Genomic DNA, 55,238 nt, shown 5'->3' on the forward strand with positions numbered 1-55,238 from the left:
GCCCCGCGGCTCAGGCCACGGCCAGGATCGCCGCCAGCCCGATATGGGTCACCTGATGCAGGAACTGGTCGATGCCGATCAGCCACCAGAACCGGGTGCCGCTGGGCGGGAAGTGCGTGCGCTGGCCGATCAGGCCCTTGCCGCGGTCGATGGCCGTGTGCACGCGAAATCCACCAGCGCCAGCCACCACAGGGCCGGCTTGACCGGCAGCGTGATCAGCAGCGTGCCCAGGCCGTGAAGGCCGGTATGGGCACAGAGCGGGAGGAGCCAGGCCGAGGCCCGGTCCTTGCCGTGCGCCATCCAGGTGTTCTGGAGCAGGAAATCCGCCCCGAGCTGCTTCACCGCGAAGGCGAAGACCAGCAGCGCGAAGGCTCCGACCGAAACGGGCGTGTCGAAGGACGGCATCGCCGCACGGGTTCTCCTGTCACACGCGCAGGCTGACGGTCCGCACGCGCAGCCCGCCCCGAATCGCGGAGCTTCAGCATACACGGCCGCCCGCCTCCTGGCGCGCCGTGGACCGACCTGCGCGGCGCCGGCCGGCGGTTCGACATCAGATCTCGCTCACACCTGCAGGCCATAAAATCAGTATCTGCGCTGATGTCTGATCGTGTATTACAAAAGATCTCACATTTTAACCATTCCAATTCTGGAAGATAAACGTTGTTGCGCCAGCGCTGTGCATGATAGCCCCGGCTTCATCACGAGCACCACGAGGGCGGGATTGACGATCCGGGATTGCAACCTGAGCAAGACGCGGGCGGCGCGGGCACCGGGTTCGGCCATCGGGCCGCGGGCGGGGATGCCGCCGCAGCGCTCCCGGGGCCGGCTCGATCGCCCGGCGCAGGCCCGTGGCGGACCGGCCGCCTGACCATGCGGGATGGCGATCCGGCCTTCGAGGCCCTGCGCGACGCCCATGTGGCGGCCCTCACGGGATCCCTGATCGACGGCGTCGCGCACGGACCCGGGGGCGCCGGCTACGTCTGGTCGCGGAGCATTCCGGACCCGACCCTGAACTTCGCCTACGGGGTGCGCCGGCCCGACCAGTTCGCCTGGGCGGGGGCGGCGGCCCTGGGACGCGACCGGGCGCCGGCCTTCCTGGCCCGGGATGCCGAGGAGGTCGCCCTGCTGCGCGCTCTGTTCGAGCCCGCGATCCTCCGCCCGGCGCGCTGGATGGTGGCGCGGCCGCCGCCAGCGCCATCCCCGGCGGACGGCGCGGTCACCCTCCAGGCCACCCCCGCGCCGGGACCGGATTTCGAGGGCGTCTTCGCCAACCTGTCGGACGACCCGGCCGTGCGGACGCATCTGCGCCGCACCTACCTGCCGGCCCTGCGGGCGGCCAAGGCGCGGCCCGGCCTCGCGCCGCTCCACCTCGTCCTGCGCGACGCCGCCGGCCCGGCGGCTTGCGCGAGCCTCTACCTGCGCGGCGACATGGCCGGGCTGTACAACCTCGGCACCCGGGTCGATCGGCAAGGCCGGGGCCTGGGCACCGCCGTGACCCGCGCGGCTTTACACGCGGCGCGGGCGCGCGGGGCAACCCGGGTGTTCCTGCACGTCTTCCCGCATGGCCCGGCCGGTGGCGCCCTCGCGGCGCTCGCGACCCGGGCGGGCTTCCGGGCGGTCTGCGCGCCGATTCTGCTGGGCACGAGCCCGCCGTGAGGCGGGCGTCTCACACGGTGGGGATAGTGCTGCCCGCCGTGAAGCCCGCCTCCAGCGCCGCAGGAGCCGGCCCGGCCCTACCCCGCCGCGGACGGTCCGGAGGAGCGCAGGCAGGCGACAATCCCCGCCAGGCCCCTCACGGACGGCCGGTCCAGGCCGCGCGGAGGACCCGGCGATTGGCCACCGGGCTGGGCCCGGCCGGGCGGCGGGCGGGCGGAGCGGCCGGCAGCGGATCGATCACCGCCAGCCGGGCGATTTCGGCGGCCAGGCGGGTGTAATCGGCCATGTGCACGCCGTCCCGGTAGAGGCCCGATCCGGCGCGTCCCCCGGGGCCGTCGCGCAGGGCGGCGAACGGGTCGAAGAAGGCGTGGCCCCGCTCGGCACAGAGCGCCGCGAGCCGGTCCGAGAAGATCGCGACGGCCGCCGGATCCCGACCGGTCGCCCAGGCGCCGACCGGCGGGACGGCGGCGACGAAGACCTGCCCCGACCACGCCTCCAGGAAGCCCAGGATGCGCCGGACCTCCGCGGCGAACCGATCGGCGCTCCGGGCCCGCTCCGGATGGCGCCAGCGCAGGATGTCGTTGGTGCCGATGATCAGCACGGAGGCTGCGCAGCGAACCGGCACGCGCAGGTCCGCCCGGTGCAAGACCGTCCGGTGCAGATCCGTGAGCTGCCGGGCGCAATCGGCCGCGGTGCTGCCGCCGACCGCGATGTTGAGGCTGGGCCGGCCGCCGAGATCCGGGGTCCCGATGGATTCCGCGTGGGAATTGCCCACCAGAAGCACGCTGTCCGGCGTGGCGGCGCGCAGGGCGGCGCGGATCCCCGCAGACCGCGCCGCCCGGTGCCGCCCGACGAGCCGGCGATGACACCAGCGGCGGGCGACGGTCTCGAACCAGGGGGCGCGCATGGGCTGTCCTGTGCAAGGCGTGAGGCATCGGCCGCCCGGCAGGTCGGGGCGGAGGGCTGGGCTTTCGGTGCGGCGGGTCGACGATCTTCGACCGAAAACACGGGCCGGAGTATTTTTCGAGTCTGTATCGACGCGCTGGAAACAGACGGAAATACAAACCAATACAGCGCTGCGATCGGTCGGACTTTTATGTGGGAATTTTTCACACGTCAACTGTCGCGCCGATGTTCCGGGGTCGGCGTGGGCGGCTTCCGGCCCCCGTCAGAGCCTGCTCCGACGACGGGGACACCGGTTCGGCGCAACAGCGCGCGCCACGACACGGGCTGAGAGCCGCGCCCGATTGCAACGCGATCGGGCAGGGCTTTAGGTCGGGTCCGTCAGGGCCGGGCGCGGTGCGCGCGGGGCGGCCGGGACCATTGGGGGAGGCCGGAATGATCCAGGATCGCGTCTTCATCGTCACCGGGGCGGGCTCGGGCCTGGGGGAGGCGACGGCACGCGGCCTCGTGGCGGCGGGCGCCCGGGTGGTGCTGGCCGACATCGCCCGGGAATCCGGCGCTCGGGTCGCGGCGGAACTCGGCACGGCGGCGCGCTTCGCCGAGACCGATGTCACCCGCGAGGACGATGGCGCCGCGGCGGTCCGGACGGCGCTCGACGCGTTCGGGCACCTGCACGGGCTGGTGAACTGCGCCGGGATCGCGCCGGGCGAGAGGGTGGTCGGCCGCGACGGGCCGCACCGGCTCGACAGCTTCGCCCGGGCGGTCACGGTCAACCTCGTGGGCACCTTCAACATGATCCGGCTGGCCGCCGACGCGATCGCCCGGGAGGCGCCGGACGAGACCGGCGCCCGGGGCGTGATCGTCAACACCGCCTCGATCGCGGCCTTCGACGGCCAGATCGGGCAGGCCGCCTACGCGGCCTCGAAGGGCGGGGTGGTCGCGATGACCCTGCCGATCGCCCGGGAACTCGCCCGGCACGGCATCCGGGTGGTGACGATCGCGCCCGGCATCTTCGAGACGCCCATGATGGCCGGGCTGCCGCATGAGGTGCAGGACACGCTCGGGCAAAGCGTGCCGTTCCCGCCGCGGCTCGGCCGGCCGGCCGAATACGCCGCCCTGGTCCGGCACATCTGCGAGAACCCGATGCTCAACGGCGAGACGATCCGCCTCGACGGGGCGCTGCGGATGCCGCCGCGCTGAAGGCGAGGACCCAGCGTCGGGGCGCTGCCCCGACACCCCGCCAAAGGGCTTGCCCTTTGGGATCCACCGACCGGGGTTCAGCCGATCGAGACGCTGGTGAGCACCCCGGCGGCCCGGCGGACCTCCTCGGCGATCATCTCCTCGCTCGGGCCGTCGATCGGCATGTCGGACAGGATCGCCGCCACATCGCGCTTCACGTCCTCGCGGATCTCGGGATTCTCCTCCGACAGGCGCCCGATCAGGACGCCCAGCACGATCTCCAGGGCGGAGAGCTTGGCGTGCAGGCGCGTGAACTCGTCCAGCGGCTCGGGTTCGTGTCCGGTCATAGGCAAGTCCTCATAAGCAGGTCCTCATGGGCCGCTCCTCATACAGGCGGGGGGCGGGGCGGCACCACCCCGACCCCGGGCGGCTTTTTTTCCCGTCCCGGGCAACCGGACTTGCGGCCCCGGCGTTTCACGCTCCCGTGAACGAACCCGCAAAAGGGACACCCGCCATGATCACCCGTCTCGCCGCCGCCGCCGGCCTGCTCGCGCTCTCCACGAGCCTCACGCTGGCCCAGACCGCCACCTCCACCCCCGCCGAGCCGGCCTCCAAGGCCGACAGCAACCTGAAGGAGTGGCAGGTCGCAAAGCTCGCCAAGGTCGGCCTCGCCCAGGCGCTAACCACCGCCGAGGCGCAGGGCGACGAGAAGGGCGGCCGCGCCATCGACGCCGATTTCGAGAAGGCCGACAGCAAGGATCCGGCCCACTTCTCGATCAAGGTCGTCTACCCGAGCGGCAAGCTCGTCGAGTACGGCATCAATGCCGACACGGGCGCGCTCTACAAGACTGAGAACCAGCCGTTCGAGCGCTACTTCACCCGGCTGAAGGCCGCCGACTTCCAGAACGCCAAGACCTCGCTGAAGGACGCGCTCGCCATCGCCGAGCAGAAGGCCGGCGGCGGCAAGGCCTACGAGGCCGAGGTCGAGAAGGACGGCTCCGCGGTCCAGTACGAGATCAAGGTCGCCGGCACCGACAAGGAGCAGGAGGTCAAGGTCGGCCCGGACGGGAAGGTCCTGAACTGAGCTGATCCCGGCCGCGCTGGTGGGTCATCAGCGCGGCCGCTGCATCCTGTCACCCCACCACCCGGGGAGCCGAACCGCCCCCGGGGCGCTTCCCTCCCTGCAGGTGGCCCGACGGCCGCGGATGGGGAGGGCGGCATGCATTCGGGCGCGCTGGACACCGACGGCTATCTCGGCCGACCGCACACGCGGCTCGAGGGGCCCGACAAGGTCACGGGCCGGGCCCTCTACAGCTCCGACCGCACCGGCCCGGAGACGAACACCGCCCACGCCGCCCTGGTCACCAGCCCCATCGCCCGGGGCCGGATCACCGGGTTCGACTGCGACGCCGCGCGCGCTGTGCCGGGCCTGCTCGCCCTCTTCACCCACCGGGATTTTTCCGGCGCGGTGGCCCCGGTGAAGCACCTGATGGCCGGCGGCTACGCCAACAGCTCGCACCGGCCCCTCGACTCCGACACGGTGGCGTATGCCGGCCAGATCGTGGCGCTGGTCGTCGCCGAGACCCTGGAGGCCGCCGAGGCGGCGGCCGGTGCGGTCCGGGTCTTCTACGCCGAGGAGCCCGCCGCCGGCGGCTTCGACGCCCCCGGCGCCGAGACCGTGCGCCTCGCCGACCTGAAAGCCCAGCACGAGGACATCGAACGGGGCGACGCCGAGGCCGGCTTGGCGGAGGCGGCTATCCGCGTCGAGGCGCGCTACGAGACCCCGGTCCAGCACCACAACCCGATCGAGCTGTTCACCACCCGGGCCGCCTGGGACGGCGACCGGCTCACCGTCCACGAGCCGACCCGCTATGTCGGCGCCGTCCAGCACGGGCTCGCGGCGCAGCTCGGCCTCGATCCCGCGCAGGTGCGGGTGGTGGCGGGCCTGATCGGCGGCCATTTCGGCTCGAAATTCGCGCTGTCGCAGCACACCGCGCTGGTCGCCCTGGCGGCCCGGCGCCTCGGCCGGCCGGTCTCCCTGGTGCCGAGCCGGCGGCACTGCTTCACCATCGCCAATTACCGGCCGGAATCGCGCCACAGGATCCGGCTCGGCGCCGACAGGTCGGGCCGGTTCACCGCCCTGGTCCACGAAGCCGAGACCGTGACGTCGCGCTTCGATCCCTTCGTCATGGAGGGCGCGGAAGTGACCGCGAGCCTCTACGCCTGCCCGAACATCCGCACCGAGGAGCGGGCCGTGCGGGTCGACCGCAACACGCCGGGGCCGATGCGGGCGCCGCCGGAGGTGCCGTTCCTGTTCGCCCTGGAGAGCGCCGTCGACGAGATGGCGGTCGCGTTGAACATGGATCCGATCGAACTGCGCCGGCGCAACGACACGGCGGTCGATCCGGTCTCGGGAAAGCCGTTCTCGACCCGGCCGCTGATGGCCTGCTTCGAGGCCGGGGCAGAGGCCTTCGGCTGGGCGCGCCGGGTAGCCCGCCCCGGCGCGATGCGCGACGGTCCCTGGCTGGTCGGCCTCGGCTGCGCGACCTCGGTGCGACCCGTAAAAATCGCCGCCGCGACCATGCGGGTCCGGCTCGGCCCGGACGGGTCGGCGGAGGTGGCCTGCGCGCACCACGAGATCGGCAACGGCATCACCACGCTGCTTGCCATGGGCGCGGCGGACGGGCTCGGCGTGCCGGTCGAGCGGGTGACGGTCCGGCTCGGCGACACGGACCTGCCGGCGGCCGGCATCTCGGGCGGGTCGAGCACGACCACCAGCCTGATGAACGCCCTGGCGCTCGGCTGCGGGCAGATCCGCGAGACCCTGGCGCAGGCCGCGACCGGGCAGGGTGGGGGCCTTGCCGGCCGGGATCCGGGCAGCCTTCGCCTCGCGGGCGGTCGTCTCGTCAGCCCGGACGGGCGCGGGATCGCGCTTGCCGAGGCGGTCGGCCCCGCGGGCGTCGAAACCGTCGCGGACTTCGTGCCCGCAGGGGGCGACCGGGAGAAGGCGCTCCAGGGCCTGCGCGGCGGCCATATCGGGCTCACCCTCGGCGGGGGCGGCAAGGCCGTGTCCTGGGGCTTCGGCGCGCAGTTCGCCGAGGTTCATATCCATGCCGAGACCGGGGAGATCCGGGTGGCGCGGCTGACCGGCGCCTTCGCGGCGGGCCGCATCCTCAACCCGCTGACCGCCAAGAGCCAGCTCATGGGCGGGATGATCTGGGGGCTCGGCTCGGCTTTGCTCGAAGAGACGGTGGTGGACGGCGCCGCCTATCGCAACCCGGATTTGGCCGAGTACCTCGTCCCCACCGCGGCCGACGCGCCGGAGATGGAGGCGCTGCTGGTGCCCGATCCCGACGATCAGGTCGATGCGCTGGGCCTGAAGGGCCTGGGCGAGCTCGGCATCATCGGGGTGAACGCGGCCATCGCCAACGCCGTCCACCACGCCACCGGCCGCCGGATCCGCAGTCTGCCGATCCGGCTGGAGGATGTGGTGTGAGATGCAACACCTCTCCCTCCCCCCACTGCGGGGGAGGGAGAGCGCGCTGTTCTGAAATCATCTTACTCCATCGTCGGCGCGAGCTTCTTCACGCCCTGCACGTCCTCGCCCAGCCACGCCGCGTTCTTGGCGGTGCCGTCGAAGGTCGCGCTCGTCTTGAACAGCTCGTACTTGCCCTCCAACGCGTAGGGCTTCGACCGCGACAGCAGCTCGGCGACCGTGGCCTTGTCCATCGGCGTGAAGGTCTTCACCGCCTCGAAGGCCTGGTCGAGGTCGCGCTGATTCTGAATGCCGGTGATCACCACCGAGACCGGCAGGTTCAGCGAGAAGTGCAGGTACTCGATCGGCTTGATCGGCGCGTCCGCCTTCAGGATCACCCCGTCGCCAAACGTCTTCATGGCGAGCGGCGCGATGCCGTTCTGCACCAGATACGGCAGCACGAGGTGGCTGAACGAGCGGAAATGCGCGTCCATCACGTTGACGGGCATCTGCACGGAATCGAAGTGGAAGCCGCGCTCGGCCGCCACCTCCAGCATCTGCAGATGGATGCGCGGGTCCTTGTGGCCGGTGAAGCCGATGTAGCGCAGCTTGCCGGCCTTCTTGGCCTCCAGGAACCCCTCCATGGCGCCGCCCTCGGCGAAGACCCGGTCGGGATCGTCGTAGCGCAGGATCTCGTGGTGCTGGACGAGGTCGATCCGGTCGGTGCGCAGGCGCAGGAGCGACTGGTCGATCTGCTTGATCGCCTCTTCCTTGGTCCGCCCGTCCATCTTGGACATCAGGAAGACTTTGTCGCGGTAGCCGCCCTGGGCCAGGGCCGCGCCCATGCGCAGCTCGGAGCGCCCGTCGTTGTAGTCCCAGCAATTGTCCATGAAGGTGATGCCGCGGTCGATCCCGGCATGGATCAGCCGCGTGGCCTCGTCGTCCGTCACGGCGCTCTTGCCGAGGTGGAACCCACCCATGCCGATCGCGGAGATCTTTTCCGACGTCTTCCCGAAGGTCCGATAGAGCATCTCGCCCCGGCGCTCGCCGGGATCGGTGACGAAGGGCAGGTCGGCCGGGTCCTGCGGGCGGTTACCGGGGAGAACGGGGGCGTTCACGGCCGCACCTGCGCTGCCGGCGCCCGCGAGGCTTGCGCCCGAAAGACCTGCGCCGAGCACGGCGCCCTGTAGAAAGCTGCGGCGTTCCATCGGCTGTCTCCGTTCGCGAATGTCGGGGTGAGGGGAGGTAATGCGTCGGGCCGGGTCATCGTTCGGTCTCCGCGGCGAGGCGTCCTGCCGCGTGGAGCAGGCGCAGGGCGGCGCAGGCGGCGCCGTAGCCGTTGTCGATGTTGACCACCGTGATGCCGGGCGCGCAGCTCGCCAGCACGGCATCGAGGGCGGCGCGCCCGCCGGCCGCGACGCCGTAGCCCACGGAGGTCGGGACCGCGATCACCGCCCCCGCCACGAGGCCGCCGACGACGCTCGGCAGCGCCGCATCCATCCCGGCGGCGACGATCACCACCGGATGTGCCCGGATCTCCTCGATCCGCGTGGTCAGCCGCCACAGGCCGGCGACGCCGACATCGGCGAAGAGCGAGGCCGCCCGCCCGGCATAGGCCAACACCCGCAGGGCCTCGCGGGCGACAGGCACATCCGAGGTGCCGGCTGCCACCACGGCGACCCGGGCCGGGCCGGTGACCCGCGGCGCATCGCCGAACACGGCCGTGCGCGAGACTGGGCAATAGTCGAGCCGTGCGGCCGCAGACCTCTGTTGTGATGCGCGCTCTTGCGCCGAACCGGCGTCCACTTCGGCGGAGAGCGCTTTGAGCCGGTCCCGCTTCTCCGGATCGAGGCGGGTGAGGAGCAGCGAGGCGCCCCGCCCCCGGGCGGCCTCCAGGATCGCGTCGATCTGCTCCGGGCTCTTGCCGGCGCAGAAGATCGCCTCCTCCAGCCCGATCCGCTCGGACCGGGCGAAATCGAGGGTGAATTCTTCCGTGACGCTCACGACCGGGCCTCTCCCTGCTGCACCAGGAAGGCGCTGCCGACCCGGTAGGGGGCGAAGCGGACAAGGCCGGCGAGACGCGGCGGCGCGAGCGCCCGGATGCCGGCCCCGAGCGTTTCGCGCCCTGCGGCGTCGAGGGCCGCGAGGCTCCCGGGATCGAGTTCCACCACCACCCCCTCGGCGCGCACCCGGCAGCGGACCGCGCGCTTGGCATCCGTACCCGTATCCAGCACCCCGCCGACCAACTGCTCGACGGAATGGATAAATCCCAAAATCTCCGGCTCGATCGGGATGCCGGTCTCGACCCGGCTCGACAGGCAGGGCGCCGCCGGCAGCTCCGCCACCGCGCCGAGGCCGAGGTCGCGGGCGAGCGCCCGGACGGCGGCCTTGTCGAACCCGGCCTCCACGTAGGGATGGCGGACGCCGTGCTCCCGGGCGGCGTCGAGGCCGGGGCGGTACTCGCCGAGGTCGTCGCGGTTGGCGCCCGACAGGATCTGCCGGTCGGTGACGGCCCGGACCGCACCGTAGAGATTGGTCTTGCAGAAGAAGCAGCGGTTGACCGGGTTCGCCCGGTAGGCCGGGTCGGCGAACTCGCCGGCCTCGATCACCCGCAGATCCCAGCCCTCGCGGGCGCCTTCGGCGCGCACGCGGGCGGTCGCCTCCCCGGGCACCGCCGGCGAGACCGCGTGGACCATCAGGGCCGCCCCCGGCGCCACCCGGTGGGCGAGGGTGGCGAGCGTCAGGCTGTCGACCCCGCCGCTCACCGCCACCGCCACGGGTCCAAGCCCGGCGAGGACCGCTTCGAGATTCTTCTGGCGCGTCACCGCTCCTCCTGCTCCTGCTTCAAGGCGAGGCGCTCGGCCTCGCGGCGCAGGCTCGCCCGGGCCGCGTGGCCCGCGTGGTCGCGAGCGTCGTCGGCCTCGGCCTTGGCGGTGCGCCCACCCGGCCGGTCCACGACCTTCACCCGGACCGGCCGGCCCGCCTGTTCGACCGTATGGGATTCCCGATCCAGCACCGCGCCCTCCACCCGGTGGTAACGCAGGCCGATCGTGGTGGTCTCCCGGAAGCAGGCCGCGATTGCCGCCTCCAGGCTCTCCGGCCGCACCAGGGCCTGGATATGGGCCATCATCCGGCCCTTCTTGCCGAGGACCGGGGCCTGCACGACGTCGAGGATCCCGGGCTCGGCGCGCAAGCAGTCGAGACCCATGGCGAGATCCTCGCCGGACTGGTCGTCGATCTCGAAGGCGATCACCGCGAGATCCCGCCGGCCCGGCGCGGCGGCGGTGCCGTCCTCCAGCACCAGGGCGCGCAGGCAGTTGCTCAGGCCCGGCAGCACCTTCGTGCCGAAGCCGATGCCGGTGCGCCCGAGGATGCCCCGGGGCCGGCCCCGGACAGGGTCGTCGCCGCAGAGATGGCGCAGGATCGCCGCGCCGGTGGGCGTGACGCGCTCGCCGGGGACGCCGTCGTCGAGGGTGGAGAAGCCGTCGAGCAGCAGCGTGGTAGCCGGCGCCGGGACGGGGAGGGGGCCGTGCTGGGTCCTCACCCGGCCGGAGCCGAGCGGCAGGGCCGAGACGCTCCAGCTCCGGACCTCCAGCGCGGCGATCAGGTGGGCGGCGGCCACGATGTCGGCGATCGAATCGAAGGCCCCGACCTCGTGGAACGCCACCGCGTCGACCGCGATGCCGTGCACCCGGGCCTCCGCGTCGGCGAGGTGCCCGAAGATGCCGAGCGCCTGCGCCCGGACCGCGGGCGCGAGATCCGCTTCTGTCAGCGCGGCGCGGATCTCCGACCAGGGCCGGTGGCCGTGATCGTGCGCATGGCCGTGATCGTGCGCATGGCCGTGATCGTGCGCATGGCCGTGATCGTGCGCATGGCCGTGATCGTGCGCACGGCCGTGATCGTGGCCGTGGTGCGGGTGATGATGGTGGCCATGATCGGGCCGGTGTTCGGGCGCGTCGCCGGGTCCCGAGACGGAAAAGCGCGCGCCGCGCAGGATGCCGTCGTTGTGCGGGTGCAGCGCGCAGGCGATGCGGGCATCGACCGCCCGGATGCTCGCGCCCACGCCGTCCTGATGCTCGGGGAAGGCGTCCAGCAGGGCGGCGGCGAACATGTCGCCGGCCACGCCGCCGAGTGCGTCGAGATGAATGTGCATCGTCTGCCGGTCGGCCTGCCACGGATCGGGCCCAACCGCTGAGATCGGCCGCATCGGCCCCAAGGCAAGGTTTGCCGCGGGACGCACGGCCGACCGGTGCCGCGGCGTATCGCCCGCGCCGTTCAAGCCGGCAGCAGGTAGGCCGGGTCGAACAGCCCCCGCTCCCGCAGGCCGTCGAGGTCGCGGATCGTCAGGCGCCGGCTGCGCAGGACGACGAGGCCGCTGCTGCGCAGCTCCTTGAGGGTGCGGTTGATGTGCACGCTGGTCTGGCCGAGGGCGTCGGCGAGGTCCGGCTGGGTCACCGGCATCGGCAGGCTGGTCCCGTCCGCCAGACCCGCCCAGGTGAGCCGCAGGTGCAGCTCGCAGAACAGGTGCGCCAGCCGCTCGATCGCCGAGCGGCGCCCGACGCTGGCGATCCACTCCCGGTGGATGGCCGTGGTGGCGAGCGTCTCCCGCCACAGGCCCTCCTCGATGGCGGGTCGGCCGCGGACCGCGTCGGCGATCTGCTCGGGGGTGATCCGCGCGACCGTGACGGGGGTCAGCGCCCCGATGGCGTGGTCCATGCGCGCCCGGCGGAACGCGAACGGATCGCACAGGTCGCCCGGCAGGAGCAGGGCGACGATCGCCCGCCGCCCATCCGGGAACTGCTTGTAGCGGCAGGCCCAGCCGTCGAGGATCAGGTGCGTGTGGTACGGATCGCTGTGCGGCCCCTCGATGTCCTGGCGGCCTGCGACGTGGCGGATGTTCTGGCGCGCGAGCCCCACGAGGGTCGCGCGATCCTCGGGCGCGAGGCGGACATGCCGCTCCAATTTCCGGACGAACGGATTCTCCACGCCCGCCTCCGGTCAGGTCGCGGCGGGGCGGGTGCGGACCGGCCTCATGCCGCCGGTCCGGCGACCATCCGGAGCGTCGCGGCCGGGTCGGCGCACGCGACGGTGCCGTCGAAGGTATCGATCAAGTTGTCAGGCACGGATATTTCGATCGGCGGACGGCAAAAGGTCTTCCGGATCGCGAAATCCGGATGTTCTTGATCCGCTTGTGCCCGGACCGGAGAACCGCGCGCCAACCTGTGTTAGTTTACCCAACCGGGACGGTCACGCCGGGCTCAAGGCCCCGCGAATCCTCACCCGGGCCGGCCCCGGAACCCGCCATTGCTTGCGCCTGCCGGGGTTGAGCCGGCGGATCACCGGCCCCACGGGCCGGCGCGCTACTCCGCGGCGGCGCCCACCGTATCGGCCATGCGCGCCCGGCGGGTGCCGAGCGGCTGCGGCGTGCCGACGGTGGTGTCCTCGGCGGTCTGGTGCTCCATCTCGGCGTTCAGCTGGGCGCCGGCCAGCACGATCATGGTCGAGAGCCAGATCCAGGTCATGAAGCCGATGGCCGCGCCGAGCGAGCCGTAGGTCTTGTTGTAGCTGCCGAAATGGGCGACGTACCATGAGAACAGCAGCGACGCGGCGATCCACAGCAAAGCCGCCAGCGCGCTCCCCGGCGTGACCCAGCGCCAGCGCGGCGCGTCCCGGCTGGGGCCGTAGCGATAGAGCAGGGCGAGCCCGAGCAGGACCGCCACGAACAAAGCCGGCCAGCGCAGGAGCGTCAGCCACCACGCGTCGGCCCCGAGCCCGACATAGGTGAGCACCAGCGGCAGCACCACCACCGCGGACAGCGCCAGGATCAGGAACAGCAGCGCCCCCGCGGTGAAGCCGAGGGAGACGAGGTTGAGCACGACGAAATTGCGATGCTCGCGCTCGTTGTAGACGAGGTTGAGCGCGTCGAAGACGTGCTTCACGCCGCCATTGGCGCTCCAGACCGACAGGACGATGCCGAAGACCAGGCTGAACCCCAGGGTGGTGTCGCCCTGCTCGTTCAGGCGCTTGACCTGATCGCCGACGATCTCCAGCGCGCCCTGGGGCAGGATACCCTGGAGGCTGGCGAGCTGCGCGTTGATGGTCGAGGCGTCGGCCACGAGGCCGTAGCACGAGACCAGGGCCGCCACCGCGGGGAAGATCGCCAGCAGGGTGAAGAAGGTGACGCCGGCCGCGATCAGCGACAGCCGGTTCTCGCCGATGGCGCGGTAGGTGCGCAGCGCGATGTCCTTCCAGCCCTTGGCGGGGATCTCGGTGGGCGTGGCGGCGCCGCGCCCGCGATCGGCCTCGGTCCGGGCGACGGCATGCGCCGCGCCGCCTTCATGCGAGGGGGAGGGCCGGCGGGCGCCATCCTGATCCGAGCTCTGGTCCGGGGCCGGCCGGCCCGGCCGGCGCGGGAGGGCCACGAGGCCGATCAGCGCGGTGGCCAGCGCCAGCGTCCAGACCGTCGATGCGTGGCCCTGTGGACCGGCGGCCTCGGAGCGGGCGGGTTCGGGAACGGGCATCGCGGATTCCGGGCGGGGTTGTGGGACGCGTTCTGGGACGGCTGCTGAGCGGAGGTTCCGAGGCGCCCGGGGACGCGATCGAGGGCCGCACTTGTCCAGAGAACGCCCTATCGCAGGCAACGGTTCGCCTTTCGGTTGCAACATCGCCGTTGAAACCCGGCGCGGAGAACCCGCTGGCCGGCCGCGCCCTCGACCGGGCCGATCCGGGTCCGCGCTCGCGCGGCGCCGGTGCCGGGGGGCTGGGGGGCTGGGGGGCAGACCGAGCCATGGGAATCCCGTGGCCGATGGGCGTTCGGGCAAACCGCTAACCCATGTTGCGGCATGGGCGGGCTCGGCGCGCGACAACCGCGTGCGGGCACGACCGGCCCGATCGCCGACGACCGGACCTGAATGCCCGCACCCGAAGGCTCATCCCTCCTCGATCGCGTTGTCGATCCCTTGGGCGCCCCCCTGGCCGACCCCTTGGCCGATTCGCTGGAGGATCGCGTCGCGGATGTCGCCGATGAATCTGCCGAGGATACGCGCGACGACATCCGCCACGGCCTGCCGGAGGCCGTGCGTGCCCATCTGGGCACCCTGCTCGGCCATGCCTACGACCGGATCGGCCCGGCGCCGGGGGCCACCTCGCACCGCTTCGCCGAACTCCTGGCCCGCCTCGAGACCGCCCTCACCCGGGCCGAGGGCGCGCGGGAGGCGACGTTCCGCGCCGGCCTGCTGGAGGTGGTGCCGGCGCTGCACCGCTTCGCGGTCTCGCTGACCCGCGACCCGGCGGCGGCCGACGACCTCGTGCAGGACACGCTGCTGCGCGGCTGGCGCGGCCGGGGCGGCTTCACCCCCGGCACCAACCTGGAAGCGTGGCTGTTCACGATCCTGCGCAACGTCTTCTACAGCCAGCACCGCAAGCAGGGCCGCGAAATCGCGGATTCCGACGGCAACCACGCCGAACGGCTGACCAGCATCCCCGAGCAGGGGGGGCACCTCGACCTGCAGGACGTGCGCGCCGCCCTCGACCGGCTCGCACCGATGATGCGGGAGGCGCTGGTCCTCGTGGCGATCGAGAACCTGAGCTACGAGGAAGCCGCCGCCGTGATGAACTGCCGGATCGGCACCGTGAAGAGCCGGGTCTGGCGCGCCCGGGAGCAGCTCGCCCGGATGCTCGGCTACAGCGGGGCCGAGATCGGCAACGACGGAGTGATGCTGTCGGTGACCGGCACCACCGCCTGAAGATCGCCGCGGCCAAGAAAACCGGGATCAGAAAACCGGGCCGAGGCCTGGGCCCGTCCGAGCGTCATCCGTGTTCGAGAGCTGGAGGCCGCCTGTCGGGATGCGGCTCCCGACCGGCTTGCCCGGCAGAGCTTCAACCCTGAATACGCAAATTCGTCGCTTATCCGCGTGTATTCAGCAGGAAATTTGACTTAGGTGAAAGCGCCCGGGTGCAGACTTGGGCGACATGAAGCGGGTTGGGTCGATCCGTCGGCTCGGCTCGGCTCCCATCGGTGCGACATCCCCCCGATCCGCCGATGGGAGCCCCCTTCTCGGCTGCACGCGCGGACGCGTCCGACAGGATCCTCAGCGCGAAGCCTTCCCCGCCCGGTCCGCGTCGAGCTGCAGCAGCAGCTCCGCCAGCCGGGGATCCAGAGCCTCGTCGATCACCGGATCGTACAGCGCGCGCAGCTCGTGGCCGAGGCGGACGCGCGTCTGCGCGTCGAGGACCGGACGACCCGCGATCGGAACCACCCGCAGGGCGGCCGGCGCCCCGTCGGGACCAGTCCGTGCGGCGGATCGCGTGTTGATGGGTCTCGGGGCGGCGCGCTGATATTCGGATTGGGGCATGCCCCCTACATCGGCCCCGGCCCGGGCGACGGCAACCGCCGGACGCCACAGAGTTTTCCAGGAGACCGACGGTGCATACCGGCGTTTCAGGCGTCGTCTTCGGGTGCGAACACCTCGCCCTTCTCGGCGAGGACCGTGTCGGCCGTGTCGCGCGCCAACGCGGCGTCGGCCGGGCGGCCGGTCTCGTCGGCGCGACCCGGATCATCGCCCCCGAGATCATCACCCCCGAGCAGCCGCGCCAGCGCGCGCTCCCAGCCGGGCGGCAGGGCCTGCCCCTGTCCGGCGAGGATCTGCCCGGCGCGGCGGAGGACCCGGTCCCGGTCCGTCCGGGCCATCTCCGCGAAGGCGGTCCCGAGCCCGAGTTCGGTCGCGGCCCGGACGGCGGCCTCGGCCCAGCCGGGCGGTGGTGCGGGCGTGTCGGTCATGGCGGTGCGGCCTCCTGAGGGAATCCCGTATGGGAATCAGCGCAGACCCTGGGTGGCGAGTTCCTCCGGCACGAGCGCGGCCGCCGCCTGACGCGCCAGGATCGCGTCGAGGGTGACCGGGCGCGCGTCCCAGGCATCGACGCCGACGTCGCAGGACCGGGTCGTGTCGGCGAGCCAGCCGTGGCTGTGGCCGTAGAGATGGCGCGTCTCCCGCCAGAGGCCCGGCCACGCCCGGTGGGCGTAGTGCGACAGGAACAGCCGGTGTTCCCGGCCCTCGGCGTCCGGAATCGACAGGCGGACACTGTCCACGGGCGGCTCGGCCCAGGGCAGGTCCAGCACGCGGTTCGAATCGTGGTTGCCCCGGACGAGGCGCTTCGTCCCGTTGAGCCGGGCGAAGACCGCCGCACAATGCGCGCGGCTCGCATGGGCGGCGAAGTCGCCGAGGTGCCAGACGCTGTCCCCGGGGCCGACGACGGCGTTCCACCGGGCGATCAGGGTCTCGTCATGGGCCTCGATCGTGTCGAACCGGGCCCGTTGGTGCCGGAGGATGTGCGGATCGCCAAAATGCGTGTCCGCGGTGAAGAAGAGGGTCATGACACCCGCCAGAGCGGTCGTCCCGTCGATCGCCGACGCGCCAGGAGCCTGTTATCGAATGCCCGCACCATCCGCCTTCCCCATCATGTCGTGCGTCCTGAAGGTCCGGGTTTCAGAAGGTCCGCGACCTTTTGCAGCTGCAGGGCAGCGCCCTGCTGTCGGGCTTCGCCCGATGCGCCAGGGCTTCGCCCCGGCACCCCGCCAAAGGGCGTAGCCCTTTGGAAACCCTGGATCTTTTGCACATCCATCTCCTGCCGGCGGCCAGCCCGTACCCGGCCCTGCGGGACGCCCTGGAGCGGACCGGCCCGATCCGGATCGAGCCGGCGGCGCAGTCTTGCGTCGCCGAGCGCCTGTTCGTCGAGGTGGTCAACCAGCAGCTCTCCACCCGGGCCGCCGCGGCGATCTGGGGGCGGATCGAGGCGGCCGCCGCCGCGGCCGCCGCCGCGGCCGCCGGCACGCCGCGCGCCCTGTTCGCGGCCGGAGACCCGGACCTCCTGCGGGCCTGCGGCCTCTCGGGCAACAAGGTCCGGGCCCTGCAGGCGATCGTCGCGGCCGAGGCGGCGGGCCTGCTCGGTCCCGAGCTGGCCGGGCTGCCGCATCCGGAGCGCGCGGCGATCCTGTGCGGTATCCGCGGCGTCGGCCCCTGGACGGCCGACATGGTCGGCATCTTCCATTTCCACGACCCGGACATCTGGCCGGAGGGCGACGTTGCGGCGGTCGGGTGCCTGCGTCGGCTGACCGGCCAGGCCGACACGCGCGCCGTGGCGGCGGCCTTCGCGCCGTACCGCTCGATCCTCGCGCGCTACCTCTGGCGCATCAAGGACATGGCCGCCGCGGCGCCCGCATGACGCATCGCCTCAGCGCCCGACCGCCTGGCGCAGGGCCGCGACCATCGTCTCGACCGCCTGCTGCGCCGCCTCGCCCAGGGCGATATCGGTCTCGCCGGCGGTGACGAGGCCGCGCGCCTCCAGCTCCTTCACGCCCTGCGGGTCGGCCTCGTGTCCGGCGCCGTCCTTGCGGATCACCGAGGTGACCCGCTCGCCGCTGACGAGGCGGTGATAGGCCGCGAAGGCGAAGATCGAGAGCGCCTTGTCGGAGAGTCCGTTCACGTCGTCGGCCATGCTGTGCGCTCCTCGCGTCGGGGTTGACGGACGAACGCCGCACGGTGCCGGCGGCTCCGGTGATCGGCGGGGGTGCGACGACGGGTGCGGCGGAAACCTGCATCCGGCCACGGACTTGCGCGGACGAAGCGTTGGCCTGTCCGCGCAAGTCCGCGTACTCTGCTGTCTTCATGACCATAAAGACCGACCTGACCGAAGTGGAACCCAGCCCGAACGCGCCGCAGGACGCCTCGCGCCCCGATCTCGACTATCGCCTGCGCCAGCAGGCGATCCTGTCGGAGTTCGGCGTCGAGGCCCTGCGCGGCACCGATGTCGATCACCTGCTGCAGCGGGCCACGGAGCTGTGCGCGCAGGGCATGGGGGCCGAGTTCTGCAAGGCCCTGGAATACCGGCCCGGCGCCGACACGCTGCTGGTGCGGGCGGGCGTCGGCTGGGGACCCGACGTGATCGGCAAGGCGCGGGTCGGCGCCGACTTCGCCTCGCCGGCGGGTTTCGCCCTGAAGACCGGGCGGCCGGTGATCTCGAACCACCTCGCCGCCGAGACCCGGTTCCGCACGCCCCAGCTCATGGCCGAGCACGGCGTCCGCCGGGCGATCAACGTGCTGATCGAGAACCGGGAGGGCGCCTTCGGGGTGCTGGAGGTGGACGATACCCGCGAGGGCATGTTCGCGGAGGCCGACATCGCCTTCATGCAGGGCTTCGCCAACCTGCTCGGCGGCGCGATCGAGCGCCAGCGCACCGAGAGCCTGCTGCGGGCGGCCCTGGCCCGCCAGGACCTGCTCGCCCGCGAGATGAGCCACCGGGTCAAGAACAGCCTCGCGATCGTGGCGAGCCTGCTCGCCCTCCAGGCCCGCGCCGCCGAGGCCGAGCCCGCCGTGCACGCGGCCCTGACGGATGCGCGCAGCCGGGTCGAGGCGATCGCGGGGGTCCACGACCAGCTCTGGCGGCAAGGCGACGGGGGCGGAGACGGGAACGAGGAGGGGGTTCCGGGCGAGCTCGACCTCGCGCCGTTCCTCGAAACCCTGGTGGCCAACCTCGCGGGCGGGCGTCCGGACCAGAGGCTCGCCTGCGCGGCCGTGCCGTTCCGGATCTCGGCCGATCGGGCGATCCCGATCGGGCTGCTGGTCAACGAACTCGTCACCAACGCGCTCAAATACGCCTACCCCCTCGGGACGCACCCGGAGGGCGGCGAGATCCGGGTCCGGGCGGAACCCCGGCCCGACATGCTCGTGGTCGAGGTGGCCGATGACGGGGTCGGGCTGCCGCCGGGCTTCGAGGTCGGGCGCGCCTCGAAGAGCCTCGGCATGCGGGTCGTCGGCAGCCTCACCCGCCAGCTCGGCGGCCAGCTCACGACACCGACGACGCCGCGGGGCGCCTGCTTCCGGCTGGAGGTGCCGCTGACGCCCTGAGCCGCGCGCGGCGCCCGGGCCGCAAGATCGGGGCAGAGTACGATCGCGGCATCGGACGATCATCGCCGACCGGAATCACGATCGCTCCTGAGAATCCATCGCCCGGATCCGATCACGGTCAACATCGCCCAAAGCATCGGAGTTGTGGCAAGGCACTGAAATTTTGCAGTGAGGCTTTGCGTCCGCATCCTCTTTTTGCGAAATCCGGACCTCATCGTTCAGGATGATGCACTTGCACGCGATGCGCGCTTCGATATGCTCCCGGTCATCGCATCCGAACCTCCGCGCTGGCCGACCACGATGACCGCCCCCGAGCCGCAGGTGATGGAGCTGAGGCCCGGTCACGGGCCGGGTATCGACGCATGACCGCCGTCGCCTTCGATACGCTCCGCTTCGTCCGCACGCTCCGCGAGAAGGCGAAGATGTCGTCGGAGCAGGCAGAGGGCCTGGCCGATGCCGTCGCGGAGGCGATCCAGAGCGATCTGGCGACCAAGACCGATATCGCTATGGTCCGGACGGATATCGAGGCGTTGCGGCTTTCAACGAAGACCGACAATGAAGCGCTGCGGCTCTCCACGAAGGCCGACCTGCGCGAGGCGGAGCTGCGCCTGGAGGCCAGGATCGAGGCCACCAAGGCCGAGATCATCAAGTGGACGATCGGCTCGATCGGGTTTCAGGCGCTGGTGAGCGTCGGCGCGGTCGTGGCCCTCACGCGGGGCTGGCACTGAGCCATACGCGCCCGCCGGGCTCTCGGCTCCGGCGCGCGGATCGTCACGAAAGGCAGCGCCCGGCTTCCGGGATGGGACCGCAGGGCTGGACAAACGCCCCGCGCCGCCGCGATCTGGCGTGATGGCGCGGCGAGACACGACAGGGGCGGAGACCGGGATCAGGGAGGGGGCGTCCAAGACCCTCGCGCGGCGGCTGCACGCCTTCCGAAGCCTGGGCGACAATTGCGAGTTCGGGTTCGTACAGCGCTACGGCGGGGTCGAGCCGTCCGGCCTGCTGCGCTTCTCCTACACGCCGCTGGAGGATTTGATCCGCGGCCTGCACTGCGGGTTCTCGGATTTCGGCGTCCCGGGCGACCTGCGCCTGTCGGTGAGCGCGGGCGGCACCTACTATTGCCACAGCCTCGCGTACAACATCTGGGCCAATACCGGACACCCGGAGGGCTCGATCGCCCCGGAGGCGCTGCTGGAGCGCGAATACGGCCGGCTCGCCCATCTCAAGCGCAAGTTCCTCGACGAGCTCGCCGAGGGCTCGAAGATCCTGGTGCGCAAGGCCGGCCGCGACGCGCCGGATTCCGGCTTCGCGCGGCTCGCCGAGGCGGTCCGGGCGCACGGGCCCGCGACACTGCTGCGCGTCACCGAGGCCGGGCCGGCCTGGAGGCCGGAGCCCGTCCGGCGCATCGCCGATCACCTGATCGAGGGGCGGGTGCGCCGCTTCGCGCCGGCGGAGCAGGCCTGGGAGGTCGATCTGGAGCCCTGGATGCACCTCGTGGACGGGGCCTATGCGGTGGTTCACGGCTCAGGCCCGACCCGCCTGGAGGCTGACGCCTTTCCGGAGGCGCTGGCACTGTCGGGCCGGCTGCGCCGGCATGTCGGGCGGCACCGGGAGCCGGGGTTCACCGCCTTCACCCGGACGGTCGATCCGGCCGGGTTCGACCGGGACGCGATCCACGTGTTCTCGAGCTGGGTGTGGATCCCGGAGGATTTTACCGGGACGCGCGTCTTCGCGGCGGCCGGCTACGCCCGGCTCGGCTGGCGGGACGCCGACCTGTCGCGGCGCGGGTGCTGGCAGCAGGTCTGGGCTTCGGGACGGCTGCGCCCCGAGGTCGCACGCGAGCCGATCGGCCTCGGGATGGTCGGAGCCCGCCGCGACGGCTTCTGGTCGGCCGGGGCGCGCTTTGCCGAAGGTCCGATCCCGGGGGACGCGCCGCCGCCCGCTGGGCCGATGCCGCCGGCCCGGTTCCCGGGGCAGGATCTCCTCGCCCGGCTGAGGCCGCGATCCCTGTAGACCTCAGGCAAAATGCCGCTGCGCACCGGCTCGGTCGCCGGAACGTGAGGGCGGCCGACGCCGCTGCGTCCAACAGCCAAGCCGCGAGCCCTTGATTTTGGGGGCTGCGGCCTGATTTCGCTCTCGGTCTGAAAGCGCACAGTGACCGATGGCCGTGGCGCCGCCCGCGCGCCGGGCCGTCGGGGTCTGCGGACGACGGGGCGAGGCCGGCCGCGTCGGTTCCGCGACACAGGGGGGATTCCCGATGGACGACATGAGACTCGACAAGACCGACACCACGACGTTCGAGATGCAGGGCAAGTGTCCGTTCGGCGGTGATCGGATCGGCGGGGCCTTCGGCGACCGGCCCGCCCTGGAGAACTGGTATCCCCATCGCCTGCGGGTCGAGCTGCTGCACCAGAACGGGCTCGCCGCCGATCCCCTCGGCCCGGATTTCGACTATGCCGCCGAGTTCGCCAAGATCGACCTCGACGCGCTCAAGGACGACATCAAGCAGTTCCTGACCTCGTCGGTCGCGTGGTGGCCGTCCGATTACGGCAATTACGGCCCGCAGATGATCCGCATGGCCTGGCACTCGGCCGGCACCTACCGGATCGCGGACGGGCGCGGCGGCGCCGGCACCGGCATGCAGCGCTTCGCGCCGATCTCCAGCTGGTGGGACAACGGCAACACCGACAAGTCGCGCCGCCTCCTGCAGCCGATCAAGCACAAATACGGCAACGCCCTGTCGTGGGCCGACCTGATGGTGCTCACCGGCAATTGCGCCCTGGAGATCATGGGCCTGCCGACCTACGGCTTCGCCGGCGGCCGGCTCGACGCCTGGGAGGCCGACAACGCCACCTACTGGGGTCCCGAGGTGGTCGACATGGGCAGCGTGTCGAGCTTCGACGACATGGTGAACCGCGACAAGCGCTGGCGCGGTCAGAACGGCGACGCGGATTACGACCTGGAGAACCCGCTCGCCGCCTCCCACCAGTCGCTGATCTACGTGAACCCGGAGGGCCCCTACGCGAATGGCGACCCGCAGGGCTCGGCCAACGACATCCGCGTCACCTTCACCCGCATGGCGATGAACAACGAGGAGACCGTGGCGCTGATCGCGGGCGGCCACGCCTTCGGCAAGAGCCACGGCATGACCCCCGCCAAGGAGATCGGGCCGCCCCCCGAGATGGCGCCCATGGAGGCGATGGGCCTGGGCTGGCACAACCCGAAGGGCGCGGGCTCCGGCAAGGACACGATGACCAACGGCATCGAGGGCAGCTGGACCCCCGATCCGACCCAGTGGGACAACGCCTACCTGGAGAATCTCTTCAGGTTCGACTGGGAGCAGACCAAGAGCCCGGCCGGCGCCCTGCAATGGACCCCGAAGGACCCGGATGCGCCAAAGACCCCCGACGCGCATGTCGAAGGCCAGATGCATCCGCTGATGATGATGACCTCCGACATCGCCCTCAAGGTCGATCCGGAGTACCGCAAGGTCTGCGAGAAGTTCCTGGGCGATTTCGACGCCTTCACGCAGGCCTTCTCCAAGGCGTGGTACAAGCTCACCCACCGCGACATGGGCCCCAAGCACCGCTATCTCGGCCCGGAGGTGACGATCGAGGACGGGCTGCTGTGGCAGGACCCGCTGCCCGACGCCGCCTACGCGCCGGTCGGCGAGCCCGAGATCGCCGCGCTCAAGCAGGCGATCCTCGACAAGGGCCTGTCGGTCTCGGACCTCGCCTTCACGGCCTTCTCGGCGGCCGCGACCTACCGCGACAGCGACAAGCGCGGCGGTGCCAATGGCGGGCGGCTGGCGCTGGCGCCCCAGAAGGACTGGGCGGTCAACCGCAGGGCCGCCCCGGTGGTCGAGGCCCTGCGCGGCGTGATGGAGGCGTTCAACGATCGCCGGAGCGACGGCAAGCGGGTCTCGCTCGCCGACCTGATCGTGCTGGGCGGCTGCGTCGCCGTGGAGAAGGCCGCTTCGGAGGCCGGCGCCGCAATCCCGGTGCCGTTCACCCCGGGCCGGGTCGACACCACGCAGGAGCTCACCGACATCGAGATGTTCGAGTGGCTCAAGCCCGTGGCGGACGGCTTTCGCAATTACGTCGCCGACGGGTTCGGCCAGGTGGCCCGCAATGTCTCGCCGGAGGAGCTGTTCCTCGACAAGGCCAACCTGATGACCCTGACGGCCCCGGAATGGGCGGTCCTGACCGCCGGCCTGCGGGCGCTGAATGCCAACCACGATGGCGGGCAGCACGGCGTCTTCACCGACCGGGTCGGTGTGCTGAGCACGGACTTCTTCCGGGCGGTGACCGACACCGACCTCGTCTGGGAGAAGGCCGACGCGGAGGCCATGACCTTCACGCTCAAGGACCGGGCGACGGGGCAGCCGAAGTATGCGGCCACGCGCAGCGACCTCGTGTTCGGGTCGAACGCGCAGCTGCGCAATATCGCCGACGCCTATGCGGGTCGCGACGGGGAGGCGCGGTTCGTCAGGGACTTCGTCCGGGTCTGGGACAAGGTCATGATGCTCGACCGCTACGACGTGAAGGGCCACAAGCGCTACGCGCCCATGGCGGCCTGATACGACCTGACCGCCCCTCGCCCCGTCGTCGGACGGGGCGAGGGTCACGCCATTTGCACGGCAGCGCGGGGGGCGGGGATTCCCTCGCCCCGCGTGCGCGGAGAGGGCCGCGTCTCCGCCTCGTTGGGGAGCGCGGCAAGGCGGCAGCCGAGGGTGAGGGGGCTCGAACGGATGAGCTTCGTCCGGATCCGCCCCCTCACCGCCGCTGCGGCTGCGCCTCCGCTTCCCGCACGCGGGGCGAGGGGGGATGCGCGGCCATCGATCGCCCTATCCGACGACGATCCGCGAATCTCCAAGCCTCTGCGGGGGAGGGGGCGTAGCCGAGGCGAACCACCGTTGCCGGACGGGCCGAAGGTCGGGGCTGCTTGTCCCGCGCGGGTCCCTCAGGCCGCCCGCCGACGCCCGCCGGCGGCAGAAGCCTGGGCCACCGGCATGTCGGCCTCCGCGATCGGCCGGAAGTGTCCCTCCGCGCCGTCATACGCCAGCAGGGCGCCGGTCTCGATCTCGAAGAACCAGCCGTGCAGGCGCAGCGTCCCCTTGGCGAGGGCGGCCGCGACGCTCGGATGCGTGCGCAGGTTGGCGAGCTGCACCACCACGTTCTCCAGCGCGAGGGCGTGGTGGCGGGCCGTCTCGTCCATGTCCTCCGGATAGGCCTCGCAGACGATCCGCTCGGCGGCTTCGGCGTGGCGCAGCCAGGCCGCCACGGCGGGCATCCGCGCCAGCGCGTCCCGGTGCATCAGCCCGTGCATCGCGCCGCAATCGGAATGGCCGCAGATGACGATGTCGCGCACCTTGAGCGCCACCACGGCGTACTCGATCGCCGAGGAGACGCCGCCGATCACGTCGGAGGCCGGGGGCACGATGTTGCCGGCGTTGCGGCAGACGAACAGCTCGCCCGGCCCCGCCTGGGTGATGTGCTCCGGCGAGACCCGGGAATCCGCGCAAGCAATGATCAGCGCGCTCGGGTGCTGACCGTCACGCACGAGCTGCTGGTACATCGCGCGCTGGCCGGGGAAGACGTGGCCCTGGAAGGCGGCAATGCCCTGGATGAGGCTGTTCATGAACGGATCCCTGACACGGGGCGGAAGCGGTGACGGAAGCGGGGAGGGCCGGCCGGGCCGGAGCCCGGCGGCGGGTTGATGGCGGCGCCTGATCGTCAGCGCAGCGGCCGGCGGTTTTGGGCGGTCCCGGATGCCCAGTGGGACTCGACCGGGCGGCGGACCAGCGCGGCCCCGGCCCGCTCGTGAAGCATCGGCGCGCCGAGGATCTGGCCGGTGCCCATGCGCTGCGCGTGGAGCGAGCGCGGGTCGTGGTGGGGATCGCTGATGTAGGAGCTCATATGGCCACCACCGGCGACCTGGCGGCTCCCGCCGCCGCCCTCACCGGCCTCGGCGGCCAGGGGCATCAGCAGGGGTGCGGCGGCGGCCAGGACGGCGAGGCCGAGGGTCGGACGGAGGATCGAGAGGGGGCGTGCGTGCATCGTCGTGTCTCCTCGTCTGTTCTCGTTCTGCGAAGAACACTGTGTCTTCGCCGATGTCACGAACATAGCCATGATCAGACGAGATCGATGTGCGTCCCGACACAGTAGAACACGAGAAAATTTAATCCCCGGCGCGGGATTGACTGTGTGCGTGGGCGCACGCCGACGCATCGTCTGACTCCGGCGGCGGGATTACGGTCTGAACGCGATTCGCTTGCCCCAGGGCGGCAGCCTTCGCCGCGTAACCGGGCCCGCGAAGGGCGATCCGCGGATTCCAAAGGGCAGGCCCTTGGCGGGGTGTCGGGGCGGCGCCGCCCGCGCGGGCTTCGCCCGACGAACGAGCGAAGCGCGACTGCAGGGCCCTGCCCTGCAGTCGCAAAAGGTCACGGACCGTTTGAAACCAGGATCTTCATCCCGAACACTTCGTCAGCCACCAAGCAGGGCGTGGGCCGCCCGGACCAGGATCCCGTCCGGCCGGCGCAGGGCGTCGAGCACCGAGAAATGCTCGGCCCCGGGCACCGGCAGCAGGGGGCCGGGGGCGTGGGCCGCCGCCCGCAGGGCGTGCAGGTTGCGGGCGTCGTGAATCAGCGCCGGCAGCTCGTGCGTGCCGTAGGCGAGGCACAGGGGTTTTTCCACCACCGGAAGGCGCAGCGGCGAGAGCGCCTCGATCTCCGCGTCGGTGAGATGGAGCTTGTCGTTGAGACTGGTCTGGCGGATCGGCGCGAGATCGTAGACGCCCGAGATGGCGAGCCCCGCCGCCACGGCCGGATGGCCGAGATGCAGCGCGGTGAGCAGCCCGCCCGCCGACCAGCCCGCCAGGACCAGGGCGCCGCGGATCCCGTGCCCCGGACCCTGCGCGGCCAGCCAGTCGAGGGCCGTGCCGATCTCGGCCGCGATCCGGGTGAGGCTCGCCTCCGGGGCGAGGGTGTAGCCGACCATCGCCACCGACCAGCCGGCGGCGTTCGGGCCTTGCGCGAAGCAGGCGAACAGCTCCCGGGCGCCCCGCTGCCAGTAGCCCCCGTGGAGGAAGACCAGGCAGGGCGCACCGGCATCCCGGGCCGGATAGAGATCGATCGCGTTGCGGGCCCCCGGGCCGTAGGGCCGGTCGAGGCCGCCCGGATGTGCGGCCCGGTAGGCGGCCGAGGCGGCGTCCCGGGCGGCGACCTGCCGCGCGCTGTCGGCCACCGCGCGGGTGTTGTCGTAGCAGGCATCGCGCGCGTCGGGATCGAGGGAAGCCCAGCGGCGGCGCGGATCCGCTGGGGTCGGATCCTCCAGGCGAAACGCGTGATCCCCGGTCGCTTGAACCATTGTGGGTTGTCTCTGGCGGCCCCGGCTCACGCACCATGGCAGGGTCCGGGATCCGGGTCGAGGTGGGTTCAGAAACCGGGGAGCGCTCCGGGGATCGTTCCGCCGTAGCCCCAGCCCGTGAAGGGCGGGGCCGCGACCCGCTCCCGCGTGGCCGGGGCGAAGATCCGGGCGAGCGGCCGGGGCTCCTGCCACGCGCGCCAGTCCCGAAGCCGGTCGCGGGCGGCCATCCGGGCGAGCGTGCGGCCGGTGTCGGTCGCGTGGCCCGGAGGGTGCCGGTGCGGGCGGGCCTCGGCCGGGGCGGCCAGCAGCGCCGGCAGCAGGGCGAACAGGGGCAGGGACGCGGCAATCGCGCGCGGCTTGAAGCGCATGGATCGGGCTCGGCGGGGGAGGGGCCTGCGGCAGCTACGCCGCGGAGGCGTCTTCGGTTCCGGGATCCCCGGCGGCCCGAAAACCCCGTACACAGGGGTCTTCCCCGGAACGAGTCGCGCGCTTCATGCCAGAATCCGATCCGTACGCCGCCCCGCCGCCCGCCGACGCGCCCGATCCGGTGGCGTTGCTGGCGACCCTTGTCGGCTTCGACACGGTGAGCGACCGCTCGAACCTGCCGCTGATCGACTGGGCGGAGGCCTATTGCCGCCGCCACGGCGCCGCGGTCGAGCGGGTGCCGGACGAGACCGGCCGGAAGGCGGCGCTGCTGGTGAGCCTCGGCCCGTTCGAGACCCGCCCCGGCTACGTGCTGTCGGGCCACAGCGACGTGGTGCCGGTGGTGGGCCAGCCCTGGTCGTCGGACCCGTTCGTCCTGCGGGAGGAGGGGGGCCGGCTCTACGGGCGGGGCACCTCCGACATGAAGGGGTTTTTGGCGGTCTGCCTCGCGCTCCTGCCCGAGATGGCGGCGGCGGATCTGGCCACCCCGCTCCACCTGGCGATCTCGTACGACGAGGAGGTCGGCTGCCTCGGGGTGCGGCCGCTGATCGCCCGGATGCTGGAGCGCGGCCCAAAGCCGCTCGGCTGCTTCGTGGGCGAACCCACCGGCATGGAGGTCGTGGTCGGCCACAAGGGCAAGGCCGCCGCCCGCCTCACCTTCCGGGGCCGGGCCAGCCATTCGGCCCTGGCGCCCCAGGGCGTCAACGCGGTGGAATACGCCGCCCGGTTCATCGAGCATGTCCGGCTGTCCGCGGAGGCGCTCGCCCGGGACGGGGCGCGCGATCCGCTCTACGACGTGCCCCACACCACCGGCCTGTCGAGCGTGGTGCAGGGCGGCGCGGCGCTCAACATCGTGCCCGACAGCTGCAGCGTCAGCTTCGAGTACCGGGCGATCGGGGCCGACGATGCCGGGGCGCTGGCGGCCTCGGCCATCGCGTACGCCACCGACACGCTGGTGCCGCTGATGCGGGCGGTCGATCCGGCCTGCGGCGTCGCGATCGAGCCGCTGATCGACTATCCGGGCCTCGACACCGACCCGGAGGCGCCGGTCGTGACCCTGGCCAAGCGGCTCGCCGGCCGGAACGGCCACGCCAAGGTCTCGTACGGCACGGAGGGCGGGCTGTTCGATCGGCTCGGCGGCGTGCCCGCCGTGGTGATCGGCCCCGGCTCCATCGCCCGCGCCCACCGGGCCGACGAGTACGTGACCCGGGCCGAGCTCGACGCCTGCGCGGGCTTCGTGCGCCGCCTGATCGCGGCCTGCCGGGCCTGAAATCGGGGATCCCAAAGGGCGTGCCCTTTGGTGGGGCGTCGGGGTGAAACCCCGACATATACGGATCCCGGACCCCCTCTCGGGGGTCCGGGATCCGTACAGCAGGGCTCTGCCCTGCACCCGCCAAAGGACTCGTCCTTTGGAATCCCATGACGTTGGCCGGTGCGCCGCCCTATCTCGCGGGGATTCCCTGGAACCCTGGACCCCGCGATGGATGATGCCCGGCACGGCCGCTACGCCTACAGCGCCCTTCCCGATCGGCCGGTCTACGACTGGCCCGGCGGGCGGCGGCTCGCGGTCTATGTCGGGCTCAACCTCGAGACCTTCGATTTTGGCACGGGGCTCGGCGCCGAGCTGGCCCCGGGCGGCCCGCAGCCGGACGTGCTGAACTACGCCTGGCGGGATTGGGGCAACCGGGTCGGGGCATGGCGGCTGCGCGACACCCTGGATGCCCTGGCCCTGCCGGCGAGCGTGCTGGTGAACAGCCGGCTCTATCGGGATTGCCCCGGCCTGATCGAGGCCTTCCGGGCGCGCGGCGACGAGATCGTCGGCCACGGCCGCACCAATGCCGAGCGGCAGGGGACGCTCCCGGAGGCGGAGGAGCGCGCCCTGATCGCGGAGGCCACCGCGATCCTCACCCGGGAGGAGGGGCGGGCACCCGCGGGCTGGCTGGGCCCATGGATCTCGCAATCCCAAGTCACGCCCGACCTGCTGGCCGAGGCCGGCTACCGCTACCTGCTCGACTGGTGCCACGATGACCAGCCGACCTGGATGGCGACACGCGGCGGCGGGCGGATCCTCGCCGTCCCCTACCCCCAGGAGCTGAACGACATCCCGGCGATCGTCGCCCGCAAGGAGACGGGCCGCCAGTTCGCCGACGCGATCGTCGATGCCTTCGACGAGATGCTGGACCAGTCTGCGTCGGCACCCCTGGTGATGGGGATCGCGCTCCATCCCTACATCGTCGGGCAGCCCCACCGGCTGCGGCCCTTGCGGGCGGCGCTCGCCCATATCGCGGCCCACCGGGACCGGATCTGGCTCACCACCGCAGGGGCGATCGCCGCGCAGGTCTACACGGAAGCAGGGTGATCCGGGGATCCCAAAGGGCAAGCCCTTTGGCGGGGTGTCGGGGCAGCGCCCCGACGCTCGGGCCTCGCCCGATGATCAATCCGGAATCGCGAAGCCGATCGACAGGCACAGGGCCGCTACGGCGGTCAGCGCCACGGCCGCCTGGCGGACCTGATGCCAGCGCGCGCTCCTCGCAGCTCGCGCCCAGCTGCAATTCGTCGTCAAAACCCTTCACGAAGGCGTCGAAGCTCGGGAAGGCCCGCCGGGCGAGCCACAGCCACACGCCGACGGCGACCAGGCTGCAGGCCCAGCCCCCGTAGGTAAACGCATCGTCCAGCATCCGGCGCCGCCTCAAGGCTACGCCCCCCTCGCCGCGCATCCTACGGCAGGTTGCCATCACCGCCTAGATGAAACGGCACCACACCGAGCCAATACCGTGTTGCCGAATGTATCCGGGCTTCGCTCACGTCGGGCTCCGGCCCAGGGCGTAGAGGGTGATGGCGGCGGCGTTCGAGACGTTGAGGCTGCGGATCGCCCCCGAGAACGGGATCCGGGCCAGCACGTCGCAGCAGGTCCGGGTCCGCTCGCGCAGGCCCTTGCCCTCGGCGCCGAGCACGATCACCAGCGGCCGGGTCACCGTCAGCGCGTCGAGGCTCTCCGGCGCGTCGGAATCGAGCCCGACGCGCGTGAAACCCCGTTCCCCTAAGGCGATCAGCGCCTCGGCGAGGTTGCGCACGGTCACGAACGGCACGTGCTCCAGCCCGCCGGAGGCGGATTTCGCCAGGACCCCGGTGGCCCCCGGCGCGTGGCGCGCCGTGGTGACGATCCCCGCCACCCCGAAGGCCGCGGCGGTGCGCACGATCGCCCCGACATTGTGCGGATCGGTGATCTGATCCAGCGCCAGGATCAGGGCGTCGGCCGGCAGGTCGTCGAGCCCGGGGGCGGGCAGGGGCTCCGCTTCGAGATACAGGCCCTGGTGGACCGCGTCGGGCCCGAGCAGCCGGCCGATCTCGCTCGGCCGCACCAGTTCGGGGGTGATCCGCAGGCCCTCGCCGAACTCGGCCTCCAGCCGCGCGGTGGCGTTCTCGGTGGCGAGCAGCCGGTGCAGGCCGCGGGCCTCGTTGCCCAGCGCCTGGACCACCGGATGCCAGCCGTAGAGCACGGTGGCTTCCTCACCATCGGGCCCGAGCCGGGGGCCGGGGGCCGGCGGGCGGGACCCGGGCCGGGGACCGGACCGCCATTGGCCGGGCGGACGACCTCCCGGCGGCCGGCCCTTGGCAAAGCGGCTTCCGGGGGGGCGATCGTCGTTGTGGCGGTCCGTCATGGGGCGGCGACGGGTGAGCGGGACATCGGCATGGCCTTTCCTGAGACATGGCCTTTTTTGGGCATGGCCTTCTTGAGAGACCGAGAAACCGGTCGCCGTCGTTCGCGTCAAGCCGGCTCCCGCTCGGTGGGGCAGGGGGCCTCCCGGGATGCGGGATCGGCATGGAATGTGGACAAGTCGCTCATATTCCCTTCTGCCCCTGTGAAATTCCAATCCCAACCCGGCCGTTCTCCAAAACGAACGCGCTCCAGCGAAGTAGGAAAGGTATCTAGAAGAATCTCTCAGAGAGTCAGTTTAGCAGACTATATGGAGTGCCAAATTCACGATCCTGACCAATGGCTTGAGGGTAGTTTGCGCATCCGACTCTGCGCGATGCCGCATCGAACTCTGCGTGCGGCCGTATCGGAATCTGCGCCGTATCGGCGGGGTGGCGTATCGGAGTCTGCGCATCCGCGTATCGGATTCGGCGCGGATTCACGCCCGGCGCGGTGGATAACGGGGACGGAATGCCCGGACCGGGGCGTATCGAACTCTGCGTGGTGCGGGACGGTCGGATCGGCCCGTATGCGACTCTGCGTAAGCCCGCGCCCGATCGCAGGCGATGCAGGGCGCGGGGAAGCGTGGATTGCCGGGACAAGCCGGATCGGATCCGCGCCCCGGCGGCCGAATCGTGGCATGGCAGGATCGGGCCGCCTTCCCGCCCACAGGGGAGGGGCGTCCGTGCAATTCGGGCCGAGGGGCGATGACCATCGAGGAGAAGATCGCCGCAATCCACGATCCGGACCTGCGGGCCGAGATCGAGGCGGCGCGGGGCGGCTTCCTGTTCGCGCAGATCGTCGAGCACGTCCTGCATCGCCAGCGCGAGCGCGACGCGCAGACCGCCCTGCTCGGTGAGGAGGAGCGGCGCCGGTCCGGCCTGTCCCGCGACCAGCGCCGCCGCGATGCCGTGCGGCTGGTGATCGAGAGCGAGCCGGCGCTCCCGTCGAACCTGCAGCACATCCACTCGGTGCTGGCGCTGTGCGGCCTGCCCTATCGCGATCCCGGGCCGGTGCGCGAATTCTCCCGGACCTACGGGCGCAACTCGCTGAGCCTGATCGCCGGGCGGATCAAGGATCCCGAGACCGGTGCCTTCGAGCCGCAGGGCCTGCCCTACGGGCCGAAGGCCCGGCTGATGCTGCTCCACCTCTGCACCGAGGCGGTGCGCCAGCGCAGCCCCACCGTGAAGGTCGCCGAGACCCTGTCGGGCTTCATGCGCGAGATGGGTTTTGCGGTGACCGGCGGCGAGCGCGGCACCATCCGCCAGTTCAAGGAACAGCTGAACCGGCTCGCCGCCTGCTCGATGCAGATCGGCCTCTGGGACGGGCGCGACAGCGCCACCACCCTCAACGTCCCGCCCTTCCGCAGCCTGGAGCTGTGGCGCCCCCGGGCCGGCGAGGGGGACGAGACCGCGGAGCGCACCGTGCGCTTCGATCCGGAATTCTACGAGACCCTGATCCGGCACGCCCTGCCGGTCGACATCCGGGCCGCCCGGGCCTTCTCGGGCTCGGCCCGCAAGCTCGATCTGCTGTTCTGGACCGGCTACCGGCTGCGGTCCCTCCAGCGCCCGCTGCGGCTGACCTGGACCAACCTCCACGCGCAGTTCGGGGCCGAGAACGCCTCGATCCGCAGCTTCCGGCAGGCCTTCAAGGCGGATCTCGCCCATCTGGGCGAGGTCTTCCCGCGCCTGCCGCTCGTGCTCGACGACAACGGCCTGACCCTGCACCCGGCCGATCCCAGTGCCCTGCTGGTGCCGCCCCGGCCGGCCTCGAAGAGCAAGCGGTTGCGCGCCAGGGAATAGAATAATTCCGTATGGAATGAACGTTCATTCCCTACGGAACGACGACGTCCTCCTGAAACCAGTTCCCACCACTCGGAATAGGCATTATGTTCCTTCCGTCGGGAGGGAACGGTCGATGGGTTTGTCGGATGCCGAGATCGAGATGCGGCTCGCGGCCCTGCGGCGCCAGCGGGAGGCGCTCGACCGGGAGATCGCGGATCTCGTCCTCTATCAGGAACTCGGTCGCCGCCTGGGGGCCGTGAGGGCAGAGGCGGGGGTAGGAGCGGGGGCTGGGGCGCAGGGGCCCAGCCCGGATACCGGGCCCGTCCCGGTACCCGATCAAGCCTTCGAGCGGGACACGACCCTGGCCCCCCACCCCGCCGGGCCCCGGGCTCGTCCATCGGATCTTGCGCCGGATCTTGCGCCGGATCCCTGGCCGGGCGCGGCACGCGCGTCCGGCCAGGGGCCCGCGGCCCCCGGATCGCCCGCTCCGGGGCCGTCCGGGGGCCGGGCAGCGCCGGAGGGCGTCCCGCCGGCCGTCGCCTTCACGGACGATGTCGCGGGGGCCCGGCGCTACGGCCGCGCCGTGGTCGAGGCCGCCTGCACGGCCCTCGCGCGGGCCGGTCGGCCGCTGCACGCGGCGGAAATCCTGGACGTCCTGACGGCGCAGGGCTTCACCCTGCCGGGCCGCGACCCCGTGGCGGCCCTCAACACCCGGTTGTGGAAGCGCTCCGGTCCGGGCGGCCCCCTCCGGCGGGTCGGCGAGGCCACCTACGGGCTGGCGGCGGATTGGGCTGCGGATCCCGCGCATCCCTGACGGACCGCCGGCCGGTCACGAATGCGCGACGCTGAGCCCGATCGGGCCCGATGTCCCTCATATCGGGGACGTGCAACGCCGGGAAACCTGATCGGACTGGTCGCGTTGCGGCACGGCGCCCGTGCGGCGGACGGGGTCTTCGGGTCGGGGAGGGGGTGTCATGGGCGGACACGACGGGGATCGGACCCTTGAGCGCGCGCCGGGATTTGGGCGCGCATCGGGATTGGGGCGGTGACGATGGCGCTCGCCAATCCGGCCGCGCAGGCCTGCGTCTTCATGCTCGGCTGCGCGGTGATCCACGCCGCCCGGGCGCACGCAGAACGCCTCACGCGGCTGCTGGTCGCCGCGCTCATCGGGGCGAGCGTGCTGCTGCTGCTGGCCGCCTCCCTCACCTACGCCCCGGGGGCCGACGAAACCTTCGACGAAGTCTCGGTCTACGCGGCCTCGTGAGGCGGCATCCGGGCGGGCCGGGTCAGTTCATCATGCAGAAGCCGGCCCCGGTTCCGATCCGGCGCTCCTGCGCACACCAGGGCTTGGCGGGTCCGGGGGCCGGGCCGGGCGCGCTTCCGGGTGCACTCTTCAGATCGGCGACGGCCTGGCTCCTGCCCGGTTCGGCACCGCGCGGGGCGCCGTCACCGGGGGGCCGCTCGCTGGTCCCGAGCACGTGCGCGACGGGCGGGTCGGCCTCGGGATGGCCGGTCTCGACCTTCAGCTCGGGGACCCGGTCGCTCAGCTGCCCCAGATCGGGCGGGCCCAGCGACGCGAGTCCGGGCATATCCTGCGCGGCGGCGGCGCCGCAGAGGATCAAACAGGCGGCCGGAGCCGTGAGGAACCTGAGCATCGACGAAGCTCCTGGTGCGAACGATCCCGCCGCCCGAATCCCCATGACGAGACCGACCGGCGGACGAATCTAGGGTGGAGCCAGTTAAAGACGGGCAAAGATTTAGGATTAACAAGTCTTTATCATTCTTTGCGGGATGCTGGACTGCATTGGCCGATGTCGATCGGCGTCCGAGACGAGAGCGCGCGAATGACGTGCGCTGCGCCGCTACCGGATCCGGCGGACAGGCTCGCGCGATGATGGGGGCGTGATCCGCGCGGTGCCGGCGGGCCGATCTCCGGCCCCGGTCGGTCGCCTGCCGGGGGCTGTGTCGCGGAAGGCGCGGGCGCTCTCCGGCGAAGGGGCACCGGTTCGGCGCAAGAGCGCGCGTCACAACACGGGCTTGGAGCCAGCCCTTTCAAGGTGTTTGCGGAAGCACCGGGACACTGGCAAGCGCGCTCTCCTCCCCTGGCGACCCTGGACTTGCCCAGGATCGCTCGAGCTTGCGGGGAGGCGTTTGGGGATCGCGGATCCCGCGTGGGGGTGGTGCAGGAGGCACCGGAACGCTCGATCCTGAACCACCCCCACCCCTGACCCCTCCCCGCAAGGGGGAGGGGAAAACGCGGTTCTCTTTCAATATGTTGGAGCCACGCATTGCGATACTTGCAACCAGCCGGAACATCTTGAACGGGAGGGCTCCAGCCGGCGTCGCGATCCCTGGAGCCCTCCTTCGAGGCCCGCTTCGCGGTCACCTCAGGATGAGGGGATTGGGTGGGATTGCCTCAACGCGGCGCAGTGTCGTGTGCCGTGAGCAACGCGATCGGGCACGGCTCCAACCCGCCCGCACCACCATGAGGCGCGCACGAAAGCGCGGCTGCAGGCGGCGCTCCGCTGCCTCGCGTGCGCAGGACAGCGGCGCGGGGAGGGCGCCTGAACCGCCCTCGCCCAAGCGCACCCGGCCAAGCGCGCCCGGCCAAGCGCGCCCGGCCAAGCGCGCCCGGCCAAGCGCCGGGGATTGGGTCCCGGCTTGCCGCGGGATCCTGCGGCGGACGGTCCGGCCGCGTGTCCCCGGACGATCGTCGGCACGGCGGCCAGCCGTGTTCGAGCGCCGACTCGGACACGGCACGATGGGACCCACCAGCCCGCCGCAGACACCATCCAGCGTTCGCATAAGATATATTATGGAACATCAGCCGTGGGGCCGACTGGGTGAGAGGGCTTGGCATGCCAATTCGGCACGCCCAATCGGGCGTCCGACCGGGCATCTTGGACGGGTTCGTCGTGGACCGTTTCCGGGCCGACACCGAAGCCACCAAAACGGCGTCGCGGCAACGCGGCCTGCTCGTCGGTGCCGCCGCGTCCGAACAGGCCGCCCGTCGGGCGGAGGCGGGGCGATCCGGGTGAGGGCGGTCTGAGCGCCCTCCCCGCGCCGGGATCCTCCGGTTTCCCTCCCAACCCTCCTCCGGTTTCCGTCCCAACCCTTCGGGTTCCAGCGTCCGCTCGCGTTGCGGTGCCTCCTCGTCATCCCGCGCAGCAACCTGATCCGGGTCGGCAACGCCAACGATCGCGACGCCGATCGGATCGCTTCGGGCCGCCCGCATGAGAGATGCAGGCGCTGGTTCCGGTCGGTCCGCTATGCCACGCGGGATCCATCCGCGCACCCGCCTGACTTGACAATGTTCCTATTTTGTGCTCATTAGCCGCCACCTGTCCGCGACGCTTCTGGGGTGACCCAGCGGCGTCCTTCGGGGGCCCGCGCGGTGGCTGACCGTGCGGGTCCGGGGACGGGGCGGTGCCCGCGTCGGTGGCTCTCAGCCGCCATCGCCCCGGGCGGCGGACCGGTACGGGGCGTGCCTCGGATGCGGGCGTGAGACCGGGCGGCAGTTTGCCCGGCGGGGGGAGGAAATGCCCCCCGCGCCGACCCGCGTCTGGGCTGACCCTGAGCGACCTGCGGACCCGCCCACGACGAGGCGGGGGACGGCTGGAAGGCCACGGCGCCGATGCGGGTTCCGGGGGTGCGTGCACCCCGCCCGAGACCGCTAACGGGGAGTCGCAGGATCGGGACGTCGGAGACACCGCGACGAGAAAGACGGCACCGGCCGGGGACCATGCCCGGTCGATGCCGCGGGCGCCGCGGGGATCGGATCCCGCGCGTTACTTGGCCGACACCTGGGTCCCCGCGGCGTCCCGCGTCCCTCGTGTTGTTCTTCAGCCATGCCCCCGGCGCCAAAGGCGCGTGGGGACGATGACACGCGTGTCGAAGGGGTGGCCTCGCATGCGGCTTCCATCCAGACGCTTCGGTTGCGGTTCCTTGCTGCCTCCCCACCGTCATAACGCGCGCAACGCATCGACCGGGACCCGTGTCAGGCGGCCGATCCAGCCCGCCGACGGGTATCGCCGAGGATCCGTCCGTCCCCTGCCCGGCACTCGATCTGCTCCGTCAGCCGGCCCGGCCGGATCCGGATCGCCGCCGGTCGGGTCAGGCGATCGGCCCGGTCCAGGAACCCGGCGGTCCTCATGGGCGCGTCCCGGCCGCCGCCGAGGCCGCGCCACCACTGCACCGCCTTCTCGCGCTCGTAGCCGCGCCCCTCGGGGCGCAGGCGCACGGACCAAACGGCGTCCGTGGCGCCATCGCGCCAGCCGAGCACGAGATCGAGCCCGTCCGGCGCGGCCTCCAGGCTCAGGGTCGTGACCGGATGCCAGGGGGCGTCAGGCCATGCCTCGTCCGGCTCCGGGGCAGGGCCGGACGGTCCGTTGCCGCGCGCGCCGGGATCGGCCGACAGGATCGGCAGCTCGTCGTCGGCCGCGGCGTCGTGCGGGGCATCCATCTCCGCGTCCGCCTCCGGCTCGGTCCAGCAGGGCTCGCAGGTCGAGGCGTTCAACGGAATCAGGGCGCCGCAGCCGGGGCAGGGCTTGGCGCGCGGGCCCCCTGCCCCGCCGAGCAGCTGGCTCTGGACCTCTCCGGCGCTCCGGACCGTCACCGCATCCACCGGACCATGCATCCGCACCAGCCCGGCATAATCGAGGATCAGCGCATCGGTCTTGCCGGGGGCGCAGCGCAGGGCCCGGCCGACCTGCTGGACGTAGAGGCCGGTGCTGCGGGTCGGGCGCAGCAGCGCCACGAGATCGACCTCGGGGACGTTGAAGCCGGTGCCCAGCACGCCGACCGAGGTCAGGCAGCGGATTGTTCCGGTCCGGAAGGCGGCGACGATCCGGTCGCGCTCCCGGCGGGGCGTCTCGCCCGAGACGGTCTCACACGGGTAACCCTCCGCCCGCACCGCGTCGCGCACGGCCTCCGCATGGGCGAGCCCGGCGCAGAAGGCGAGCCAGGCCCGGCGCCCGCGCCCGTATTCCGCGAGTTCCGCGACCGCCGCCCGGGTGATCGCGTCGCGGTTGACCGCCGCCTCCAGCTCCCCCGGGATGTAGTCGCCCGCGCGCCGGCCGACCCCCGAGACGTCGAGCTGGGTCAGCGTCGCCTTGGAGACGAGGGGCGCCAGAAACCCCTGCCGGATCAGCGTGAAGGTATCGGCCTCGTAGGCGATGCCGGAGAACAGTCTTTGCGCCCCTTCGTCGAGCCGGCCGGAATCGAGCCGGTAGGGGGTCGCGGTGAAGCCCGCCACCCGCATCCCGGGCCTGCGCGCCCGCAGGCCCGCCAGGAAGCGGCCGTAGCGTGTTTCCGCGGCGCGGGGGATCAGGTGGGCCTCGTCGACGATCACGAGGTCGCGCGGCCCCACCGCGTCGAGCCGTTCGGCCACCGACTGGATGCCGCAGACCAGCACCTGCGCGCCGGCCTCCCGCCGTCCGAGCCCGGCGGAAAAAATCCCGGCCGGCGCCTCCGGCCAGGCGCGGGTGAGTTCGGAGAAATTCTGGGCGACGAGCTCGCGGCTGTGGGTGACGATCACGACCCGGGCGAGGGGGGTCTCGGCCAGGGTCTCCCGGGCCAGGGCCGCGATCACGAGCGACTTGCCGGCGCCGGTGGGCAGCACAATCAGGTGGCCGGGGGCCACCTCGTCCGCCCCGCCCTGCGCCCAGGCCGCCGTAAGCGCGTCGAGGCTGGCGCGCTGATAGTCCCGCAGGTGCAATCCCTGCTCAGGTCGTGGCATGCCCGTCTTCGCCCTAGCCCGGTCGCACGCGGTCCCGGGATCCCAAAGGGCCGAGGCCCTTTGGCGGGGTGTCGGGGCAGTGCCCCGACATCGAGCTTCGCTCGACATCGGGCGAAGCCAGACAGCAGGGCCCTGCCCTGCACCCGCGAAAGGTCTCGACCTTTCGAATCCAGGATTGTCGCGCGGTGGAAGCGCCCTCTAGCGGAGCCCGTCGTCGCTGTCCGTGGCGGCACGGTCACGGCGCAGCAGGTAGATGTCCATGATCCAGCCGTGGCGGGTGCGGGCCTCGGCGCGGACCCGGCGAATCGCGTCGCCCACGCTGCCCAGCCGGCCGGCCATCAGGATCTCGTCCGGGCTGCCGAGATAGGCGCCCCAGTGGATCGTCAGGTCCGGGTCGAGATGGCCGAAGGTCGGGTCGCCGTCGAGCATCACCACGACGCTCTCGGCATCCGCCGGCCAGCCCGCGGCGAGGCGGCGGCCGGTGGTAATCAGCACCGATCCGCCGATGCCGTTCAGCGGCACCCCGTGGCGGGCTGCGAGCACCTGCACGCTCGACAGGCCGGGGATCACCGTGCGGGTGAGGGCGATGCGCCCGTTCGCGGCGATCCGGTCGAGGATGCGCAGGATGCTGTCGTAGAGGGTGGGATCACCCCAGGCCAGGATCGCCCCCACCTGCCCTGCCCCGAGATGAGCCGCGAAGGCCGCCTCTAGCCGCTCGGCCCGGGCCGCGTGCCACGCCTCGACGGTGCTGCCGTAATCGGCCGGGCGGCGCTCCCGGGGCGGGTCGTCCACGGTGACGAGCCGGTGGGGGGTTCGGATATGCGCGGCGCAGATCCGGCGGCGGGTCTCCACGAGGTCGGCGGTCTCGGCGCGCTTGTCGAGCACGAACACCGCGTCGACATCGGCGAGCGCCCGCACCGCCTGCAGGGTCAGGTGCTCGGGATCGCCCGTGCCGATGCCGATCACCCGAATCTGCCGGTCCTGCATGCGCTTCCCTCCTCCGCCGGGGCGGGGGAGGGCCGGCGCCGGCCCTCCCCTACAAGCGCGCGTCGGCTTTGGCGAGGATCGCCCGGGCGATGGTCAGGTCCTGCAGGGCGATGCCGGAGGAATCGAACACCGTGATCTCGGCCGGATCGGTCCGGCCCCCCTCCCCGCTCCGGAGCACGTCGCCGATCGCCCGCAGGCCCGCCTGAGCCTGCGCGGAGGCATGCTGGAACTCGCCGATGGTGCGCGACTGCTCCGGCAGGTCGCAGAACAGGCGGGCCCGCTCCAGCAGCGCGGGGGGCAGCTCCTGCTTGCCCTTGGCGTCCACGCCCATGGCGGCGACATGCGTGCCGGGTCGGACCCAGGCGGCCTCGAACAGCGGCGCGCGGGCCGGCGTCGCCGTGACGATCACGTCGGCCGCTTCGCAGGCCTCCTGCGGCGAGGCCGCCCGCACGTCGAGCCCGGACGCCCCCTGCCGCGCCAGACGCTCGGCAAAGCCCGCGACCTTCGCGGAATCCCGGGCGACCACCAGCACGGTCTTGATCGGCAGCACCCGGGCCAGCGCCGCGGCCTCGAACTCGGCCTGGTTGCCGGCCCCGAACACGGCCAGCACCGCCGAATCCGGCCGGGCCAGCACGCTCGCCGCCACCGCGTCGGCGGCGGCGGTGCGGTAGGCGTTGACGCGGCCCGCCTCGATCACCGTATCGACCCGGCCGACGGCCTGATCGAACAGCAGGATCACCGAATTGTGCCGCGGCAGGCCCCGCTCCGGGTTGCCGGGCCAGAACGAGCCGACCTTCAGGCCGGCATAGTCGGTGGTCGCCCCCGACTTGATCGAGAACCGGTTGGTCGGCTCCGAGCCATGGCCGAGCACCGCCGGGAACAGGGTGGTGCCCGGTGTCACCGCGGCGATCAGCGCCTCCCGGGCCGCGTCGAACGCCATGGCGTGATCGACCAGCGCGGCGGATTCCTCTTCCGAGATGAAGCGCATGGATTCAAGGACCTCCCAAGTCATGGTTTCGAAAGGGCGAGACCTTTCGCGCGTGCAGGGCAGAGCCCTGCTGTTGGCCAAAGCCCCAGTGTCGGGGCCCTGCCCCGACACCCCGCCAAAGGGCCGAGGCCCTTTGGAATCCCCTTACAACGTCATGCCGCGGGCGGTGACCGGCCAGATCGCCTCGACCCGGCCGTTCCGCACGCCGACATACCAGTCGTAGACGTTGACCGTCGGGTCGCAATGGCCAGGGATCAGCTTCAGACGCTCGTTGAGCTTGAGCACGTTGCCGGGATCGCTCAGCACCCCGTGCTCGTCCGAGCACTTGATGTATTCGACATCATTCCGGCCGAACACCAGGGGCAGGCCGCTGTCGATGCTCTGGGCCTTCAAGCCGGCGTCGCAGATCGCGACGTCCGTCTTCGCCTTGCTCATGATCGCCGTGTAGATGAACAGGCTGTTCTCGAAATCGGTGATCGGCCGGCCCTCGGCGTCCTTCACCCGCTGGTAGTCCGCGTCCATGAAGACGTAGGAGCCGCATTGCAGCTCGTTGTAGACGCCGCTGCCGCCTTCCATCGCGAAGCTGCCGGTCCCGGCCCCCGCCACGATGGCGCAGTCGAGGCCCTCGGCCTTGAGCAGGTCGACGGTGCGCTTGGTCTCGTCGATCGCCGTCTGGATCAGGGCCTTGCGCTCGCCGAAATCGCGCACGTGCTGGGCCTTGCCCTGGTAGGCCTGCAGGCCGGCGAAGCTCAGCCCCGGCGCCGCCGCGATGCGCTTGGCGATGGCGACGGCGGGCTCGCCCGGCGCGACGCCGCAGCGGCCGGCGCCGACATCGATCTCCACGAGGGCTTCGAGGGTGACGCCGTACTGAACCGCCGCTGCCGAGAGGTCGTCGACATTGCCGAGGTCGTCGACGCAGACCAGCACCCGCGCCCGCTTGGCCAGCGCCGCGAGGCGCTCGATCTTCCGGGGCGCGGTCACTTGGTTGGAGACCAGCACGTCGCGGATGCCGGCGCTGACCAGCGCCTCGGCCTCGCTGACCTTCTGGCAGCAGACGCCGCAGGCGCCGCCCCGCTCGATCTGCATCACGGCGATGTCGGAGGACTTGTGGGTCTTGGCGTGCGCCCGGTGGCGCAGGCCGCGCTCCTTCATGAAGCCGCCGAGCTTGTCGATGTTGCGCTCGAGGGCATCGAGATCGACCAGCAGGCAGGGGGTGTCGACGTCCTCGACCGACATGCCGACGCTGGCGGGGATGTTGTTGCGCATGGGTTTTCCTCCTGGTCGTCGCGGTTATGGTTCGCTAGAGCGTTTTCCGCCGAAGTGGACACCGGTTCGGCGAAAGAAAGCGCGCCAAAACAAAGACTTGGAGCCGTGCTCGAGTGCGGCGCGATCGGGCACGGCTCTAGTCCCGTCAGCGGCTCACGGGGCAACACCCAAAAGTTCGGCGATGCGCGGCGTCGCCTTGATGCCGGTGCCGGTGAGCACCACCACGGTGGTCTCGTCGGGCCGGATCGCGCCGCGTGCGGTCAGGTCGGTGAGCGCGGCTGCCGCCATGGCGCAGGTCGGCTCGACGTAGAGGCCCGACCGGGCGAGCTCCATCAGAGCCGCCTCAATCGCCGCCTCGGAGACCGCCACGGTGCCGCCGCCGGAGCGGCGGAGCGCCGCCAGCACCGCGCGGCCACGGACCGGCTGGGCGATCGAGGCGCCCTCGGCCAGCGTCGGGCGCGGGGTGACCGGCACGAAATCCTCCGCGCCGGCCTCGAAGCCCGCATGCAGGGGCGCGCAATGGACCGGCTGCACCGCGTAGAGCCGCGGCAGGCGGGCGATGGCGCCCCGGCGCAGCAGCTCCGAGAAGCCGATATCGCAGCCGAGGATGTTGCTGCCCGCCCCGCAGGGGATGATCACGGCGTCGGGCGCGGAAAACCCCAGATCCTCCCACAGCTCGTAGGCCAGCGTCTTGGTGCCCTGGAGGAAATGCGCCTGCCAATTGTGGCTGGCGTAAAAGATCGAATCCGCCTGTCGCACGGCCGCGTCGGCGGTGTCCTGGCGGGTGCCGGGGATCAGCTCGACCTCGGCACCGGCGGCCCGCATCTGCACGGTCTTGGCCGGCGAGGTCGAGGCCGGGACCAGGATCTTGGCCCGCATCCCGGCCGCCGCCGCATAGGTCGCCACCGCGGCGCCGCCGTTGCCGGAGGAATCCTCCAGCACCGCGTCGACACCCTGCTGGCGCAGGATCGACAGCATCACGGACGCGCCCCGATCCTTGAAGCTGCCCGAGGGCGCGAACCATTCGAGTTTGAAATGCGCGTGGCCGCCCCGCCAGGGCCGGCGCACCAGCGGGGTGCAGCCCTCCCCGAGGGTCACCGGATCGGAGACCGCCACCGGCAGCGCGGCGGCGTAGCGCCAGAGCGAGCGCTCGGCCGTTTCGATCTCGGCCCGGCCGATCCCCGGCAGGTCGGTGATCATTAGCGGCCCGCCTCTCTCCGAGCGCCAGCGCGGCGTCTCGATCGGGTAGGTCGCCCCGGTGGCGGGGTCGATATAGGCGGGAGACGGGGGCATCGCGGCTCGGCTTCCGGGGGGCTGTTCGAAAAGAGAATACAAAATAATGTTGGGCGGCGCGCCCCCTATCGGGGACATGACGGCGCGCCGCGATGTTCGTCAGGGCTCTGCCCTGACAACCCGCCAAAGGGCCTCATGCCCTTTGGAATCCCGGGATTCTCACGCCGCGAGCGGCAGGGTCGTCCGCTCCGGCGCGTGCTCGGCCGCGATCGCCTCGGCGACAAGTTCGGCGGTGGCCCCCGAGAGGGTCCAGCCGAGATGGCCGTGGCCGGTGTTGTAGAACACCCCCGGCCGGCGACCCCGGCCGACCTTGGGCAGCATGTTCGGCAGCATCGGGCGCAGGCCGCTCCAGGCCACCACCCGGTCGGTGTCGACCGACGGGAACTGCTCCCGGGTCCAGTCGACCAGCGGCTGGATCCGGTCGTGGCGGATGTCGCGGTTGAACCCGTTGAACTCGGCCGTGCCGGCGACCCGCAGTCGCTCGTCGCCGAGGCGGCTAGTGACGATCTTGGCCGCCTCGTCGAGAATGCTCACCTCGGGCGCGGCCCTCTGCGCCTCCGGCGTCAGCAGGTTCACGGTGATCGAGTAGCCCTTCACCGGGTAGACGTTGACCCGGTCCCCGAGCAGTGCCGCGAAGTGCCGGCTGGCGCAGCCCGCGCAGATCACCACCGCGTCGGCCTGCAGGACCTGCGGCGCATCCGTCGCATGCCCGGTCTGACGCCAGCCGACGGCGTAGCCCCCCTCCCCCGGCGCGATCGTCGCGACGTCGGCGTCCTGGACGAAGCGGACGCCCTTGCGCGCGCAGGCGGCGGCCAGGCCCCGGGTGAACTTGTGGATGTCGCCGGTGGCGTCCGACGGTGTGAAGAAGCCGCCGTGATAGCGGCCGGCGAGCGTCGGCTCGATCGCGCGGATCTCCTCCGGGGTCACGGCGTAGCGCTCCAGGCCGCCCTCCCGCAGCAGGGCGTTGACGTCCGTGGCCTTCTCGAAGCTCACCCGGTCCCGGTAGAAGTGCAGGATGCCGCGGGTCTTCAGGTCGAAGTCGATCCCCTCGGCCTCCGCCATGGCGAACAGCGCGGTGCGCGCCTTGAGCGCCAGCCGCACGGTCGCCACGGTGTTCTGCCGGTAATGGGCGATCTCGCGCATGAACTCTGCCATCCACGACAGCTTGTGCCAGGAGAGGGTGGGGTTCATCAGCAGCGGCGCGTCGCGACGCATCATCCACTGCACGCCGTGGAGCACCGTCGAGAGCTTGTTCCAGACCTCGGCGTTGCAGCCCGAGAGCTGGCCGCCATTGGCGAAGGAGGTCTCCATGGCGGCGTAGCGCTGCCGGTCGAGGACGGTGACGCGGTAGCCGCGCTGGGCGAGCGCATAGGCGGTCGTCACGCCGGTGATGCCGGCGCCGATTACGGCGATGTGGGTCATGGGTGGAACTCCGGAACGAGGACGCGTGGAGGCCGCCTTCGAGCGGTCGGCCGGTTGCGCGCCCCATCTGTCCCGGTGCCTGAGAGCTTGATCCGCGTCCGGCCCTGGCGAGGCCTTGTCGCGAACGTCCCCTTCGGCGGGTGCCCACGGGCTTCCCCGCTGCACCACTCTCCAGATTGCCCTGACGACACGGTTCCGGTGCCTGAGAGTTTCCGGGGCGGTTGCTCCGTCGGCGCCGGGTCCCCCTCTCTGGGTGGATCCCGGTCTCTCCCGCATCGTCGCGATGGGCTGACCTCTCGATACGCCGATTCGGCGGCCCCGGAGAAGCCCGGATCCCCGGCACCCTGCCGGTTCCGCAGACAGCGCGTGCCGGCTGTCACCGGTCGGGAGCGATCCCGGCCGCCGGCGGTTGAAAGGGGATCCGAAGGCGGAGACGCCCCGATGCTGACCAGGACCGCGATCTACGAGGGCACGGTGCGCGAGGGCCGGGAGGAGGACTTCTTCCGCCGGGTGCGGGATGAGCTGGAGCCGTTCTGGCGGCGCTTCCCGGGCGTCACCGCGGTGCGGGTCCAGCGCCTCGTCTCCAAGGATGCCGATGCCCGGCCGATCGCCATGATCCTGGAGATGGATTTTCCCGATCAGGCGGCGCTCGACGCCTGCCTCGCCTCCCCGATCCGCCCGGAATCGCATGCCGCCACCGAGGCGGTGATGCAGATGTTCGAAGGGCGCTTCTACCATCTCGTCAGCGAGGGCCGGACCCTGCCGCTGAGCGAATCCGGCTCGGTTCAGGGGGCCTAGGGCGCTCTGGGCCGAGCACTCCGACGCGCCTGCCCGCCGCGGGTCCGGGCCGGGAACAGCCCGCGCAGGTGCCGGTTTGCCGGAGGGTCGACCAGTCGATCATCCCATGCCGAAAGCCCCGAATGCCGATGAATCTCGACCTCGCGAAGGTGCTCACGACGGTCGGGCCGGCGGCCTCGATCATTTTCGCCGCGTGGATCTTCGTGGCCTTCCTGCAGACCCGCTACGACGCCGCGGTGGAGCGCTACCGCGACCTGATCGAGAAGTTCAGGACGTCGGACCTGTCCGGAAGCCGGAAGGCCAACATGCGGGACGAGATCCTCAACTACAAGCGCCGCTGCGAGCTGATGAACCGCGCCACCGGATGCGGCCTCGTCTCCGCGATGCTGCTGATCTCGACGATGATCTTCGGCGGCCTGTCGATCGTCTTCCAGGATATCGGGCTGCTCAAGCTGGCGAGCATGGGCACCGCCCTGCTGGGCTTGCTGCTCGTCATCGCCGGCGCGGTCATCGTGGCCCTGGAGGGGCGGATCATCCGCCGGCAGATTCACAGCGAGTTGCTGGATATCCCGGATCTGGCGCACGGCATCAATCAGGATCCCGGCGCCATCGATGATCCGCAGCGACGCGGCCAGGATCGCGTCCCGGTCCGACCGTAGGGCGCGTCTGCGAAGGACACATCGGAACAGGGGCGAGCGCTGCGCATCGCGGATGGCCGCCCTGGCCTGCACCTTGATCGCGGATTGCTGCCCACCAAGGGGATTTATCTGTCGTAAACCAATACGTATGGGATACATTGAATTTTATACAAATCGCTGTGATGATATTTGAGTTGAGCCATCAGTATTGAGGCTATCGGTGTGGCTCCGGCCGGCCGGATGTAGGTCGAGTACAGGCAGGCAGCGCGATGGCGAAGTGGATACCCGGCGCGGCCGTGTTCGGTCTCCTGTGCCTGATGATCATCCCGGCCCCCGGGATCTGGGGCGTGCTGATCGGGGCCACCTGCGTGCTGGCGATCATCGGCAGCCTGTTCATGCTCGTCCTCGACCGGGTGGCGACCGCCGTCCTCACGTGGCGCGCGCGGCGCCTCACGCGACCCACGCAGTCACGCCGGACCCAGGTGGTGCATGCCGGCTCCGGGATGACCCGGAAAGCCTGAGGCTGAACCGGGGACTGGATTCCCCGTCCCATCGGTGCAAGGTCCGGCGCCGCTGCCGCGGCGCCACGACCAACCGGGACGGTCCGATGAAGCTTCTCTACTCCCCCGCCTCCCCGTATGCCCGCAAGGTGCTGGTCCTCGCCCACGAGACGGGGCTGATCGACCGGATCACCGTCACCGCCGCCACGGCCTCCCCGACCGGATCCGCCGCGGAGGTCGCCGCCCACAATCCGCTCGGCAAGATTCCCGCGCTGATCCTCGAGGACGGGACCGCCCTCTACGACAGCCGGGTGATCTGCGAGTACCTCGACGGCCTCTCGGACGGCCCGCACCTGTTCCCCGAAGGCGCGGCACGCTGGGACGCGCTGACCCGGCAGGCGCTGGCCGACGGCCTGCTCGATGCGGCGCTGCTCACCCGCTACGAGCGCGTGCTGCGCCCGGAGGAACGGCGCTGGGACGCCTGGGACGCGGGCCAGATCGGCAAGATCACGGCGGCCCTCGACCGGTTCGAGGCCCTGGCGGCCGATCTGCCGGCGCTCGACATCGGCACGGTCGCGCTTGGCTGCGCACTGGGCTACCTCGACCTGCGCTTCTCCGATCTCGCCTGGCGGGACGGCCGGCCCGCCCTGGCGGCGTGGTTCGCCGTGGTGGAGCGCGAGCCCGCGATGGCCGCCACCGTGCCGAAGGGCTGAGGGCCTGTCGTGGTTTCGAAACGGCGAGCCCTTTCGCGGGTCCAGGGCAGAGCCTGGTGCCGGACGTCGTCTGGTGCCGGAGTTGTCCGGTGTCGGTCTGCGCCCGAGACCGTCAGGGCCTTGCCCTGGCAACCCACCAGAGGGCTCGCCCTTTGGGAACCCGGACTCGACCGCGTTAGGGCCGGGATGGGGCCGCGTAGGGATGGGTCGAGCCGAGGGGATCGGCGAGGAAATCCTGGACCGTCCCGGCGCCGGTGCCGAAGGTGATGAGCAGGAAGCCGCCCGCGAGCGCGAAGTTCTTCAAGAAGTCCCAGAACAGTTCGCGACCCTGGCCGCCGGCCCAGAAATCACCCGGTGCCCAGAACTGCTTCCACAGCAGCGCCGTGACCCCGCAATAGCCCGCGAGCACGAAGGCGGCGGCCCGGTCGGCGGTGCCGGTCAGGATGCACAGTGACATCCCGATCTCGACGGTAAGCCCGACGAGGATCAGCAGCGTGGCGGGCGCGGTGGCGTGCACGGCCTGGCGCGCCTGCCCGACCGCGCCCTTGAAGTTCAGGATCTTGTCGAGGGCGCTGAACGGCAGGAACAGCAGCACGAGGAGCAACCGGATGCCGAACGCGATCGCGACGCTGAGACTGGCCATGGGCGTGAGATGCGTTCCGATCCGGCCCCGGGGCCCTCGCGTGATCAACTAGGGCGTGATCGGGGAAGGGGAATTCGGTTCGTCGAGGCTGAACGCGACCGGGCACGGCTCCGGGGCCGAGCCCCCTCCCCTCAGGCCGCCCGCACCTGCTCCAGAAACCCCGTCACGGCCTCGCGCAGGGCACCCGCCTGCCGGGAGAGGTTGCCCGCCGCCTGCAGCACCTGGGCCGAGCCCTGGCTCGCGGTGTCCGCCGCCTCGCCCACGCCCGTCATGTGCCCGGAGACTCCGCGGGTGTCCTGCGCGGTCTGCGCGGTGGTCCGGGCGATCTCGGCGGTGGCCGCACCCTGCTCCTCGACCATGGCGGCGATCTCGGCGCCGATCTGGGCGAGGTTGCGGATCACCGCGGTGATGCCGCCGATCGACCGGACCGAAGCCTCCGTGGAACCGGTGATCTCCGCGACCTTGGCGCCGATCTCCTCGGTGGCCCGGGCGGTCTGGGTGGCGAGGTCCTTGACCTCGGCCGCCACCACGGCGAACCCCCGGCCCGCCTCGCCGGCGCGGGCCGCCTCGATCGTGGCATTCAGCGCCAGCAGGTTGGTCTGGCCGGCGATCTGCGAGATCATCGCGACGATCTCGCCGATGCTGCCGGCGGCCTGCGCGAGGCGCCGGATCTCCCCGGCCATGCCGTCCGCGTCCCGGGTCGCGGCGGCCGCGAGGTCGGCCGAGGACCCGACCTGCACGCCGATCTCCTGCACCGAGGCGGTGAGTTCTTCCGTCGCCGCCGCCACCGTATCGGCCGAGCGCGCGGCCGAATCGGCGGATACGGCCACCGCCCGGCCGAGGTCGGTGGTGTCCTGGGCGGCCCGGGCCATGCCGCGGGCCGAGGCTTCCAGCTGGGCCGCGGCTGCCGAGACCGCCCCGACAATGCCGCCGACCTGGCGCTCGAAGCTGCCGGCGAGGCCGAGGGCGACCGCGCGTTGGGCCTCGGCGGTCTCGGCGGTGAGCCGCTCCTGCGCGGCCCGGGCGGCGCGGCGCTCGGCGACGCTGTCGCGGAACGCCAGGGCCGCCGCAGCGATCGCCCGGACCTCGCGCGGGCCGCCCGACGGGATCGCCAGCTCGGCCGCGTCGTCCGTGGCCTCGTCCCGGCCGATCGCCGCCAGAACCCGGGCCATCCGGGCGAGGGGCCGGGCGATGGCCGTGCCGAGCCAAACCGCCAGGCCCGCCGCGAGGGCGAACAGGGCCAGTCCCCCGACGCTCCACAGGGTCAGCATCCGGTCGGCCCGGGCGCGCACGGTACCGGCGGCGGCGACGAGGTCGCCGGTCAGCCGGTCCTCCACGCCCTTCAGGGCGTCGATCCGCTGCGTGGCGAGGCGGAACCAGGCCGGCGCGTCGCGGAACGCCAGAGGGGCGCCCGGCATCGTCTCCTGGGCGGCCTGGCGCAGGCGCGCCACCTCCCGGGCCGGCTCGGTCGCCTCCGCGGCGTCGAGCAGCGCCGCCTGGGGGCCCTCGGCCCCGGCCCGGAACAGGCCCGCATAGGTCGCCTGCTCGGCCGAGAGGGTCGCGAGGCGGCGCGCCGCCGCCAGATCCAGGCTGCCCGACGCGAAGGCGGCCGAGGCGGCGGCCCGCTCCTGGCCGGCGGCCTCCTTGAGCGCCAGGAAGGCCGCGTAGGCGTTGGCCCGGGCGGCGAGACCGGCCTCGTCGATCACCCCGCCCATCGCCCGCACGAGGCCGAGCCCCTCGCCGATCAGGCCGGTGTAGAAGCGCGCCGCCTCGGGGGGGCTGGGTGTCAGGGCGTCCACGGCCCGGCGCTGTGCCGCGAGCTCAGTCAGCGCCCGAGCGAACCCTGCCCCGCGTGCCGCGAAGGCTGGGCCAAAGCCCGTGGCGGCCACCATGGCCTCCGGCAGCCCCGCCAGCGCCGCATCGGTGCGCTGGCGCTGGGCCGCGAGCTCCGGCCCGAACTGCGCGCCCTTCGCAGCCAGGAACAGGCTGGAGGCGCCGCGCTCCCGCTGGCCCTCGTGCACGAAGGCGCTGATCCGCGAGGCGAGGCCGACGAGGCTCTCCACCCGGTCCATCTCGGCGCGGCGCGCCCATTGGTCGGAGACGGCCAGACCCGCCGCCCCCGCGAAGGCGAGGCAGGGGGCGAGCGCCACCGCCAGGATGCGGGCGCGGAGCGAGGACAGGAGCAGCATGGGACGATCTGGTACTGTACGGAAAGTGACGGTTCACCATCCCGCCAAGTGTTGAACATCCGGTTATAGATCCCCGCTGCGATTCGATCGGATCTGCTCGATCACGCGGCGTTCTGGGCGGGATCTGCCTGTCCGGCATGCAGATCGCCCCAGGTCTTCAGGGCGCGGATGACAGGTTCCAGGGAGCGACCGCGCTCGGTCAAGCTGTATTCCACCTTCGGGGGCACCTGAGCATAGATTGTTCGCGTGATCAGGCCGTCCGCCTCCATCTCGCGCAACTGATTCGTGAGCATGCGCTGGGTCACGCTGGCCAGCCGCCGCCGGATCTCGCTGAACCGCAGGGTCCCCTCCAGCAGGTGGTAGAGGATCACACCCTTCCACTTGCCGTCGATGAACCGGAGGGTCGCCTCGACGGCGCAGCCCGGGCTGCAGGCGCCGGTATGGTGACGGGTGCGGGCCATCGCGGTCTCCCATGGTATCGTTTTCGGCACTATCGGCCTTTTATGTGCGTACTTGCGGCGCGCGAAGGGCCGCGGCATCTCCTGCCTGACAAGCCGGAGGAGATCACGATGCGTGCCGTCGGATACCGCAAGTCCCTGCCGATCACCGATCCCGAAGCCCTGGTCGCCCTTGACCTGCCGCAACCGGAGCCCGGCCCCCGCGACCTGCTGGTGAAGGTCGAGGCGGTCTCGGTGAACCCGGTCGACACCAAGGTCCGGCGCCGGGCCGAGCCGGAGGCCGGCGGCGTCAAGGTGCTCGGCTGGGACGCGGCCGGGACCGTCGTTGCCGCGGGCGCGGAGGTCCAAAACTTCGCGGTGGGCGACGCGGTGTTCTACGCCGGCGACCTCACCCGGCCGGGCACGAACGCGGAATACCATTGCGTCGATGCCCGCATCGTCGGGCACAAGCCCCAGAGCCTCGACTGGGCGCAGGCCGCCGCCCTGCCGCTCACCGCGATCACCGCCTGGGAAACCCTGTTCGACCGGCTCGACGCGGGCAAGCCGGTGCCGGGCGCGGCCCGGGCGATCCTGATCGTCGGCGGCGCGGGCGGCGTCGGCTCCGTGGCGATCCAGCTCGCCCGGGCGCTCACCGACCTCACCGTGATCGCCACCGCGTCGCGGCCCGAGACCGCGCAATGGTGCCGGGACCTCGGCGCCCACCACGTGGTCGACCATGCCAAGCCGCTCGCCGCCGAGGTGGCTTCCCTCGGCCTCGGCGCCCCGGGCCTCGTCTTCTCCACCACCAACACCAACACCGACGCCCATCTCGCCGAGATCGTGGAGCTGATCGCCCCGCAGGGCCGCCTCGCCCTGATCGACGATCCGGAGCAGCTCGATGTCGGGCTCCTCAAGCGCAAGAGCCTGTCGCTGCACTGGGAGTTCATGTTCACCCGGTCGATGTTCGCCACCGCCGACATCGCCGCCCAGGGCGCGCTCCTCGACGAGGTGTCTCGCCTCGTTGATTCCGGGCGCCTGCGCACCACCCTGGGGGAGCATTACGGACGGATCGACGCTGCGAACCTGAAGCGCGCCCACGCGCTGATCGAGAGCGGGCGCGCCAAGGGCAAGATCGTGCTCGAAGGCTTTTCGGAGTGAGGGGGACGGGATGGCCGAAGCGGCGGGAACCGGCATCTTCGATGTGGCGGCGCTGGCGGCGTCCCTGCCCGACAGCGCAAAAACCCTCTTGGTCGACACCTACCTGACCGACCGAGAGGCGGCGAGCGCCCGGGTGTTCCGGATCTACCGGCCGACCCCGCCGCACTATCACGCCACCTGCGACGAGTATCTCTACTGCCTCTCGGGCCGGGGCACGGTCTGGTTGGGGGATCCGGACACTGTCACGGCGTTCGGCCCCGGCCAGCTCCTGTTCTTCGAGAAGGGGACCGTTCACGCCATGCCGACGATCGAGCCGGAAGAGCCGATGGTGTTCCTGTCGATCGACACGCCCCGGCGGGCGCCCACCGACATCATCTTCGTAAACCCGGAGGACGGGACGCCCGCGACCTTCATGGCGCGCAACGCGGAGGGGTGAGGCGTCACACCTGCAGGGTCGCTCGGCCGGAGCCAGCACACCGGCATAGGCTTCTTGCTTGGCCGATACCGAAGTGCCGCGAGCCAGGGACGGCGACAGATCCGCTTCAACCCTCGCCGTGAGGGTGGCTCACGCATCCGGTGATGGGTCGTCCTGCGCGTACTTCCTGGCCCGGGCGAGAATATCAGGCACCTTAAAGTGGCTCGATCCTCCGGCGCGGGCCTCGTCGACGATCTGACGCAGATCCTCAAGCGTCAGTTCGGCCTGGGTCCGCCGCTCGTGGTCACGGCGCACGAGGTCGCGGGTCTCATCGCTGGTGCCGGCATAATCGCCCTGTTTGATCTTTGCTTGGAGCTGCTCCTTCATCGTCGGGTTGGGCAAGGAAATCGGTATGGTCGCCATGGGGCCTCCATCATTCGACCGGCAGAGTCGCGATCCCAACGATAAGCGTTTTTAACAAGCTCATTGACGGGCCTGAGCGTCGATGACGTCAACCGCATCGCCGCTGCACGGAGCGGTTGCCGCCGTACGCGTTTCGTTCTAGCAAGGGCGGCGCATGTCGGGCCTGCGTCCCGCCGGCCGCACCTTGCCGTGGGCCCTTCGGGCTCGACATGAGTCGGAGCGGCGGCTGGCCCGCGCGCATCCGATTCGACTTCGTCGACGCCTCGAAAGACCGCCGCCCTCATGGCCAAAGCCCAAGCTGGAAGTCGTGCCGCAAGCCGCGCTGGTGCCGCGAACGCCGCGCCCAAAGCTGCCGCCGAAACGCCTTCCAAGACGGCTCCGAAGGCCCCCATCGCCGTCAAGGCGGCCCAGCCCAAAGCCGCACAGGCCAAAGCTGCCCAGGCCAAAGCTGCCCAGGCCAAGCCGGCCCGCGCGAAATCCGAGGCCGCCACCGACGCCAAGCTCGCAGCCTTGTTCGACGCCGCGCCGGCCTCCGCCCATGACCGGCGGGTCATCGCGGTCCGCGGCGCCCGGGAGCACAATCTCAAGAACGTCGACCTGACCATCCCGCGGGACAAGCTCGTGGTGTTCACCGGGCTCTCGGGCTCGGGCAAGTCGTCGCTCGCCTTCGACACGATCTACGCCGAGGGCCAGCGCCGCTACGTCGAGTCGCTCTCGGCCTATGCCCGCCAGTTCCTGGAGATGATGTCCAAGCCCGACGTCGATCAGATCGACGGGCTGTCGCCGGCCATCTCCATCGAGCAGAAGACCACCTCCAAGAATCCCCGCTCCACCGTGGGGACGGTCACCGAGATCTACGACTACATGCGCCTGCTCTGGGCGCGGGTCGGCATCCCCTACTCGCCCGCCACCGGCCTGCCGATTGAGAGCCAGACCGTCCAGCAGATGGTCGATCGGGTGTTGGAGCTGCCGGAGAAGACCCGGCTCTACCTGCTCGCCCCGGTGGTCCGCGGCCGTAAGGGCGAATACCGCAAGGAAATCGCTGAATACCAAAAGAAAGGCTTTCAGCGGTTGCGCGTGAACGGCGAGTATTACGCCATCGACGACGTGCCTAAGCTCGACAAGAAGTTCAAGCACGACATCGACGTGGTGGTCGACCGGATCGTGGTCCGGGCCGATATCGGCTCGCGGCTGGCCGATTCCTTCGAGACCGCGCTGGAACTCGCCGACGGCATCGCAGAGGTCGTGTTCGCCGACGCCCCCGAGGGCGAAGCGCCCCGGACCATCACCTTCTCGTCGCGCTTCGCCTGTCCGGTCTCGGGTTTCACCATCGCGGAGATCGAGCCGCGCTTGTTCTCGTTCAACAACCCGTTCGGCGCCTGCCCGACCTGCAGCGGCATCGGCCACGAGATGCGGATCGACCCCGAGCTGGTGATCTCCGATCCGGCCCTGAGCCTGAAGCGCGGCGCGATCGGCCCCTGGGCGAAGTCGACCTCGCCCTATTACGGCCAGACCCTCGACGCGCTGGCCGAACATTTTGGCTTCAAGACCAGCGTCCCCTGGCAGAGCCTCTCGGAGACGGCCCGCGCCATCGTACTCTATGGCTCCGACAAGCAGTCGATCCGCTTCGCCTACGATGACGGATTACGCAAATACACGGTCAACAAGCCGTTCGAGGGCGTGATCCCGAATCTGGAGCGCCGCTACAAGGAGAGCGACTCGGACGCCGTCCGAGAGGAGATCGGGCGCTTCATGAGCGAGACGCCCTGCGCCACCTGCGGCGGCAAGCGGCTGAAGCCCGAGGCGCTGGCCGTGAAAATCGCCATGGCGGACATCGCCGATGTCACGGCTCTCTCGGTGAGCGAGGCGCACCGCTGGTTCTCCGAGCTGCCGGAGAAGCTGACGCCTAAGCAGAACGAGATCGCGGTCCGCATCTTAAAAGAGATCCGCGACCGGTTGAGCTTCCTGGTGGATGTCGGCCTGGAATATCTGACGCTCGCCCGCGGCTCCGGCTCGCTCTCGGGCGGCGAGAGCCAGCGCATCCGCCTCGCCTCGCAGATCGGCTCGGGGCTGACCGGCGTGCTCTACGTGCTGGACGAGCCCTCGATCGGCCTGCACCAGCGCGACAACGAGCGGTTGCTCGGCACGCTCAAGCGCCTGCGCGACCTCGGCAACTCGGTGATCGTGGTCGAGCACGACGAGGACGCGATCCTGCAGGCCGATTACGTGGTCGATGTCGGCCCGGGCGCCGGCATCCACGGCGGCGAGATCATCGCGCAGGGCACCCCCGCCGAGGTCCTGGCCAACCCGGCCTCGCTCACCGCCAAGTACCTCACGGGCCAGATGTCGGTTCGCACGCCGACCGCGCGTCGAAAAGGCCGGAAGGGCAAGCTCGGGCTGTTCGGCGCAAGGGGCAACAATCTCAAGGACGTCGACGTCGAGATCCCGCTCGGCACCTTCACGTGCATCACCGGCGTCTCGGGCGGCGGCAAGTCGACCCTGGTGATCGACACCCTCTACAAGGCCGTCGCCAAGAAGCTGAACGGCGCCCTGGAGCACCCGGCGCCCTACGGGCGGCTGGAGGGGCTGGAGCACCTCGACAAGGTCATCGACATCGACCAGTCGCCGATCGGGCGCACGCCGCGCTCGAACCCCGCCACCTATATCGGCGCGTTCACGCCGATCCGCGACTGGTTCGCCGGCCTGCCGGAGGCCAAGGCCCGTGGCTACCAGCCCGGCCGCTTCTCGTTCAACGTCAAGGGTGGGCGCTGCGAGGCCTGCTCGGGCGACGGCGTCATCAAGATCGAGATGCACTTCCTGCCGGACGTCTACGTCACCTGCGACGTCTGCAAGGGCAAGCGCTACGACCGCGAGACCCTGGAGGTGAAGTACCGGGGCAAGTCGATCGCCGAGGTGCTGGATTCCACCGTCGAGGAGGCGGCCGAGCTGTTCAAGGCGGTGCCGGCGATCCGCGACAAGCTCGAGACCCTGAAGCGGGTCGGCCTGCACTATGTCCATGTCGGCCAGCAGGCCACCACCCTGTCGGGGGGCGAGGCGCAGCGGGTGAAGCTCTCCAAGGAGCTGTCGAAGCGCGCCACCGGCCGCACCCTCTACATCCTCGACGAGCCGACCACCGGCCTGCACTTCCACGACGTCGCCAAGCTGATGGAGGTGCTCCACGAGCTGGTCGACCAGGGCAACACCGTGGTGGTGATCGAGCACAATCTCGAAGTGATCAAGACCG

At 71.4% G+C, this 55,238-nt stretch carries 52 protein-coding genes and 2 riboswitches (1 of these 54 only partly in view); of the genes, 22 read left to right on the forward strand and 30 right to left on the reverse strand.

All coding sequences use genetic code 11. The features are described 5' to 3' along the window. Positions 1-10: 10 nt before the first annotated feature. Together OXS27_RS13845 and OXS27_RS13850 are read right to left on the reverse strand one after the other, a co-directional pair. Complete coding sequence (locus OXS27_RS13845) at positions 11-163, reverse strand: hypothetical protein (RefSeq protein WP_267356719.1); 153 nt, start codon at positions 161-163, stop codon at positions 11-13. After that, complete coding sequence (locus OXS27_RS13850; RefSeq protein ID WP_267356721.1) at positions 130-405, reverse strand: hypothetical protein; 276 nt, start codon at positions 403-405, stop codon at positions 130-132. The genes OXS27_RS13845 and OXS27_RS13850 overlap by 34 nt, the downstream gene beginning before the upstream one ends. Before the next feature lie 330 nt (positions 406-735). Between OXS27_RS13850 and OXS27_RS13855 the strand changes: the two genes are divergently transcribed. After that, positions 736-1,656 (forward strand): GNAT family N-acetyltransferase, encoded by a 921-nt coding sequence (locus OXS27_RS13855; protein ID WP_243927538.1) that lies wholly within the window; start codon positions 736-738, stop codon positions 1,654-1,656. A gap of 136 nt (positions 1,657-1,792) precedes the next feature. Here the strand turns inward: OXS27_RS13855 and OXS27_RS13860 are convergent, their stop codons facing one another. Then, a complete protein-coding gene (locus tag OXS27_RS13860) occupies positions 1,793-2,563 on the reverse strand; it encodes an SGNH/GDSL hydrolase family protein (RefSeq protein ID WP_267356725.1) in 771 nt (256 codons plus the stop codon). A gap of 431 nt (positions 2,564-2,994) precedes the next feature. On the opposite strand from OXS27_RS13860, the gene OXS27_RS13865 reads away from it, so the two are divergent. Next, complete coding sequence (locus OXS27_RS13865; protein ID WP_267356727.1) at positions 2,995-3,759, forward strand: 3-hydroxyacyl-CoA dehydrogenase; 765 nt, start codon at positions 2,995-2,997, stop codon at positions 3,757-3,759. A 77-nt stretch (positions 3,760-3,836) separates the two neighbouring features. On the opposite strand, the gene OXS27_RS13870 is transcribed toward OXS27_RS13865, so the two are convergent. After that, positions 3,837-4,085, reverse strand: coding sequence for a hypothetical protein (locus OXS27_RS13870; RefSeq protein ID WP_243927532.1), 249 nt, complete (start codon positions 4,083-4,085; stop codon positions 3,837-3,839). A 167-nt stretch (positions 4,086-4,252) separates the two neighbouring features. On the opposite strand from OXS27_RS13870, the gene OXS27_RS13875 reads away from it, so the two are divergent. Beyond that, on the forward strand, positions 4,253-4,822 hold the full coding sequence (locus tag OXS27_RS13875) for a PepSY domain-containing protein (RefSeq protein WP_243927530.1): 570 nt from the start codon (positions 4,253-4,255) through the stop codon (positions 4,820-4,822). A 135-nt stretch (positions 4,823-4,957) separates the two neighbouring features. Then, entirely contained in the window at positions 4,958-7,234 is a 2,277-nt protein-coding gene (locus tag OXS27_RS13880) for a xanthine dehydrogenase family protein molybdopterin-binding subunit (protein WP_267356730.1), read from the forward strand. Positions 7,235-7,296: 62 nt separating this feature from the next. Here OXS27_RS13880 and OXS27_RS13885 read toward each other — a convergent pair whose 3' ends face one another. From OXS27_RS13885 to OXS27_RS13910, 6 genes are all read right to left on the reverse strand, one after another. Further along, positions 7,297-8,421 (reverse strand): aldo/keto reductase, encoded by a 1,125-nt coding sequence (locus OXS27_RS13885; RefSeq protein ID WP_267356732.1) that lies wholly within the window; start codon positions 8,419-8,421, stop codon positions 7,297-7,299. 55 nt (positions 8,422-8,476) lie between these two features. Further along, entirely contained in the window at positions 8,477-9,217 is a 741-nt protein-coding gene (gene larB, locus OXS27_RS13890) for a nickel pincer cofactor biosynthesis protein LarB (protein WP_243927520.1), read from the reverse strand. Beyond that, positions 9,214-10,038: an adenine nucleotide alpha hydrolase gene (locus OXS27_RS13895; RefSeq protein ID WP_243927518.1), complete on the reverse strand. Its 825-nt coding sequence runs from the start codon at positions 10,036-10,038 to the stop codon at positions 9,214-9,216. Before OXS27_RS13895 ends, larB begins: the two co-directional genes overlap by 4 nt. Beyond that, on the reverse strand, positions 10,035-11,366 hold the full coding sequence (locus OXS27_RS13900) for a LarC family nickel insertion protein (protein WP_267356868.1): 1,332 nt from the start codon (positions 11,364-11,366) through the stop codon (positions 10,035-10,037). Before OXS27_RS13900 ends, OXS27_RS13895 begins: the two co-directional genes overlap by 4 nt. 122 nt (positions 11,367-11,488) lie before the next feature. After that, positions 11,489-12,199, reverse strand: coding sequence for a Crp/Fnr family transcriptional regulator (locus tag OXS27_RS13905; RefSeq protein ID WP_243927516.1), 711 nt, complete (start codon positions 12,197-12,199; stop codon positions 11,489-11,491). Positions 12,200-12,573: 374 nt separating this feature from the next. Continuing rightward, positions 12,574-13,734, reverse strand: coding sequence for a YihY/virulence factor BrkB family protein (locus OXS27_RS13910; RefSeq protein WP_267356735.1), 1,161 nt, complete (start codon positions 13,732-13,734; stop codon positions 12,574-12,576). Between the two features lie 390 nt (positions 13,735-14,124). On the opposite strand from OXS27_RS13910, the gene OXS27_RS13915 reads away from it, so the two are divergent. Then, positions 14,125-14,958, forward strand: coding sequence for a sigma-70 family RNA polymerase sigma factor (locus OXS27_RS13915; protein WP_243927512.1), 834 nt, complete (start codon positions 14,125-14,127; stop codon positions 14,956-14,958). A gap of 345 nt (positions 14,959-15,303) precedes the next feature. On the opposite strand, the gene OXS27_RS13920 is transcribed toward OXS27_RS13915, so the two are convergent. The 3 genes from OXS27_RS13920 to OXS27_RS13930 all read right to left on the reverse strand — a co-directional run bounded on the left by OXS27_RS13920 (position 15,304) and on the right by OXS27_RS13930 (position 16,586). Next, entirely contained in the window at positions 15,304-15,567 is a 264-nt protein-coding gene (locus OXS27_RS13920; protein WP_243927510.1) for a hypothetical protein, read from the reverse strand. Between the two features lie 86 nt (positions 15,568-15,653). Further along, complete coding sequence (locus OXS27_RS13925) at positions 15,654-15,992, reverse strand: hypothetical protein (RefSeq protein ID WP_267356737.1); 339 nt, start codon at positions 15,990-15,992, stop codon at positions 15,654-15,656. A gap of 36 nt (positions 15,993-16,028) precedes the next feature. Then, positions 16,029-16,586 carry a metallophosphoesterase gene (locus OXS27_RS13930; protein ID WP_267356739.1) on the reverse strand — a complete coding sequence of 186 codons (558 nt, stop codon included), beginning with the start codon at positions 16,584-16,586 and terminating at the stop codon, positions 16,029-16,031. Positions 16,587-16,828: 242 nt separating this feature from the next. Here OXS27_RS13930 and OXS27_RS13935 point away from each other — a divergent pair, with 242 nt between their 5' ends. Beyond that, entirely contained in the window at positions 16,829-17,434 is a 606-nt protein-coding gene (locus OXS27_RS13935) for a DNA-3-methyladenine glycosylase 2 family protein (RefSeq protein ID WP_346732993.1), read from the forward strand. A gap of 9 nt (positions 17,435-17,443) precedes the next feature. Here the strand turns inward: OXS27_RS13935 and OXS27_RS13940 are convergent, their stop codons facing one another. Further along, the gene (locus OXS27_RS13940) at positions 17,444-17,707 is read right to left on the reverse strand and encodes a hypothetical protein (protein WP_243927503.1); all 264 of its coding nucleotides are present in this window, start codon (positions 17,705-17,707) and stop codon (positions 17,444-17,446) included. Positions 17,708-17,877: 170 nt separating this feature from the next. Between OXS27_RS13940 and OXS27_RS13945 the strand changes: the two genes are divergently transcribed. The 4 genes from OXS27_RS13945 to katG all read left to right on the forward strand — a co-directional run bounded on the left by OXS27_RS13945 (position 17,878) and on the right by katG (position 23,695). Beyond that, a complete protein-coding gene (locus OXS27_RS13945) occupies positions 17,878-19,116 on the forward strand; it encodes a histidine kinase dimerization/phosphoacceptor domain -containing protein (protein ID WP_267356743.1) in 1,239 nt (412 codons plus the stop codon). A gap of 362 nt (positions 19,117-19,478) precedes the next feature. After that, the gene (locus OXS27_RS13950) at positions 19,479-19,844 is read left to right on the forward strand and encodes a DUF1640 domain-containing protein (protein ID WP_267356744.1); all 366 of its coding nucleotides are present in this window, start codon (positions 19,479-19,481) and stop codon (positions 19,842-19,844) included. Between the two features lie 121 nt (positions 19,845-19,965). Then, positions 19,966-21,129, forward strand: coding sequence for a hypothetical protein (locus OXS27_RS13955; RefSeq protein ID WP_267356746.1), 1,164 nt, complete (start codon positions 19,966-19,968; stop codon positions 21,127-21,129). 244 nt (positions 21,130-21,373) lie between these two features. Continuing rightward, positions 21,374-23,695, forward strand: coding sequence for a catalase/peroxidase HPI (katG, locus tag OXS27_RS13960; protein ID WP_243927494.1), 2,322 nt, complete (start codon positions 21,374-21,376; stop codon positions 23,693-23,695). A gap of 383 nt (positions 23,696-24,078) precedes the next feature. On the opposite strand, the gene OXS27_RS13965 is transcribed toward katG, so the two are convergent. The 4 genes from OXS27_RS13965 to OXS27_RS13980 form a co-directional block, all read right to left on the reverse strand. Beyond that, positions 24,079-24,756: a carbonic anhydrase gene (locus tag OXS27_RS13965; RefSeq protein ID WP_243927551.1), complete on the reverse strand. Its 678-nt coding sequence runs from the start codon at positions 24,754-24,756 to the stop codon at positions 24,079-24,081. 95 nt (positions 24,757-24,851) lie between these two features. Further along, a complete protein-coding gene (locus OXS27_RS13970; protein WP_267356750.1) occupies positions 24,852-25,175 on the reverse strand; it encodes a hypothetical protein in 324 nt (107 codons plus the stop codon). A 426-nt stretch (positions 25,176-25,601) separates the two neighbouring features. After that, a complete protein-coding gene (locus OXS27_RS13975; RefSeq protein WP_267356752.1) occupies positions 25,602-26,483 on the reverse strand; it encodes an alpha/beta hydrolase in 882 nt (293 codons plus the stop codon). 68 nt (positions 26,484-26,551) lie between these two features. Further along, positions 26,552-26,851 carry a hypothetical protein gene (locus OXS27_RS13980; protein ID WP_243927490.1) on the reverse strand — a complete coding sequence of 100 codons (300 nt, stop codon included), beginning with the start codon at positions 26,849-26,851 and terminating at the stop codon, positions 26,552-26,554. A 125-nt stretch (positions 26,852-26,976) separates the two neighbouring features. On the opposite strand from OXS27_RS13980, the gene argE reads away from it, so the two are divergent. Both argE and OXS27_RS13990 read left to right on the forward strand, forming a co-directional pair. Then, complete coding sequence (gene argE / locus OXS27_RS13985) at positions 26,977-28,176, forward strand: acetylornithine deacetylase (protein ID WP_267356755.1); 1,200 nt, start codon at positions 26,977-26,979, stop codon at positions 28,174-28,176. 210 nt (positions 28,177-28,386) lie between these two features. After that, on the forward strand, positions 28,387-29,265 hold the full coding sequence (locus tag OXS27_RS13990; RefSeq protein ID WP_243927487.1) for a polysaccharide deacetylase family protein: 879 nt from the start codon (positions 28,387-28,389) through the stop codon (positions 29,263-29,265). 442 nt (positions 29,266-29,707) lie between these two features. On the opposite strand, the gene OXS27_RS13995 is transcribed toward OXS27_RS13990, so the two are convergent. Continuing rightward, the gene (locus tag OXS27_RS13995; protein ID WP_243927483.1) at positions 29,708-30,406 is read right to left on the reverse strand and encodes an RNA methyltransferase; all 699 of its coding nucleotides are present in this window, start codon (positions 30,404-30,406) and stop codon (positions 29,708-29,710) included. Positions 30,407-31,310: 904 nt separating this feature from the next. Here OXS27_RS13995 and OXS27_RS14000 point away from each other — a divergent pair. The 3 genes from OXS27_RS14000 (at position 31,311) to OXS27_RS14010 (ending at position 33,651) form a co-directional block, all read left to right on the forward strand. Further along, positions 31,311-32,405 carry a replication protein RepA gene (locus OXS27_RS14000; RefSeq protein ID WP_243927481.1) on the forward strand — a complete coding sequence of 365 codons (1,095 nt, stop codon included), beginning with the start codon at positions 31,311-31,313 and terminating at the stop codon, positions 32,403-32,405. A gap of 115 nt (positions 32,406-32,520) precedes the next feature. Next, positions 32,521-33,201 carry a winged helix-turn-helix domain-containing protein gene (locus OXS27_RS14005; RefSeq protein WP_243927479.1) on the forward strand — a complete coding sequence of 227 codons (681 nt, stop codon included), beginning with the start codon at positions 32,521-32,523 and terminating at the stop codon, positions 33,199-33,201. 237 nt (positions 33,202-33,438) lie between these two features. Beyond that, positions 33,439-33,651: a hypothetical protein gene (locus tag OXS27_RS14010; RefSeq protein ID WP_243927549.1), complete on the forward strand. Its 213-nt coding sequence runs from the start codon at positions 33,439-33,441 to the stop codon at positions 33,649-33,651. A gap of 22 nt (positions 33,652-33,673) precedes the next feature. Here the strand turns inward: OXS27_RS14010 and OXS27_RS14015 are convergent, their stop codons facing one another. From OXS27_RS14015 to OXS27_RS14045, 7 genes are all read right to left on the reverse strand, one after another. Further along, positions 33,674-34,042 (reverse strand): hypothetical protein, encoded by a 369-nt coding sequence (locus tag OXS27_RS14015; RefSeq protein WP_243927477.1) that lies wholly within the window; start codon positions 34,040-34,042, stop codon positions 33,674-33,676. Positions 34,043-36,384: 2,342 nt separating this feature from the next. Continuing rightward, a complete protein-coding gene (locus OXS27_RS14020; RefSeq protein ID WP_267356760.1) occupies positions 36,385-38,124 on the reverse strand; it encodes a DEAD/DEAH box helicase in 1,740 nt (579 codons plus the stop codon). 198 nt (positions 38,125-38,322) lie between these two features. Then, positions 38,323-39,111: a precorrin-6A synthase (deacetylating) gene (gene cobF, locus OXS27_RS14025; protein ID WP_243916285.1), complete on the reverse strand. Its 789-nt coding sequence runs from the start codon at positions 39,109-39,111 to the stop codon at positions 38,323-38,325. Between the two features lie 49 nt (positions 39,112-39,160). Next, a complete protein-coding gene (locus tag OXS27_RS14030) occupies positions 39,161-40,099 on the reverse strand; it encodes an ornithine cyclodeaminase family protein (RefSeq protein WP_267356763.1) in 939 nt (312 codons plus the stop codon). A gap of 144 nt (positions 40,100-40,243) precedes the next feature. Continuing rightward, the gene (locus OXS27_RS14035) at positions 40,244-41,365 is read right to left on the reverse strand and encodes a DSD1 family PLP-dependent enzyme (RefSeq protein ID WP_243916283.1); all 1,122 of its coding nucleotides are present in this window, start codon (positions 41,363-41,365) and stop codon (positions 40,244-40,246) included. A gap of 153 nt (positions 41,366-41,518) precedes the next feature. Beyond that, positions 41,519-42,658 carry a pyridoxal-phosphate dependent enzyme gene (locus OXS27_RS14040; protein WP_243916282.1) on the reverse strand — a complete coding sequence of 380 codons (1,140 nt, stop codon included), beginning with the start codon at positions 42,656-42,658 and terminating at the stop codon, positions 41,519-41,521. A gap of 159 nt (positions 42,659-42,817) precedes the next feature. Then, on the reverse strand, positions 42,818-44,080 hold the full coding sequence (locus OXS27_RS14045) for a D-amino acid dehydrogenase (protein WP_267356766.1): 1,263 nt from the start codon (positions 44,078-44,080) through the stop codon (positions 42,818-42,820). Positions 44,081-44,143: 63 nt separating this feature from the next. After that, a riboswitch (glycine riboswitch) is annotated at positions 44,144-44,259 on the reverse strand. Position 44,260: 1 nt separating this feature from the next. Next, a riboswitch (glycine riboswitch) is annotated at positions 44,261-44,363 on the reverse strand. A gap of 158 nt (positions 44,364-44,521) precedes the next feature. Between OXS27_RS14045 and OXS27_RS14050 the strand changes: the two genes are divergently transcribed. From OXS27_RS14050 to OXS27_RS14065, 4 genes are all read left to right on the forward strand, one after another. Then, positions 44,522-44,878, forward strand: a complete 357-nt coding sequence (locus OXS27_RS14050; protein ID WP_243916280.1) for a hypothetical protein — start codon at positions 44,522-44,524, stop codon at positions 44,876-44,878. A 122-nt stretch (positions 44,879-45,000) separates the two neighbouring features. Next, complete coding sequence (locus tag OXS27_RS14055; RefSeq protein ID WP_243916279.1) at positions 45,001-45,537, forward strand: DUF2721 domain-containing protein; 537 nt, start codon at positions 45,001-45,003, stop codon at positions 45,535-45,537. A gap of 248 nt (positions 45,538-45,785) precedes the next feature. Continuing rightward, a complete protein-coding gene (locus OXS27_RS14060; protein WP_243916278.1) occupies positions 45,786-46,037 on the forward strand; it encodes a hypothetical protein in 252 nt (83 codons plus the stop codon). Positions 46,038-46,123: 86 nt separating this feature from the next. Further along, the gene (locus tag OXS27_RS14065; protein WP_243916277.1) at positions 46,124-46,729 is read left to right on the forward strand and encodes a glutathione S-transferase; all 606 of its coding nucleotides are present in this window, start codon (positions 46,124-46,126) and stop codon (positions 46,727-46,729) included. A gap of 175 nt (positions 46,730-46,904) precedes the next feature. Here the strand turns inward: OXS27_RS14065 and OXS27_RS14070 are convergent, their stop codons facing one another. The 3 genes from OXS27_RS14070 to OXS27_RS14080 form a co-directional block, all read right to left on the reverse strand. Then, the gene (locus tag OXS27_RS14070) at positions 46,905-47,372 is read right to left on the reverse strand and encodes a DoxX family membrane protein (protein WP_267356769.1); all 468 of its coding nucleotides are present in this window, start codon (positions 47,370-47,372) and stop codon (positions 46,905-46,907) included. 131 nt (positions 47,373-47,503) lie between these two features. Further along, positions 47,504-49,561: a nitrate- and nitrite sensing domain-containing protein gene (locus OXS27_RS14075; protein ID WP_267356770.1), complete on the reverse strand. Its 2,058-nt coding sequence runs from the start codon at positions 49,559-49,561 to the stop codon at positions 47,504-47,506. 101 nt (positions 49,562-49,662) lie between these two features. Continuing rightward, positions 49,663-50,022, reverse strand: a complete 360-nt coding sequence (locus tag OXS27_RS14080; protein ID WP_243916274.1) for a helix-turn-helix domain-containing protein — start codon at positions 50,020-50,022, stop codon at positions 49,663-49,665. A gap of 108 nt (positions 50,023-50,130) precedes the next feature. Here OXS27_RS14080 and OXS27_RS14085 point away from each other — a divergent pair, with 108 nt between their 5' ends. Together OXS27_RS14085 and OXS27_RS14090 are read left to right on the forward strand one after the other, a co-directional pair. Then, positions 50,131-51,156 carry a zinc-binding alcohol dehydrogenase family protein gene (locus OXS27_RS14085; RefSeq protein ID WP_267356772.1) on the forward strand — a complete coding sequence of 342 codons (1,026 nt, stop codon included), beginning with the start codon at positions 50,131-50,133 and terminating at the stop codon, positions 51,154-51,156. A gap of 10 nt (positions 51,157-51,166) precedes the next feature. Continuing rightward, positions 51,167-51,592 (forward strand): cupin domain-containing protein, encoded by a 426-nt coding sequence (locus OXS27_RS14090; protein WP_267356774.1) that lies wholly within the window; start codon positions 51,167-51,169, stop codon positions 51,590-51,592. A gap of 129 nt (positions 51,593-51,721) precedes the next feature. Here the strand turns inward: OXS27_RS14090 and OXS27_RS14095 are convergent, their stop codons facing one another. Further along, positions 51,722-51,994, reverse strand: a complete 273-nt coding sequence (locus tag OXS27_RS14095; RefSeq protein WP_267356776.1) for a type II toxin-antitoxin system ParD family antitoxin — start codon at positions 51,992-51,994, stop codon at positions 51,722-51,724. 282 nt (positions 51,995-52,276) lie between these two features. On the opposite strand from OXS27_RS14095, the gene uvrA reads away from it, so the two are divergent. Then, a protein-coding gene (uvrA, locus tag OXS27_RS14100) for an excinuclease ABC subunit UvrA (RefSeq protein ID WP_267356778.1) crosses the window boundary here: on the forward strand, positions 52,277-55,238 show its 5' portion. It continues 188 nt past the right edge of the window; only the first 2,962 of its 3,150 coding nucleotides appear in the window; the start codon lies at positions 52,277-52,279; its stop codon lies beyond the right edge, outside the window.

The organism is Methylobacterium sp. GC_Met_3, from assembly GCF_026540775.1.
Taxonomy (GTDB): domain Bacteria; phylum Pseudomonadota; class Alphaproteobacteria; order Rhizobiales; family Beijerinckiaceae; genus Methylobacterium.

What these genes read in the sequence shown, in the direction of transcription:
- OXS27_RS13850 (WP_267356721.1), bottom strand. Translation starts at nt 405, where the DNA reads ATGCCGTCCTTCGACACGCCCGTTTCGGTCGGAGCCTTCGCGCTGCTG.
- OXS27_RS13860 (WP_267356725.1), bottom strand. Translation starts at nt 2,563, where the DNA reads ATGCGCGCCCCCTGGTTCGAGACCGTCGCCCGCCGCTGGTGTCATCGC.
- OXS27_RS13865 (WP_267356727.1), top strand. Translation starts at nt 2,995, where the DNA reads ATGATCCAGGATCGCGTCTTCATCGTCACCGGGGCGGGCTCGGGCCTG.
- OXS27_RS13870 (WP_243927532.1), bottom strand. Translation starts at nt 4,085, where the DNA reads ATGACCGGACACGAACCCGAGCCGCTGGACGAGTTCACGCGCCTGCAC.
- OXS27_RS13875 (WP_243927530.1), top strand. Translation starts at nt 4,253, where the DNA reads ATGATCACCCGTCTCGCCGCCGCCGCCGGCCTGCTCGCGCTCTCCACG.
- OXS27_RS13880 (WP_267356730.1), top strand. Translation starts at nt 4,958, where the DNA reads ATGCATTCGGGCGCGCTGGACACCGACGGCTATCTCGGCCGACCGCAC.
- OXS27_RS13885 (WP_267356732.1), bottom strand. Translation starts at nt 8,421, where the DNA reads ATGGAACGCCGCAGCTTTCTACAGGGCGCCGTGCTCGGCGCAGGTCTT.
- OXS27_RS13900 (WP_267356868.1), bottom strand. Translation starts at nt 11,366, where the DNA reads ATGCACATTCATCTCGACGCACTCGGCGGCGTGGCCGGCGACATGTTC.
- OXS27_RS13910 (WP_267356735.1), bottom strand. Translation starts at nt 13,734, where the DNA reads ATGCCCGTTCCCGAACCCGCCCGCTCCGAGGCCGCCGGTCCACAGGGC.
- OXS27_RS13915 (WP_243927512.1), top strand. Translation starts at nt 14,125, where the DNA reads ATGCCCGCACCCGAAGGCTCATCCCTCCTCGATCGCGTTGTCGATCCC.
- OXS27_RS13920 (WP_243927510.1), bottom strand. Translation starts at nt 15,567, where the DNA reads ATGCCCCAATCCGAATATCAGCGCGCCGCCCCGAGACCCATCAACACG.
- OXS27_RS13925 (WP_267356737.1), bottom strand. Translation starts at nt 15,992, where the DNA reads ATGACCGACACGCCCGCACCACCGCCCGGCTGGGCCGAGGCCGCCGTC.
- OXS27_RS13930 (WP_267356739.1), bottom strand. Translation starts at nt 16,586, where the DNA reads ATGACCCTCTTCTTCACCGCGGACACGCATTTTGGCGATCCGCACATC.
- OXS27_RS13940 (WP_243927503.1), bottom strand. Translation starts at nt 17,707, where the DNA reads ATGGCCGACGACGTGAACGGACTCTCCGACAAGGCGCTCTCGATCTTC.
- OXS27_RS13945 (WP_267356743.1), top strand. Translation starts at nt 17,878, where the DNA reads ATGACCATAAAGACCGACCTGACCGAAGTGGAACCCAGCCCGAACGCG.
- OXS27_RS13950 (WP_267356744.1), top strand. Translation starts at nt 19,479, where the DNA reads ATGACCGCCGTCGCCTTCGATACGCTCCGCTTCGTCCGCACGCTCCGC.
- OXS27_RS13955 (WP_267356746.1), top strand. Translation starts at nt 19,966, where the DNA reads ATGGCGCGGCGAGACACGACAGGGGCGGAGACCGGGATCAGGGAGGGG.
- katG (WP_243927494.1), top strand. Translation starts at nt 21,374, where the DNA reads ATGGACGACATGAGACTCGACAAGACCGACACCACGACGTTCGAGATG.
- OXS27_RS13965 (WP_243927551.1), bottom strand. Translation starts at nt 24,756, where the DNA reads ATGAACAGCCTCATCCAGGGCATTGCCGCCTTCCAGGGCCACGTCTTC.
- OXS27_RS13970 (WP_267356750.1), bottom strand. Translation starts at nt 25,175, where the DNA reads ATGCACGCACGCCCCCTCTCGATCCTCCGTCCGACCCTCGGCCTCGCC.
- OXS27_RS13975 (WP_267356752.1), bottom strand. Translation starts at nt 26,483, where the DNA reads ATGGTTCAAGCGACCGGGGATCACGCGTTTCGCCTGGAGGATCCGACC.
- OXS27_RS13980 (WP_243927490.1), bottom strand. Translation starts at nt 26,851, where the DNA reads ATGCGCTTCAAGCCGCGCGCGATTGCCGCGTCCCTGCCCCTGTTCGCC.
- argE (WP_267356755.1), top strand. Translation starts at nt 26,977, where the DNA reads ATGCCAGAATCCGATCCGTACGCCGCCCCGCCGCCCGCCGACGCGCCC.
- OXS27_RS13990 (WP_243927487.1), top strand. Translation starts at nt 28,387, where the DNA reads ATGGATGATGCCCGGCACGGCCGCTACGCCTACAGCGCCCTTCCCGAT.
- OXS27_RS14000 (WP_243927481.1), top strand. Translation starts at nt 31,311, where the DNA reads ATGACCATCGAGGAGAAGATCGCCGCAATCCACGATCCGGACCTGCGG.
- OXS27_RS14005 (WP_243927479.1), top strand. Translation starts at nt 32,521, where the DNA reads ATGGGTTTGTCGGATGCCGAGATCGAGATGCGGCTCGCGGCCCTGCGG.
- OXS27_RS14010 (WP_243927549.1), top strand. Translation starts at nt 33,439, where the DNA reads ATGGCGCTCGCCAATCCGGCCGCGCAGGCCTGCGTCTTCATGCTCGGC.
- OXS27_RS14015 (WP_243927477.1), bottom strand. Translation starts at nt 34,042, where the DNA reads ATGCTCAGGTTCCTCACGGCTCCGGCCGCCTGTTTGATCCTCTGCGGC.
- OXS27_RS14020 (WP_267356760.1), bottom strand. Translation starts at nt 38,124, where the DNA reads ATGCCACGACCTGAGCAGGGATTGCACCTGCGGGACTATCAGCGCGCC.
- cobF (WP_243916285.1), bottom strand. Translation starts at nt 39,111, where the DNA reads ATGCAGGACCGGCAGATTCGGGTGATCGGCATCGGCACGGGCGATCCC.
- OXS27_RS14030 (WP_267356763.1), bottom strand. Translation starts at nt 40,099, where the DNA reads ATGCGCTTCATCTCGGAAGAGGAATCCGCCGCGCTGGTCGATCACGCC.
- OXS27_RS14035 (WP_243916283.1), bottom strand. Translation starts at nt 41,365, where the DNA reads ATGCGCAACAACATCCCCGCCAGCGTCGGCATGTCGGTCGAGGACGTC.
- OXS27_RS14040 (WP_243916282.1), bottom strand. Translation starts at nt 42,658, where the DNA reads ATGCCCCCGTCTCCCGCCTATATCGACCCCGCCACCGGGGCGACCTAC.
- OXS27_RS14045 (WP_267356766.1), bottom strand. Translation starts at nt 44,080, where the DNA reads ATGACCCACATCGCCGTAATCGGCGCCGGCATCACCGGCGTGACGACC.
- OXS27_RS14050 (WP_243916280.1), top strand. Translation starts at nt 44,522, where the DNA reads ATGCTGACCAGGACCGCGATCTACGAGGGCACGGTGCGCGAGGGCCGG.
- OXS27_RS14055 (WP_243916279.1), top strand. Translation starts at nt 45,001, where the DNA reads ATGCCGATGAATCTCGACCTCGCGAAGGTGCTCACGACGGTCGGGCCG.
- OXS27_RS14060 (WP_243916278.1), top strand. Translation starts at nt 45,786, where the DNA reads ATGGCGAAGTGGATACCCGGCGCGGCCGTGTTCGGTCTCCTGTGCCTG.
- OXS27_RS14065 (WP_243916277.1), top strand. Translation starts at nt 46,124, where the DNA reads ATGAAGCTTCTCTACTCCCCCGCCTCCCCGTATGCCCGCAAGGTGCTG.
- OXS27_RS14070 (WP_267356769.1), bottom strand. Translation starts at nt 47,372, where the DNA reads ATGGCCAGTCTCAGCGTCGCGATCGCGTTCGGCATCCGGTTGCTCCTC.
- OXS27_RS14075 (WP_267356770.1), bottom strand. Translation starts at nt 49,561, where the DNA reads ATGCTGCTCCTGTCCTCGCTCCGCGCCCGCATCCTGGCGGTGGCGCTC.
- OXS27_RS14080 (WP_243916274.1), bottom strand. Translation starts at nt 50,022, where the DNA reads ATGGCCCGCACCCGTCACCATACCGGCGCCTGCAGCCCGGGCTGCGCC.
- OXS27_RS14085 (WP_267356772.1), top strand. Translation starts at nt 50,131, where the DNA reads ATGCGTGCCGTCGGATACCGCAAGTCCCTGCCGATCACCGATCCCGAA.
- OXS27_RS14090 (WP_267356774.1), top strand. Translation starts at nt 51,167, where the DNA reads ATGGCCGAAGCGGCGGGAACCGGCATCTTCGATGTGGCGGCGCTGGCG.
- OXS27_RS14095 (WP_267356776.1), bottom strand. Translation starts at nt 51,994, where the DNA reads ATGGCGACCATACCGATTTCCTTGCCCAACCCGACGATGAAGGAGCAG.